Origin of the sequence: Rhizobium sp. FKL33 (assembly GCF_005222915.1) — a bacterium.
Classification (GTDB): domain Bacteria; phylum Pseudomonadota; class Alphaproteobacteria; order Rhizobiales; family Rhizobiaceae; genus Rhizobium_E.
In genome coordinates, this window is sequence record NZ_STFX01000040.1 from 1 (window position 1) to 57,671 (window position 57,671).

Consider the following 57,671-nt stretch of genomic DNA (forward strand, 5'->3'; position numbering starts at 1 on the left):
CATACCGTCAATAACAAAATTCCAGGCAATCAGAGAAAAATGATAAATACCTGAAACTATTATGATATTTTCATGACGGTTGAGTGATTGGCTTTCGGTGCGCGCAAAACAGGCGCCGGCTGACCTGTCTCCGTCAGTTCGGCGGGATGTTATGGCCTATCTTGAAAGTCCTAGCGTTCTGCCCGCGTCTGGATGCGCGCAAGCAGGCCATTCAGCCAGCCGGGCCGGTCCACGAAACTGGCCGCAGACGCCACGCCGGTGAGGAACCACATCAATCCGCCCGTCTTCACCGAATAGAACGAATTGGAGATGATCATGATGAGCAGCAGATAGATGATCATCATCCCCCGGAACGTCCATCCGCGCGCGTGATTGACCGGCAGGAGAACGAAGGTCGTCCAAAGGCCGATGAACCCGAACAGGCCGAATTTCGTCAGCGTATAGGCATAACCGGAATCTGCGGTGAAGACGTCCGTCGCTTCTGCGCCGAAAATGACCGAGGGCGGTAGATTGGTGAGGATGATGGCCGTGACGGTGAAGCGACCGGCAATCCCGTTGTCGGTATCATCATAGCCCACGACCAGTCCATAAAGCGCAAAGATCGACAGAAACAGGAAGGGCGCAATGATCCAGATCTGTTTCGGCGTCAGGCTGAAGATGGGCCGCATGATGGTGACGACGATACAGGTGTAAAGACCGAACCGCGCATCCGCCATCGCGACCAGCGAAAGGGCGACGATCATCATCAGCCAGCGATATCGGCATTCCCAGCGGAACAGACCCCAAGAATAGAGGATAACCCCGAAGTTGCCCATGGACACCGGCTCCAGGAAAACCGATGAAACGCGATGCTGTCCGAGAAACGGAAGGATGGTGCGCGGCTCCGGCCGGGTGCCGGAAATGAACAGGCCCTTTGTCGCGCCGAAACTGTCCTGTAGCGTCACCGCGCCGCGCGAAATGTAGTAGCCCAGCACGTTGAACCAGTCGAGATAAGTCTCGAGCATGAAATACTCGAACAATGCGAAGGCGAGCGTCACGATACCCGCAGTGAGCGCCAGACGATCCGCCAGCCTGAGATCACGCAGCTTGTATCCAAGCGCGAAGAAGATCGCAGGGCTCGCGGCATCGCGTATCGCTTTCAGATCCGTCTGATGGCGGAGCGCAAACAGCAGCAGCATGTAGCTGACGAACATCGCCATGAAGAGCGGCAGGCCCGAACGACGATCCAGGGCTGCGAGAAACGCGCTGCCGGTAAGCGCCATTTCCATCAACATCACATGGCTGTCGGACATCGCCATGACGCGGGTGTTGACGAAGCAGAGGAACAGATTGAAAGTCAACGTGCCCAGGACAGTGGCGATGGCGACGAACCGCACGAGTTGGGTTGGCGGCGAAAGCGCCGTCTCGTCCATCGCGATCTGGACTGTCTGAGCCGCCGGCATGCCGTCAAGCCGCCCGATCGATCATAACCGCGCCGATCAGCCTGCTGTCACCGTCCGGCAGGTCGTCTATGAAACGCCTCAGACTGATTTCATCGAGCCCCTGCTCCGCCAGCACCAGAATGCCGTCGGCCTGGTTGATCAACGCCGCCTCATGGCGACGCGCCACTGCGCCGCGTCCATCGACCAGGGTGACATGCGGTCGGCGCAGTCGATTGACGAAGTTTCGGAATGTCGGGGCTTGGCCGGCGAGAGACGGCGTCCGAGACAGACGTTCGTAGTGCAGGATATGCGACAGCGGCGCGTCTTCCTGATCGGCCTCATCGGCAAGATCGTCACCATCGGCATAGAGAATGTCGAGCCCCTCCGCATGCAAGCCTTCGGCAAGCTGGCGCACGAGACCGGCGGCGGGACGATCGCGCCCGGGCGATAGAAGGATCACCACATCGGTGACGCCGGCTGAAACTCGCTCGGCGATCTGGGCGACGATCAGCGTCACTCCCCGCCCCCCGACATCGGCGACGTCGGCGCGGGAGCGGAAGGATGCATTGGCCAAACGACCAAGCACAGGCGACCGCTCCACGAGATGAGCAATGATGGGGAGGCCTGGGCGTGTCTCCTCTGCTGCTTCTGCAGACACGCTGATTGACGCGGATCGTTTCCTCTGTACGGACGGCGATAAAGCTTGTGCGTTCCGATCGGGGGCGACACGCGCCGGTTCGTTTTTTGCGCGCGGCAGGAAAGCGCCACCCAATTCCCGCAATACAGCCAGACCGCAGCCGGCAATCAGGCCGAACAGGCCTCCGGCAACCACGATCATGATCTTGGCAAGGCTCGAAGAGGACGACGCGCCGACCGCTTTCGAAATGATGCGGGAATTGTTGGTGTCGGCAAGATCACGCTGGCCGAGTTCTTGCGAGCGCGCAAGGAATGTCTTGTAAAGCGTGCGCAGGGTATCCACCTGGCTCTGGAGCTCGCGCGCCTGGATGGCGGCGGCGCCGGCGTCGAAGCTTGCGCCAGTCAGATCGTTGAGGCGGCGTTCCAGGGCCGCGACATTGGCTTCGCCGCGCTCAACCGCACTCTTCAACGAAACGCGGATGCGCTCCAACTCCTGCTCGATCGACTGGCGCATGCCCGCCACCTGGCTCTGAATGGCCCGCATCTGCGGATGATTGGCGCCGAGAGAAGACGAGCGCTCGTTCATCTGCGCCACGAGATCGGCGTAACGGGCGCGCATGGTTCCGAGCGGCACCGAGGCGATGGCTTCCGGAATGGCGCCGTCCTGGACCGAGCCGATCGTCAGCGACTTGGCTTGCTCATAGCTTGCCCGCTTAGCGCCAAGATCGGCGCGTGCGGCGAGAAGCTGTTTGTTGACGCCCTCGACCTGCTGGTCGATCACAAGGCCCTGCTGGCCGGTCGAGACGATCCTGTTGGCCGCCTTGAAGGCTTCGAGCTCGTTTTCGGCCTTGCGCATTCGTTGTGCAAGCGCCTGAGCCTGCATCTGGAATGCGTCGGAAGCCCGTTCGGAAGCGTCGGTTTTCGCCTCGTGAATCTTCTTCAGGTAAACGGTTGCGATCGCATTTGCGATTTCCGCCGCCCGCGCGGCGTCGGGATGTTTGAAGGCGACCGCAACGACGAAGGACTGGCCCTGCTGTGTGACGAACAGGTTCTTCTGCATTGCGGCAATTGCCGCAGATCGGGCCATGTCCTTGTCGGCGGGTGTTTTCTTGACCAGGAACGCATCGGTGGTGAGATCGAGTTTGTCCACCACTTCGCCGAGGATTTCGGCCGACTGGATAAGGTAGATCTGACTCTCCAGCATTGCTGCGTCCTGGGCGGGACCCGCCACCTGCGGCGACAGCTCTGTCTGGACAGCGGAAAGACCCTGGGGATCGATGAGGATCTGCGCGATCGCCTGGATCGGCGTCTTCACCACCATGGCATAGGCCGCAGCAAGGACAAGACAAACCGCCGCCGTGGCGACCACATACAGCCACCGCCGCAACAGAATGCCCGGAAGTTCGAAAATGTCCATGCTCACGCCTTGGTTCTGAAGCGGCTTTCGAATGGCTGAGTAGCGCCGTCCATATGTCCGCGAGTATCGCGACTTATGGTTAACAGAAGATAAATTTGAATGCGGTTTTGATGCCGCAACCCGGAGCGACACAGACCGGTATGCAGCTTTCTTCAGAGCTGAGCATCGATGAAAACACAAAAGCCCGCCGCGGGAGGAGGAGCGGCGGGCTTTCGATAAACTCGATGACGACTTGGGAGGAGGAGCGTCGTCATCCTGTGATGCACGGCCCTTGGGAGGAGGAGTGGACCGTACAATCCACAAGGCTTTGCGGGAGGAGGATGCATTGCCTTGTTGGAAGTAGGTATAGCCGCATTCGCGAAATCCCGCCAGACGAATTGCTGCAGTGCAGCTATGCGGAATTCGCAAGCCACGAACGAGAAACCCCGCCGAAGCATTGCTTTCGACGGGGTTCAGCGGGGATAGAGATGGCAAGGCTCAGGCAGCCGCCAGTTCTTTCTTCACCATGGCGCGGAGCGCGACGAGGTCCTTCGCAAAGGCGCGGATGCCTTCAGCCACCTTCTCGGTGGCCATAGCGTCCTCGTTCATCATCCAGCGGAAGGTCTTTTCGTCGACAGCGATCTTGTCAACCGGCTTGGACTGCTCCGGCGACAGCTTCTTTTCAAGCACGCCCTGATCAGCGTCGAGCTGTTCGAGCAGAGCAGGGCTGATCGTCAGCCGATCGCAGCCAGCCAGCGCTTCGATTTCGCCGGTGTTGCGGAAGGATGCGCCCATGACGACCGTGTCGATGCCATGAACCTTGTAGTAATTGTAGATCTCGCGCACCGACACGACGCCCGGATCGTTTTCCGACGTGTAGGTCTGTCCGGTGGATTTGACGTACCAGTCGAGAATGCGACCGACGAAGGGGGAGATCAGGAAGACCTTGGCGTCGGCGCAGGCGACCGCTTGCGCCATGCTGAACAGCAGGGTCAGATTGCAGTCGATGCCTTCCCTCTGCAGGATCTCGGCGGCGCGGATGCCTTCCCAGGTGGAGGCGAGCTTGACCAGGATGCGGTCGCGCTCGATGCCGCGCTCCTTGTAGGCGGCGATGACGCCGCGCGCCTTTTCGACCGAGCCTTCGATATCGAAGGACAAGTCCGCGTCGACTTCGGTCGACACGCGGCCCGGCACGAGCTTGGAGAGTTCGACGCCGACGGAAATGGCCAGACGATCAGCCACGGAGGCGATGACCGCCTCTTCCGAGCCGCTCTGCTTCTTGCCCCAAGCCACAGCTTCGGCGACCTGATCCTTGAACATCGGCGTACCCAATGCCTTGAGCACGATTGTTGGGTTGGTGGTGCAATCGATCGGCTTTAGCTTTGCCACGGCTTCGATGTCGCCGGTATCAGCCACGACGGTGGTCATGGCGCGAAGTTGTTCCAGTTTGGATGTCACATTGTCCTCCGTTCGAGCTACTCGGACCCGGCGCGCCGGAGAATCCGCGAGAGAAATATCTGACTTGTCTATTGCCGGATAATGCGACTTATGTCAAACAAAGAGCGCAAATGTTTCAGAAAAAATGCGCCTCGGTTTTTAAGCGCGACGACCTTGTCATCGGGTTCAACGTCGCGCGGCGTGCAAGGTTGCAGGGACTGGCGGCTGCGGACGCCGACGAGAGAATGGGAGACACACACGGTTGGCGAAACTCGAGCGACACAGTCACACGCATCTGATGGATTCGCGCGCGCTGCGGCTCAGAGCGGCCTGGCTCTATTACAACAGGGGCCTCACCCAGAAGGATATCGCCGAACATCTCGGCGTCAGCCGCTCCACAGTCATTCGCATGCTCGACGAAGCGCTGAAACGCGCAGAGGTGCAGATCTGGATCAACGAACAGCCCGGCGATTGCACGGCGCTCGCGCTGCGCCTTGAGGAGACGCTCGGACTGGATGAAGCGATCGTCGTGCCAGGCGAAGGCAATACCGACGAGACCGCGCGTGACGTCGGGGCGGCGCTTGGCCGTTTCCTCTCGGAGGTTATCGCCGACGATCATGCAGTCGGCGTCGGCTGGGGGCGCACATTGAATGCGTCGCTGCAATCGTTTCGCCCTCCCCGGCGCGAGAATGTGCAGATCGTTTCGCTGCTCGGCGGCATTCTGGAGACCAATGCGGTCATCAACCCGATCGATTATTCCTGGCGGCTCGCCAGCCAACTCGACGCCGACTGTCTCCTGCTGCTCGCGCCACTCATCGTCGACTCTGCCGAAACCAAAAAGAGCCTGATCGAACGCTGCGGCCTCGGCAAGCTTTTCGAGCGGGCGAAAAGCCTGGATATCGCCGTTATCAGTTGCGGTGATTTCAGCCCGACCGGCACGTCGATGTCACATAACTTCATTTCGGCGGAAGATCATGCTTCGCTGCTGAAGACAGGCGCAGTCTGCGACACGCTCTGTCACTTCCTAGATGCGGAGGGGCGTGATGTCAGTCACCCAATCCAGGATCGCGTCATGACCGTAGGTCTCGATGCCATCTCGCAGGCGAAGCACATCGTGTTGGCCTCAGGCGGCAAACGGCGCGTGCCTGCGATCCGGGCCACCATCAGGCGCACGGGCTGCCATACGCTGGTGACGGACGAAGCTGCGGCGCGAGGGCTTCTCGGCCTGGATTGAGATCAGGATAGCGTATTCACGCTACCGCTTCACCTGAAGCCAGCCCGTCTCGGACGATCAGAACTCCACCTTTTCCAAGGGCCGGCGACCAGCCTCGAACTCGCGCAGTTTCGCCTCTCTTTGCCCGATGTAATTCCGGCTAAAAGGCACGACATCCTGATGCTTTGCGAGTTGCAACTGCATGATGAAGAGTCGGTCATGTCTGAACGCCGTCTCGGACACCGCCAGATAAAACTCCCACATCCGGAAGAACCGTTCATCATAGAGAGCCACGGCCTCCGCCTTACGCGCCACGAAACGTTCACGCCACGCTCTCAGCGTATGGGCGTAATGCATTGGTAGAATTTCGATATCCTTGATCAACAGGCCAGCCGCCTCGACGGCCGGAAGCACCTCGGCGACCGAAGGCATGTAACCACCCGGGAAGATGTACTTTTCAATAAATGGATTGGTGGCGTAGTTCGGTTTGGTCCGGCAGATGGAATGCAGGACCATGACGCCCTTCTTGTCCAGGCAGCTCGACACCTTTTTGAAGAAGCGCCGGTAGTTGCCGACACCCACATGTTCGAACATGCCGACCGACACGATCCGATCGAACTTGTCCTCCACATCCTGATAGTCGGTGAGCTCGAAGCGAACGCGATTGGACAGCCCCCGGCGCGCGGCGCGATCGCGGGAGACCTTCAATTGCTCTTCGCTGAGCGTGACGCCGGTGACGTCGACCTCCTCCGCCTCCGCCAGATACATGGCCATCCCGCCCCAGCCCGAACCGATCTCGAGCACGCGATTACCCTTCTCGAGGAGAAGCTTGGCGGCGATATGTCGTTTCTTCGCCAATTGCGCCTCGTCCAGCGAAATGCCGGGCGGCTCGAAATAGGCGCAGGAATATTGCCAATCTTCATCCAGGAAGAGATCGAACAGCTTGGCGCTGAGATCGTAATGATGGGAAACATTCTGCAGGTTTCGGTTGATCGGAAAGCGGCTCCACAACTGTGTTGCAATCGCCCGGGCGAGCGTCTTGGCCGCAAGCTTCATATTGCCCGCCTTCCGGACGCCATTCCGCCGCAGCAGGGAAAGCAGATCGAAAATGTCGCCAGCCTCGATCAAGAGCCGACCATCCATATACATTTCGGCGAGCTTGAGCGCGGGATCGGCAACGATGGCGCGCTCCGCTTCCGCATCGGCAATGCGGACAACGATGGTTTCCTCCGATCCATCGCCGAAGAGGCGCTCTTCTCCAGACGCCAAGATGAGTTTGAGCGATCCGGTCTGAACGATCTTGCCGATCATCTGCGCAACGTCCGGCATTCAGTCCTCCATGCCCAGGGCATTCCTTACCAAAATCTAAATGAAAGAATGCGTTATGGCGCCGGGGACCGCAAGTCGAAATCGAACAGCGCGACAGCCGAATCCAGATCGGAATGACGTGAGATTGCGGGAAAAACCAGGAATCGAAAAGGCCTGCCGTGGGAGGAGGATACGGCAGGCCTTCGAATGTTGGCTTGGCAACGGGAGGAGGTGTCGCCAATCCTGCGAAACAGCCTGGGAGGAGGAGTGGCTGTTTCAACGAAGAGCGGCGCTGGGAGGAGGATGCGCTGCTCTTGTGAAGAGATAGATAGCCCAGATGACGGGCGTCAGAAAGTCAGAATTTCGCAGCACAGCCATGCATTTTTGAGTTAGGTTGAGAGCGCAGACTCATATGTCATTGACATATTTATATTTTCTATCTTGATGCATCAGTTCTGCGCGAAAATTCATGTTCAAATATGACAGGAACGTGGCAAAGCAAAACGGAAAAGCGCCCGCCTTCAGCGAGAAGGCAGGCGCATCTTGATTTTAAACTGAGATCGGCAGCGCGATTATGCGGCGATCGAGGCGCGGGCGATGCGGCGGATGTCTTCGCGGGCAATGCCCAGATCGTTGAGTTCGCGATTGGTCATACGGCCGAGTTCGTTGACGGTCTGACGATACTTGCGCCAAGCGTTGATGCTGCGTGCGACGTTCATGATGATCCCTTTCCTGGGTCTTTGTGACGTCAGCTGCCCGGCTTTTTCTTGCTCGGCCCCGGCGTCGTTTCGATGATTGGAATATAGGCGCGGAACGAGTTTTGTAACAGCGCAAAGCTCTCAACTCACCCATGCATCAACTGCATATCGACGACAGATGCTGCTGTTTCTGCCTCACCCGGACGCATCGAGACCACGAAAAGACGTCTCAAATTTGGAGCCTTGCAAAGCGGCGACATGACGGCTAATCCCGGATGATACCGTTAACAGGAGCCTCATACGGGATGAGCGACAACCGCAAGCCGCCGACCATGGCCGACATAGCGCGTCTTGCGGGCGTGTCGCTGATGACGGTGTCCCGCGCCTTCAAACCCGACAGCCTGATCAGCCGCGAGACGCGCGAAACGATCCTCAAGACAGCAGAAGATATCGGCTATGTCTTCGATTCAACCGCGTCCAATTTCCGCTCGCAGAAGTCCGATTTCGTCGCCGTCACCATTCCCGCCATCAGCAATCCCAACTTCGCCGATACGGTCGGCGGCCTGGCCGACGTCCTGGCCGCGCGCGGCCTGCAGATTCTTCTGGGCTACACCAACTATCATATGCAGAACGAAGAACGGCTGATCGAGCAGTTTCTCCGGCGCAAGCCGCAAGCGATCGTGGTCACCGGCGGCAAGCACACCGATCGGGCCCGGAAGCTGCTGAAGAACGCGCATATGCCTGTGATCGAGACATGGGACGCACCCAGCGAACCGATCGGCAACTATGTCGGCTTCTCCAATGCCGGAGCCGTCCGGCAGATGGTCGATCATTTCGTGATGGCGGGCTATCGCCGCATCGCCTTCATCGGCGGCGATGTCGGACGCGACACGCGCGGCAGCGATCGGCGGATGGGCTTTGTCGCCTCCATGCTCGCGCATGGACTGGATGCGACGCGGCTGATCGCAGCTGGGCCGCCGCCGATTTCCGCACTAGAGGGCGCCGCGGCGATGGCGCGGTTGTTGGAGGCCTATCCGGACACCGAGGCGGTGATCTGCGTGTCCGACCAGTCCGCTTTCGGCGCATTGACCGAATGCCAGCGGCGCGGACTGACGCCCCCTGCCGACATCGCCGTCGGCGGTTTCGGCAATTTCGAAATCGGCGCGGTGTCCAACCCGCGTCTGACCACGATCGATCCTTCGTCACGGATGATCGGCGAGAAAACCGCCGCCCTCATCCTCGATATTCTCGACGGCGGGCCGGGAGCCAATGTCGAGATCACGCCGGCGCTCATCGTTCGCGAGAGCAGCCGCTAAGGCTTCGGTTGGGCTGTCTTGGGCAGCCGATAGGCGATCACATAATCGCCGGGCGTCGTTTCGAGCGCGGCGTGACCGCCGGCGACGATCACCACCACCTGATCGCCATGCGCGTCGAGATAGGTCATCGGCGTCGCCTGCCCACCCGCCGGCAACCGCGCGCGCCACAATTCCTCGCCGCTGTCCACATCGTAGCCGCGAATATAGTCGTCGAGCGTCGCCGCCAGAAAGGCGACGCCGCCGCGGGTGACGATCGGGCCGCCGATGCCCGGAACCCCCATCTCGAAGGGCAAAGGGGCCGGCGCCAGGTCGCGCACCGTGCCGTTGACGCGCCTGTAGCGCAGCGCCCCTGTTTCGAGATCGGCGCTGGCGACATAGCCCCAGGGCGGAGCCTGGCAGGGCAGACCGAGCGGCCCTACAAAAGGCCCGAGGCGAACGCTGTAGCGGAGCCCGGCATTGTCGATCAACACGCTTTTCATGCGTTTGGGCGGGGTTTCCTTCGGCTTTTCATGCGGCACGAGCCGCGCCACATAAGCGAGATAGGTCGGCATGCCGAACAGGATGCGCCGCTCGGGATCCACCGCGATCCCGCCCCAGTTGAACACGCCGAAATTGCCGGGATAGACGATCGTGCCCTGCTGCGAGGGCGGCGTGTAACGTCCCATATAGCGACGTGAATGAAACCGGATTCGGCAGGAGAGCTGATCGAAGAGCGTGACACCCCACATATCCGTCTCCGTCAATGGCGGCGGCGCAAACGATAGCGACGACAAAGGCTGACTTGGGGCCGTCTTCTCACCCGGTATGAGGCTGGAGGGCGCCTCAGCCTCGCCAATCGGTAGCAGGGGCCCGCCGGTCCGCCGGTCCAGCACATAAATGTCGCCCTGTTTGGTGGGCGCGGCCAGCGCCGGAACGGACGCGCCCGACGCCATGTGGAAGGAAAAGAGGGAGGGTTGGGCTGGCACATCCATGTCCCAGAGATCATGCCGGACCGTCTGAAAAGACCATCTGACCTTCCCGGTTTCGATCTCCAGCGCCACGATGGCCGATGAGAATTTCTCCATCGCCGCGCTGCGCCCCTGCCCCAAATGATCGGGCGGGCGATTGCCCATCGGCGCATAGATCAGCCCGAGCTCCTCGTCGGCTGACGAAATCGACCAGCTGTTGGGAGATCCGGCTGTATAGAATTGGTCGTCGCCGATCGGCTGGGTCGCCTCGGGATTGCCGGAATCCCAGTTCCACAGAAGCCGGCCGGTGACGGCGTTATAGGCGCGGATCACACCGGAAGGGGCATTCAGGCCGGCGCTGTCGCTCACCGCGCCGCCAACGATGACCTTTCCCCGGGCGATGACCGGCGGTGACGTATTGTAGAAGAAGCCGGTTTCCGCATGCGGCAGACCGCGGAGAAGATCGACGACGCCGTTGGTCCCGAAGCCCCGGCATAGGGCGCCGGTGTTGGCATCGACAGCCGTCAGGCGGCCGCCGGCCGCCGGAAGGAAGATCCGTTGACTGCATGGCGCGCCGGAGGCTGCCTTATCCCGAAAATAAGACACGCCGCGGCAGGTCTGACTGCGCGACGCTGCGCCCGCCTGTTTTACAGCATCGAAACGCCAGATCTCTCCGCCGGTCGTGGCGTCGAGCGCGATCACCTGGCTATGCGGCGTGCAGAGATAGAGACGATCGCCGACCTTGAGCGGCGTCGCCTGGTAGCTTGCTTCCACCACCTCCTTGCCGCGCTTCTTGTCGCCGGTCTGGTAGCGCCATGCTTCTTCGAGCGACCCGATATTGTCGGGGGTGATCTGCTCGAGCGTCGAGAAACGCTGTCCTGACAGAGCGCCGCCGTAATGCGGCCAGTCGGCGCCGGGCGCATCTCTTCCCGCCATGGCGGGGGCTTTTTCCTTCGGTCCAACGTCCGGGGCGAGATCGGGATCGGAAAATCCTCCGACGTTCACGGCCAGAGCAACCAAAGCCACGGGAAGACCGACGTAACCAAGGCGAGGCATTTTGAATGACGGCCGGTCGAGCCGTTTGCGGAGCCAGGGGGTTGCGAGCCACAGACCGGTCAGGACGACGAGGCCGATGCGCGGCAACAGCCCCCACCAATCGAACCCCGCCTCGGCGACAGCCCATCCGAGACTGGCCAGGATCCCCGCTCCGAAGACGGGCAAAACGACGGCGGCGCGCCGCCAAAGGAGAATCGCGGTCGCAAGATAAAGCGCCCCGATGGCCAGATAGGCGACGCTGCCGCCTAGCCAGGCAAGGGTCCATCCCTCGCGCGCCAGCACGATCCCGATCGCCGCGCAGGCAATGGCTGTCAGTTTTTCAATCAACACGGCCCCTCCTCCGCGGGCCGCGACTTTTAGCAGAAGAGCCCGCTGACAGAAAGGCGTTCGCACACCTCATCCCCTTGAGACGACAAGAAAATCCCAGACATAGATCACCTGAATTTCCTTGAAATTCAAAATCAACCTACAGAATTGACTTCATTTTACATTTTCTATTATATTGAATGGACGTTCAGCAAATACGGAGCAGGTCGATGACGATACAGACCCCGATTGCCGCGCCACCCCAGGGCTGGGATCGACGCGGACTGCCCGGCTGGACCTATCACAGCCCCGCTTTGCTGGAGCTCGAAAAGGAGCATGTTTTCCGACGCAGCTGGCAGCTCGCCTGCCATGTCTCCGACCTGCCCACGCCCGGCAACTACATCACGCTCGACATTGTCGGCGAACGCGCGCTGGTGCTGCGCGGGCAGGATGGCGTGATCAGGGCGTTCCACAATATCTGCAAGCATCGCGGCTCCAGGCTGGTCGCCGATGAAAAAGGCGCCTGCCGCAATGCGCTGGTCTGTCCGTTCCATGGCTGGGTGTACAATTTGGATGGCGCCCTGCGCGGTCCGGCGCGACCGGATACGTTCCCGCCGCTCGACAAGCGCGAATTCGGTCTCAGCGAAATCGATTGCGAAGTCTGGCTCGGCTTCGTCTTCATCCGCTTCGCCGCCGGCGATCAACCCGCCGTCGAGGCGCTCATGGCGCCCTATCACGAGCAGCTCTCGCATTACCGGATGGATACGGCCGTCCCGGTCGGGAAAATCTGGACGCAGACCTCGCCGGTCAACTGGAAATCGGTCCGCGACGTCGACAATGAGGGCTATCACGTCGCCATGGCGCATCCGGCGCTGCAGGATCTCTACGGCTCGACCTATTATGACGAACCGTTCGTAGACGGCGTCTGCCGGTCCTTCGCGACCTACAATCCGCATGCCGGGCGGCGCTGGAGCGTGCGCAACTATGTGAAACTGTCGAAGAATTCGATAGGCCTGCCGGAGCCGCTGGAAAAGGCCTGGATTTACTACGGCCTGTTTCCCAACAACGTCATCGCCGTCACTCCTGAGGCCATTCAGTTCTATCAGGAATTCCCGCTTTCGACCGGAGAGACGTTGCTGCGCGGCGCGGTCTATCGCTATCCCGAGGAAGACCGTCGCCAGCGGCTCGCCCGCTATCTCGCCGCCCGCATCGACCGCGACACGATGGCGGAGGATGTGCAACTGACCGTCTGGTCGAACGAGGCGATGGCGTCGAAGAATTTTTCGAGCTTCTTTCTCTCCGATCTCGAATATGGCGTGCGCACCCATCACGACCATCTCCGCCGGACGCTGCCGGTGATGACGCTCGACGCCGCCCCGGCCGAGAGCGAGATGGAGGCCGTCAACGCCGCGCTTCGCCAAACTCCGCCCGCGCCCCTGCCGTGACGGCGCGTCCGCCGACCCCTTCAGCAAAATCACGCCCCCTCTCATCATCCGCGCCGATCGATGCTAGGAGGGGGGCGATCATCAAGCTGGAGATTCTTCCGTGAGCCCAACCTGGACCAAACCCGTGACCCTGGCGCTCGAAGGCCCCGGCAAATTCACCACCATCCGCACGCTGCAGGAAGCCACCTGGGCGCTGATCGAAGACTGGCCGGTTGAGGACGGCCCTGCGCTGGACCGGGCGCTCACCGTGATCGAGGCCGCGCTCAAGGGCAAGAAAAAACCCGAAGACGCCCGCATGGCCTTCATCGCCGCCGCGCGCGAAGCGCAGATCGAAATGCGGGAGTGACGAGGCTCTCCACTGCGTCAACATGGCGGATGTCGCAAGACCCCGTTTGGGCGTAGGGCTCCCTTACTGAACAAGGGTCAAAATCATATGCAGTCGTCCGACATCTGGGATTGGTTCCCGATCGTGTTTTTCCCGCTCAAGATCGCCGTGCTGGGGGTTGGCATGTTCTATGCGATTAAATGGCATCGCGATCAGGATAAGAAGGGGTAGAAGGGGAAAGGGAGTAGCTGTCTTGTCCGCTTTGCGCCAATAGCGGTCATATCACGAAGCGTTCGCGAAGGTCCGCTACCGACCTCATTGTGGTCGTTCAAACCTAACCGTCAATTCCCCAAAAACCATCGCTCTTGGAGCGTCAAGCTGCCTCCATCATCCGCGCCCCCCGGCTCGAGCGCGCGGCCTGACTATCCTGAGCAAACGTCGCCGACGGCGATGGCGAGATGTTCAGCGAACGCGTTCTTCATGCAGCCCGTTCCGAAATCGCTGTGCCCGCCGCCCAGCCGGACGACCACGCCCACTGGAAATTGTAGCCGCCGAGCCAGCCGGTGACATCGGCCACCTCGCCGATGAAATAGAGCCCGTCGACGGTTTTGGCCTCCATCGTCCGCGAGTTCAGACCGTCCGTGTCGACTCCGCCAAGCGTCACCTCGGCTGTACGGTAGCCTTCCGAGCCGATCGGAAAAACCTCCCAGTTCTGAAGAGTCGCGGCGATGGCGGTGAGCTTTCTGTCGCTCGCCTCGCCGATCGGTCCGGTCCAGCCATGGATCTCGGCGAGATAGGCGGCCAAGCGTTTGGGCAGGATGTCGCTGAGCACGGTCGAGATCGCACGGCGTCCGTTTTCTCGCTTGGCCGAGGCAAGCGAGGCAATGACGTTGTCGCCGGGCAAAAAAGCGATGCGGATCGGCTGCCTTTCGCGCCAGTAGGACGAGATTTGCAGGACCGCCGGCCCGGAAAGGCCTCGATGCGTGAAGAGCAATGCTTCCTCGAAGGCCGTTTTACCGCAGGACACGCGCGCGTTGACCGCTACGCCCGCCATCTCTCTAAATCCGGCGAGGACGTCCTCGCCGAAGGTGAGCGGAACGAGCGCAGGGCGCGTTTCGGTGACGGCGAGTGCGAATTTTTCCGCGATCTGGTAGCCAAGACCGGTCGCGCCCATTTTTGGAATAGACTTGCCGCCGCAGGCGACGACGAAATGCCTGCTGCGGATTATCGCTGCCCGATCGCCGCCGAGCGTGACGGTAAAGCCGCTAACGTCGCGCTCGATTGATTCGAGTATGGCGCCCAAGCGCAATTCGCAACCGACCTGGTTCATCTCGTCTAGAAGCATCGAAATAATCTGTGTCGCCGAAGTGTCGCAGAAGAGCTGGCCGAGCGTCTTCTCGTGCCAGGCGATGCCGTGTTTTTCGACGAGCGCGATGAAATCGTGCTGCGTGTAGCGACCCAGGGCCGACTTGGCGAAATGCGGGTTATTAGAGATGAAATTCTTCGCGCTCGCGCCGATATTGGTGAAATTGCAACGACCGCCGCCGGAGATGCGAATCTTTTCGCCCGGCGCCTTCGCATGATCCACGACCAGCACGCGGCCGCCGCGGGCAGCGGCATAGATCGCGCACATCATGCCTGCCGCGCCCGCGCCGAGGATAACGGTGTCGAAGGTTTCACACCGCATGGGATGCAGCTCTTGCACGTGCAGGGCAGCTTACCAATAAGGCAAGCCTCGTAGTTACTTGGAACATCGCAGTTTAGTCTCGCTGGCGCTCGGATCGAAGAGAAACATGAACAGAAGACGGTTATGGCACGCAGTAGCCAGCGATAACAATCCTAACCGGATCATGGCAAATCCAATCATTTTGCGCATAGGGGCGAAAGCGGTCTCCAAGGCGCCGCCGCTGGGCGCGCCTTGCTGACTCGTCCCATTCGCCTGCTGAAGGCTGCTCTCGCAGTTGAGCCGCCCGAAACCTCCCTGTCCGCTACCGGCCCCAATTCATCCATAGGTCGATCTGATCTCATATGTCCGCAATGGGCCAAAACCCTCCCCTCACCCCCGCCAAAGCCCTTCCCTGACCAACTCATCCTGCGTCAACCTGATCGCCTTGTCCAAAATCTCCCGCATCCGGTCGATCTCGCCGCGCTCGATCACCAGCGGCGGGCTCATCACGCACATATGGATCAGCGGCCGCACGAGCAGGCCGAGGTCCTGGCAGTGGCGGTCAATGCGTTTGCCGACTTCGAGATCGAGCGCCAGCGGGTTGTTGCTGACGTGATCGGCCACGCATTCGACGCAGGCCATCAGGCCAAGCCCGCGCACTTCGCCGACCAGCGGCAGCGCTTCCAGCGTCTTCAGGCTTTGCTGGAAATAGGACGCCACTGCGCGGGCATGGTCGAGAATGCCGCCTTCGAGCAGGTCGAGATTGGTGTTGGCGACGGCGCAACCGATCGGGTGGCTGGAATAGGTCAGGCCATGGGCGAACATGGCGTCCGAATGGTTGGAGCGGCGCAGTTCTTCGAACAGGCGCTCGGCGATCATCACCCCGCCGAGCGGGAAATAGCCTGAGGTCACGCCCTTGGCGAAGGTGATCATGTCGGGGGTTATGCCAAACACCTGTTCGGAAGCGAAGACATGGCCGAGCCGGCCGAAGGCGGTGACCACCTCGTCGGCGATGAACAGGATGTCATGCTCCGCGCAAATGGCGCGCATGCCGGTGAGATAGCCGTCCGGCGGCACGATCACCCCGCCCGAGGCCATGATCGGCTCGGCGATGAAGGCGCCGATCGTGTCTGAGTCTTCCCGGGCGATGAGATCGCGGAATTCCTGCAGCAGATGCGCGCAGAACGCCTCGACCGTCATGTCGGCGGGACGGCGGAAGGGATTGGGGCACGAGAGTTTCAACACCTGCTCGCTGGCGCTATCCATCCAGTCATGGTCGCGCGGACGGCCATTGAGCGAGGCCGAGAGATAGGTCGAGCCGTGATAGGCGCCCTCTCTGGAGACGATCCGCTTTTTGCCCGGCCGACCCAAAACATTGTTGCGGAACTGCATGAAGCGCAGCGCCGTCTCGACGGCTGAGGAGCCGCCGGTGGTGTAGAACACGTGCCGCAGGCCCTCCGGCGCATGACCCGCCAATCGCGCGGCGAGCTCCGCCGAGGGATCATTGGTGGTGTACCAGGGCGAATTGTAGGACAGCGCAATGGCCTGCTCGGCCATGGCGTCGACGATCTCGCGCCGGCGATGGCCGACATTGACGCACCACATGCCGGCGGGGCCATCAATCAGGCGGCGGCCGGCGTGATCCGTCACATAGATGCCGTCGCCTTCGAGAATGCGCCCGCGCGCCTCGGCGCCAATCGAGCCAGACACCGGCCAGGGCTGCACGAGATGATCCCGGGCCAGGCGATCGGCCGGATCTTCCGCCGCATACGCATCTTTCACGACCGCCGCCATATCAGCACCTCCCAGGTTAAGCCTCTCTGAGCACGGCGCAATTCCGATTATTTTGAATGTCCGTTCAATCAATATTTCAGATTTTCCGCTTGATTTCAATCCTGATTCCGGCATTGTTGACGACAACATGCCACGAGACACAAAAGGCATAGGGGAACTGTGAATGGGAATGACACATCTCCGCCGCGGGAGCGCGGACGATGCCGGCTGAACCGCGCGCGCACTCCGCAAAGGGCGGAGACTGGCAATTGTCGAGCCGCGCGGCCGGCCTTCTGCTGATCTCGCCGACCGTTCTCTACGCGCTGGCGCTTCTGGCGCTGCCGATCCTTATCGTCCTGCTCTACAGCGCCTGGAGCCAGGATTACCTGACCATCGACAAGACTTTCACGCTCGCCAATTACACGACGGCGCTGACCGATCCGATCTATCGCGATCTGCTTTCCCGCTCGCTGGTCATCTCGCTCGCCACCAGCGCGATCACCGTGGCGATGTCCTATCCGATCGCCTGGTACATTTCCTTCCATGGCGGCTATCGCAAGAACCTGCTGCTGTTTCTCGTCACCATCCCCTGCTGGACCAGCTACCTGCTGCGCGTCATGGCCTGGAAGGTGATCCTCGGCTATAAGGGCGTGCTGAATGGCGGGCTGCTCAGCCTCGGCCTGATCGACCAGCCGCTGACCTCGCTGCTCTACAACGCCAATTCGGTGCTGATCGCGCTCGTTCATTCCTGGGCCGCTTTCGCCATCATCCCGATCTTCGTGTCGCTGGAAAAGATCGATCGTTCCTTGCTCGAAGCCTCGCGCGATCTCGGCGACAGCCGCTTCAGGAGCTTCCTGCGCGTTGCGCTGCCGCTCTCCATGCCCGGCGTGATCTCAGCCTTCCTGATCGTGATGATCCCGACAGTGGGCGATTACGTGACGCCAAAACTGGTGGGTGGCAAGGAAGGCGTGATGATCGCCGCCGCGATCGAGGCGCAATTCGGCAAGGGCAACAACTGGCCGCTTGGCGCGGCGCTGTCGGTCACCACCATGATCACCGTGTCGCTGAGCGCCGCAGTCGTCGTTCTCTTGCTGAAATTGCTGGCGCGGAGGATCCGATGAAGAGCGTCAGGCTGCCTTTCCTGTCGATCTATCTGGTCGTCTATCTCGTCTTTCTCTATGCGCCGATCCTGGTCATCCCGGTGTTTTCCTTCAACGCCGCCGCCGCCCCCACCCTGCCGCTCAGCGGTTTCACGCTGAAATGGCACGAAATGGTCTGGGGGAACGCGCAGATGTTGCGCGCCGCCCTCAACAGCCTGATCGTCGGCCTGTCGGTGTCGCTTCTCACCACCACGCTCGGCGTTCTCGCCGCCCGGGCTCTCTCCCGCCATCGCTTTCCGGGCCAGAAGGCGGCGAGCGGGCTGATCATGGCGCCGCTGTTTCTGCCTGAAATCATCGTCGCCGTATCGCTGCTGACGATCATCCTGTCGCTCGGCTTTTCCGCCTCGCTGATTGCGGTGATCCTCGGCCACACCGTCTTCTGTCTGCCCTACGCCATGTCCGTGCTGACCGCCGGCTTCCAAAATCTCGATCCGTCGCTCGAGGAGGCGTCGCGCGATCTCGGCGAAACGGCGTTCGGCACATTCCGGCGGGTGATCCTGCCGGTGGTGTCGCCGGCGATCGTCTCCAGCCTGCTGGTGTCCTTCACCATTTCCTTCGACGAGTTCATCCTGGCCTTCTTCCTGTCCGGCTCCGAGCCGACCTTGCCCGTCTATATCTGGGGCCAGCTTCGTTTCGCCGCGCGCCTGCCGGCCGTGCTGGCGCTGGGCTCCATCATCCTCGTCCTGTCGATCGCGCTGCTCGCGATCGCCGAAATCCTGCGCAAGCGAGCCGAAGACCGACTGACCGCCATGGGAGCGCCCTGATGCAGACTGACATGATCGAGATCCGGCAGGTCAACAAAAGCTACGGCATATACAAGGCGTTGACCGACATCGATCTCACCATCGCCAGCGGCGAATTCTTCTCGCTGCTCGGCCCGTCCGGCTGCGGCAAGACCACGCTTCTGCGCTCCATCGCCGGTTTCGAGCATCCCTCATCCGGCGAGATCCGCATCGACGGCGAGGAGGTGAGCGCGCGACCGCCCAATCACCGCCCGGTTAATATGGTGTTCCAGAATTACGCCATCTTTCCGCATCTCGATGTCGCCGACAATGTCGCCTATGGCCTCAAGCGCCTGCGGCTCGATCCCCAGGAGGAAAAGCGGCGGATCGGCGAGGCGCTGGAACAGGTCCGGCTCGGCCCGCTCGGCAAGCGAAAATCGCATGAACTCTCCGGCGGCCAGCGCCAGCGCGTGGCGCTCGCCCGGGCGCTGGCGCTTCGCCCCAAGGTGCTGCTGCTCGACGAGCCGCTGTCGGCGCTCGACAAGAAGCTGCGCGAGGAAATGCAGTTCGAACTCCGGCAATTGCAGAAAACCGTCGGCATCACCTTCGTGCTGGTCACCCATGACCAATATGAGGCTTTGGCGATGTCGGACCGCATCGCGGTGATGTTCGATGGCCGCATCGCCCAGGTCGCCACGCCCAAGGAAATCTATCAGCGCCCCCTTACCCGCCGCATCGCCGCCTTTCTCGGCGGCATGAATTTTCTCGCCGCCGACATCATCGCCGATCATGGCGCGGAGCTCGTGGTGCGCACAGGCAAGTTCGGCGAGACAAAGTTGGAAAAGCCCCGCGGCTTCCAGGCTGACGGCGGTCAGGCCACGATCGGCATTCGTCCGGAACGGCTGCGCATCCTGTGGGAGAGCGACACAGACGCCCATAGCCTTTCGGCGCGGGTGATCAATCGCGCCTATTTCGGCGAAGTCACCCATCTCGACGTCGCCATCGAGGGCTTGGAGCAACCTGTCACGCTGATCGAGACCAATGCGTTCGGCGCCGACGATCTGCCAGTCGGCGCAGAGGTGCGGGTCGCTTACGACCCCGAGGGCTTTGTGCTGTTGGGCGATGAGGCGGCGCAGCCACGCTGAGAAGATCTTGAAAGATCAGCGGTGAAAACGCTTTCGCATCGCTTCTGCGGTTGCGATCCAGTCCGCGCCCATGTGATAGGCCCGGAGAGCGTCGAGCGGATCTTCATTATCGAGCCGGGAACAGATCCTGTAGATCTCCAGCACCTCGTCCGGCATCTCGCCTTGAAGATGAAATTGCATCGCCGCCGCATAACGCGCCCGCCCCGACCATTCCACGCCGGTCGGGGTCAGGATCTGACGCCAGAAGTCGAGATCATCCTCCGCCATCGCCGATCCTAGGTCAGCAAGGGCGGGGTGGCGGAGCGGCGGGGCAGCTTGATGAAGGGACGCGGCGCGATCTTCACGCGCTTCATCATCTTGGTGTAGCCGAGCTCATTCAGCGCATAGATTTCCGCCCAGAGATCGCCGGTGATTTCGGTTCCGAAGGGGCGGCGCAGACTGGCGATCGCGATGGTCTTCTTGAGAAGCGGCGACCAGACCGAGGCGGTGATCAGGCCCGCCTCCTTCTTCTTGCGGTGATAGATGAGCGCGAGCGGCGCCGGCGTATTGCCGTCGATTTCCAGTCCCACCAGCACATGCTTGAGCGTTCTATCACGGCGCGCGGCGAGAATAGCGCGGCGGCCGTTGAAATTGGGCTTGTCCAGATCGACCATCCAGTCCAGGCCGATCTCGTCGGGCAGGCGCAGCCGGTCTTCGCGCAACGCCGTCTCCGCCGTCACGAAATCGGCATTGGCGACGATGAAGCCCGCCTCGATGCGGGTGCGGTTGAGCGCGTGATAGCCGATGGCGCGCAGCCGATGGCGATCCGCCTGTTCCCAGAGCCGGTCCCAGAGCGACAGAGCAAGATCTGAAGGACAAAACAGCTCATAGCCGAGATCGCCAGTGAAGCCCGTGCGGGATATCAGCACATCGCGGCCAGCATGGGGAAAACTGCCGATTTCGAAGGGCTTCAACCGCTCGACGCCTGAAAAACCGGCGTCGGACAGCAGTGCGAACGACGTCGGACCCTGCAGCGCGAGGCCCGCCATAGCAGTGGTTTCATCCTCGATCACGACATCGAAGCCGACAGCGCTGTCGAGCAGCCAGGGAAGATGCCGTTCCTGCGAACACAGGCGGAAATCCTGGTCTCCCAGCCGAAACAGCGTGCCGTCATCCAGCACATGGCCAAAATCATCGCACCAGGCGGTGTAGTGAACCCGCCCCGGCTTGAGCTTGCGCACGTCGCGCAGGGTCAGACGGTTGAGAAAAGCCTCGGCCTCGCGCCCGCGAATGCGGTATTTGGTCATCGGCGAGATGTCGAACAGCGCGACCGTCGACCGGATTGCGAAATATTCCAGTTCTTCGTCGTCGATCGACCCGGGCGCCTTGAAGCCGGACCATGAATACCAGTCATTCTCCATCGACAGGGCTTCAAGCCTGGGCAGGAAAGGCGTCGGCTCCAGATTGACGAGCGCATGGCCACGGCTGCGCGCCAAAGCGTTCTGCGAAAGCGCCTGTGTCATCGTCCGCCTCCTCTGGATAGAATATGCCGGGCAGCATTATAGCCGGGAAGACCGGAAATCCCGCCGCCGGGATGCGATCCCGCGCTGGCCAGGAACAGACCCGAGACCGGCGTGTCGTAACCGGAAGCGCCGTAAGCCGGTCGGTTGAACAGCATCTGATCCACCTGCAATTCCCCATGATGCCAATGCCCGCCGGGCATGGCATAGATCTGTTCGATATCGGGCGGAACGAGAAGCTCCGCAGCGAGTACGGAGGATTTGAGCCCGGGCGCATAAGCCTCCAGCCGATCGAGGACACAGTCGAGAAACGCCGCGCGCCCGGTTTCCCAACCCTGCTTGAGCGCATAGGGCGCGAACTGGATGACAGCCGATAAACTGGCCTTGCCCTCCGGCGCCATGGAGGGATCGCTGACGCTGGGCAGCACGATTTCCATGACAGGTTCGGGGGAGAACTCGCCATATTTGGCCGGATTGAACGCCCGTTCCACCTGATTGATCGATGGCGCGATCACCAGCCGCCCCGACAGATCCTGTCGCGCCACGCCGTGGAAATCCGGACTACGATCGAGCGCGAGATTCAATTTGGCGGCATCGCCTTTGCTGCGGATCTTGCGGATCGCGGTGGACAGGCCCGTGTCGACCTCTCCGGGCGGCAGCAGGCAGCCGAACGTCACGCCGGGATGAATGGCCGAGACGACAACAGGCGCGACAAGCCTTGCGCCGTCGGCAAGTTCGACGCCGGTCACGCCGTCCGAACTGGTCAGAATGCGGCTGACCCGCGCCCCGCTTCGCAGATCTGCTCCATGTGACTTCGCCGCCGCGATGAGCAGATCCGTCACCGCGCCCATCCCGCCCTTCGGCACGATCTGGCCGCCGGCCGCGCCCAGGCTTTCGCCGGCCAGCCGGTAATAGAGCCCCATCAGCGAGGTCGGTGATCTCGGACCGAGATGAACGCCGAGCGTGGCGTCGAAGGCGAGCAGACCTTTCAGCCGGTCGTCTGTCAGATGCTCGTCGAGGACATCGGCGACATTCATCAGAAGCATCCGCGCGAAGTCGCGCCCGAAATCGCGGCCATGCCGGATGAGCGACAATCCCGCCAATCCGAAATCAACGAGATCGCCGACCGCGAACTTGCCCGGCATCGGCGGCCGGCGCGCCTGAAAGCGCTTGAGAATTCCCGACTGCGACAGCAACAGCGCCCGCAATTCTGCGAATTTTCCTGCCTCTGCGTCGCTCACGCCTCGCAACCGTTCGCCATAGGCGCCGTCGAGCATGACAGCCTCGCCATCGGCGCCCAAGGCGACCGTCGACGCCAGCCGATTTCCTAGCCGCGAGAGATCGAGACCCAGCGCCCGCTCGACTTCGGGCGCAAGCCGGTTGAGAAGATGCGCGAGGCCGCTGACCCGAAAGCCTGGATGGAACTCGCGGGTGACGGCCCCGCCGCCGAACCGGTCGGAGGCCTCAATGCAGACGGTGCTGCGTCCTGATTTCGCCAGCATGGCCGCAGCGACCAGGCCGTTATGGCCGCCGCCGATGATGATTGCGTCATAGGATGTCATGGGCCGGGCTCATATGGGTGCGGGGCAGTTTGAGATCGCGCAGCACTTCGGCCGCGGCATTGTAGCCGGGCGCGCCCATCACGCCGCCGCCGGGATGGGTGGAGGAGCCGCAGAGATAGAGCCCTTTCACCGGACTGCGATACTGCGCGTATCCGGGCACCGGGCGGTTGAACAACAACTGGTCGAAGGTCAGTTCGCCCTGAAAGATATTGCCTTCCGTCAGGCCGACTTCGGCTTCGAGTTCCCGAGGCGTGCGCACCTCCATATGCAGGATACGGTCGCGGAATCCCGGCGAATAGTCGGCGATCTGAGAGATCACGGTTTCGGCGAAAGCGTCGCGGTCGGCGTCGGTCCAGTCGCGCCCTTCCACCTTGGGTGGGCAATATTGCACGAAACAGCTCATGAAATGCTTGCCGGGCGGCGCCATGGTCGGATCGAGCGTCGTCGGGATCATCGCGTCGAGGAAGGGATCAGCCGACCAGCGCCCGTCTTTCCAGTCGTCATAGGCGCGCTCGATGCGCTCGACCGTATCGGTGAAATGCAGATCGCCCTTGATGGCATGGCAGCCAGGAGGCAGCGCGGGAAAGTCCGGCAGGCCGTCGAGCGCGATATTCACCTTGCCAGAGGAACCGCGCATCTTGAAATGCTTGACGCGATGGACAAAGCGCTCCGGAAGCTCCTTCTCGTCCACGAGCTTCAGGAATGTCCGCTTGACGTCGGCGTTGGAGAGAACCAGCCGGCCCCTCACCTCGTCGCCATTGGCGAGCGCCACGCCTTCCGCTTCGCCATTGCGGATGATGACCTTGTCGACTTCCGCGCCGGTGCGGATATCGCCGCCGGCAGCCTGGAAGGAGGCCGAAAGCGCCTGGGTGATCGCGCCCATGCCGCCGCGCGCATAACCCCAGGCGCCGACGGAGCCGTCGACTTCGCCCATATAGTGGTGCAGCAGCACATAGGCCGTGCCCGGCGACATCGGCCCGAGGGCCGTGCCGATGATGCCGGAGATCGCCAGATAGGCTTTGACGACCTCGGTCTCAAAATATTCGTCGAGAAAATCGGAGATCGACATGGTCCAGAAACGCGTCGTCCGAGCAAATTCCGCGGCGCTCATATCGCCTACCTTGCGGGCGAGAAACAGCAATTCGCCAATATCGCGTGGCCGGAACGAGAAGGGATCGGGCGCCGTCCGCATCAACAACGGCTGGATGAAACGGCACTGCCGGGTCACATCACGGGCGTAGCGGTCATAGGCTTCCGCGTCGCGGGCGGAATAGCGGGCGAATTCCCGCCGATGGCGGTGATGATCGCGATAGGAGGAGAGATAGCCGCCGTCCCGCGTCAGCACAGCGCCGCCTTCATAGGCGACGATCTGCAGGCCGAAGCGCGGCAGTTCGAGATCGCGCATGATCTCGGGCCTGAACAGCGAGCAGACATAGGAACAATTCGAGTAGAACACCTCGTCGGCGAGCTTGCGCGACGTGGCCGCGCCGCCCACCCAGTCATTCTTCTCGACAACCGCGACCTGAAGCCCCGCCCGCTGCAGATAGCAGGCTGCGACAAGGCCGTTATGGCCGCCGCCGATCACCACGACATCATATTTCTTCATCAGCATCCCCACCGAAGTGATCAAAAAGATGCATGAACGCCATAGGCTTGTCCATGTATTTTGAATGATCATTCAGCAAGCATCTTGCAAAGCCATGAAATCGCGCTAAGATTTTTGACAGAAGACAGAACGGCGATGGGACCTGGAATGAGCCGCTCGGCGCATGCGCAACATCCAAGCTTCGGCGGAGCGCCCACACTGCGGCGCGCGGCGATCCGCGCCGCCTTCGCACATCAGCTTGACAGGAGCCCCGCTTTTGCGCCTCAGATGGAGGGATACGAAAGAGCGGGGCGCGCCATGCGCTCGGCGGGCGCAACGCGGGCGAAGAGAATGGATACTGCCGAGCCGATGGCGGGCGAAAAGAAGAGCCGCAAGGCTTCCAAGGAAATACGCAAGCAGCAGTTGATCGAGGCGACGATCGATTCGCTCGCCAAGCGCGGCTATGCAGAGACGACGCTCGCCAATGTCGCAGACGGCGCGAAACTGTCGCGCGGCATCGTCAACTTCCATTTTGAGAGTAAGGAAAACCTGCTGATCGCCACGCTGCAATTCATGGCGGACGAATATGCCCAGCATTGGTCGACAGCTTTGGAGAAGGCCGGACCCAGCGCCGCCGAGCGGATGTGGGCGCTGGTGGCGGCGGATTTCGACCGGCGGATGACCACCAAGCGCAAACTCGCCGCCTGGTGCGCTTTCTGGGGCGAGGCAAAGTCGCGGCCGACCTATCAGGCGCTCTGCGGCGCCCGCGATCTTAATTATCAACGCACCTTCGAAGATCTGTGCGCCGAAATGAGGATCGAAGGCGGCTACGCCTATGACGCGGAATCCGCGGCGCTCGCCATCTGCTCGTCGATGGAAGGCCTGTGGCTGCGCCTGATGATGAGCGACGGCCTCACCCGCGAGGCGGCGCACAAGGCGGCGATCGAATGCATTATCGGCTTCTTCCCCAAGCATATCGGCAGGGAAGGCCCCATCAAGACATAGACGTCAAACCAAAGAGGAAAGGCGGAAGAGCATGCTGACTTCACTTCGCAGATACGGGCTCATCGCCCTCGCATCATCCGCCGCCCTCCTGTTCGCCCTGCCGGCGTCCGCAGCCAATCTCACCGTGTTCGACTGGTCGGGTTACGAGGATCCTGCCTTCCATCCTGCCTATACCGCCAAGCATGGCGACGAACCTGATTTCACCTATTTCGGAGACGAGGAGGAAGCCTTCCAGAAGCTTCGTTCCGGCTTCAAGGCCGATCTCGCCCATCCCTGTTCGCAAAGCGTGGCGAAATGGCGCGACGCCGGTCTTTTGGAACCCTTGGACACCTCCAAGCTTGCCAACTGGAACGATGTCCTGCCCGGAATCGCGGCCATGAAGGATCTGATGACATCGTCAGACGGCAAGGCATGGTTCCTGCCCTTCGAATGGGGCAATTCGCTGATGATCTACCGCACCGACACAGTGAAACCGGAAGAGGTGACCACGCTCAAGGCCTTCGCCGATCCCAAGTTCAAGGATCGGATCTCGATCGGCGACAATGTCGACGACGCCTATGCACTCGCCAGCCTCGCCATCGGCCTCAAGGACTGGTCCAAGATGACCGACGCGCAGTTCACGCAGGCGTCCGCCTTCCTGCGCGAGGTGCATAAAAACGTGCGTCTTTACTGGACGGAGAATACCGATCTGAGCCAGGCCATGGCGAGCGGCGAAGTCGATCTCGCCTGGGGCTGGAACGAGACCGCCACGACGCTGGAGAAAGACGGCCAGCCGGTGGCGACCAACGCCAACCCTGCCGAGGGCCACTCCACCTGGGTCTGCGGTTATGTAAAGCTGAAGGGCAGCGAGGCTCCCGCGGAAAACGCCTATGATTTCCTCAACGCCGTCAGCAATCCTGACATCGCCGCCTATCTGGTCGATTCCTGGGGCTATGGTCACGCCAACGCCAAGGGCATGGCGGCGGTCGATCCGGCCATTCTCAAGGCGAAGGGCTATGCCGACGTCGGCAATTTCGTCGCCAACACGCTGTTTCAGTCGCCCTTGCCGATCGCGTTGCGCGAGAAGATGATCGCCGAATTCGAGAAGATCAAGGCAGGGTACTGAACGGCGACGCCCTGAGGTGCCAACTCCTATCTTGGTTGGTCTGAGCCCGTCGTCATGTCGCCGGAGTGGAATCTCCGCCTGTAGTCCGCGGGCGTCAGCCCGACGATCCGCAGAAAGATCTTGCGGAACGACGCCGGGTCGCGATAGCCGCATTCCCAGCCGATCTGGTCGATGCTGGCGGCGCTGGTCTCCAGCCGTCGCCGCGCCTCGGCGACACGCATCTGTTGACAATATTCGATCGGCTTCAGGCCCAGCGCTTTCTGAAAGCGCCGGAGGAAAGTCCTCTGCTCAAGCCCGGCGACGCCAGCCATTTCCTCTACGGAAACCTCGCGTGAAAGCCTGCTCTCAAACCATTGCTGCGCCTTCAGAATATTCGGGTCGCCATGATCCCGGCTCGGCCTGAAATCGCTGTAATAGCGCTGCTCCCGACCCGGCGGGTCGATGAGCAGGAAGCGCGCTGTCTCGATCATCGCTTCGGCGCCGAACAGCCGCTCGACGATGAGCAGACCGAGATCCGTCCACGCCATCAGGCCGCCTGCCGTGATGATGTCGCCTGCCGTCACCAGCAGCCGGTCCGGCTGGAGCGCGATATCGGGAAACATGGCGCGGAAGTCGTCGACCAGCGCCCAATGCGTGGTTGCCGGCTTGCCCTCAAGCAGGCCTGCGCGCGCCAGAAGGAATGCGCCGGCACAGACCGACGCCAGGATCGCCCCCTCCTCGCGTTGAGCCCGAAGCCATGGCAACAGTGGCGCGAATTCGTCGCCGACCGGCGGCTCTCCCCGGCTGGGCGGCAAGAGGATCGCCGTCAGCGGCGCTTTTGCGAACGTCTCCTCCGCTCCTTCCGTCAGCATAACGCCGGTCGCGACATCGAAGAGGAGACGGCTGACCACCAGCTGCGGCGACGCTTCCGGGCGACGCGCGGCCAACAACTCCTCAGCCACGTCGAAAAGATCGGCAAGCCCAAGGGCTGCCGACAACTGCGCCCCTCTATAGGTGACGATGCCGATATGCGCCGCGCCATGCCGTCTCATCTGTCCGAATTGCCCCTTGGATTGTCAGTTCCGCCAATGGCAATCTGCTCCGTCGCAGCTACATTCGCAAGCGGAACAGCATAAGGAGACTTCCATGAGCAAGACCGCGCTGATCGTGATCGATCTTCAGAACGACTATTTCGAAGGCGGAAAATTCCCGCTCCACCAGACGGACGCCGCCGCCGCCAATGCGGCGCGCCTGCTCGACGCAGCGCGGCGAAAAGGCGATCTCGTGGTGCACGTCCAGCATGTTTCCGGAGAAGCCGACGCGCCTTTCTTCGCTCCCGGCACGGTGGGCGCCGAGATCCATGCAACCGTCGCGCCGAAAGAAGGTGAGCTCAAGATCATCAAGCAGCAGATCAACGCATTTCTTGGCACCGATCTCAAGGCCAAGCTCGATGAAGCGAGCGTGGACGCGGTCACGATCGCCGGCGCCATGAGCCATATGTGCGTCGACGCCGCCACCCGCGCCGCTTCCGACTACGGCTATTCGGTCACCGTGATCCATGACGCGACAGCCACCCTCGATCTCGAATTCAACGGCGAGATCACGCCGGCCGAAAAGGTGCAGACGGCGATGATGTCGGCGCTCGCCTTCGGCTATGCTCAGGTGGTGTCGACCGACGCCTATCTCGCCGCCTGACGCCAAAGCGCGGGACCCAAGTTTCCTCGGGCCCGCGCATCTTTCAGAAGCCCTCGAGAACGATCTTGCCCTTGGAACGACCGCTTTCGATGCGCGCATGCGCAGTCTTGAGATTGGCGGCGTTGATGGGCGACAAGACCTCGGTGACCGTGGTGCGGATGCGCCCCTCATCGACGAGGCGGGCGACCTCGGTCAACAATTCCCCCTGCCGCGCCATATCAGGCGTCTGAAACAGCGAACGGGTGAACATCAGTTCCCAGTGAACCGATACGGACTTCCGCTTGAAGCCCATGATGTCGAGCGCTTCGGGATCGTCGATCAGGCCGAACCGCCCCTGAGGCGCAATCAGCTCCACCACATCCTTGACATGCCGATGCGTCTCCGTGGTCGAGAACACGTAAGACGGCGCGCCAAGTCCCAATGCCGCGAGTTGCGGCGCAAGAGGCCGGCTGTGATCTACGACGTGATGGGCGCCGAGTTCCTCTGTCCAGGCGCGGGTCTCCGGCCGGGAGGCCGTCGCAATCACGGTGAGATCGGTCAAGGCGCGAACCAGCTGGATTGCGATCGACCCCACGCCGCCGGCGCCGCCGATGATCAGGATCGCGGGCGCGCCGCCCGGGACGCGCTTGCGGATGTCGAGACGGTCGAACAGCATTTCCCAGGCGGTAATCGCCGTCAGCGGCAGTGCGGCGGCCTCGGCGTTGCTGAGCGTTGCAGGCTTGCGGCCGACGATGCGTTCGTCGACGAGATGAAATTCGCTGTTGGCGCCCGCTCGGGCGATCGAACCGGCATAGTAGACGGTGTCGCCGATCTCGAAATTCGTCACGTCGTCGCCCTTTGCTGCGACGCGACCCACGGCGTCCCAGCCCAGCACTTTCCACTGACCTGTTTCCGGCGTCGCCGAACGCCGCACCTTGGCGTCGACGGGATTGATGGAAACCGCCGCGACTTCGACCAGCAGATCCCGCCCCTTGGGGACAGGATTGGGGAGTTCGATATCGACCAGAGCATCCTCCCGATCGATGGGGCCGGCCTGCTGATATCCGATGGCTTTCATGTTCTTCTCCTGAACCTTGGTTGAATGATCTCGTATATGCGGCTAACCTCTTAGAAGGAGAATACATACAAAATTCGCCTATAGTGTCGAAAAGGATACCGTCATGGCCAAGGCTCGCCATTCGCGCTTCGACTGCAGTCCCGGATGTTCCGTAGAGGCGGCGATCGCCTTGATAGACGGCAAGTGGAAATCGGTGATCCTGTTTCACCTGATGAACGGGACCCTGCGCTTCAATGCGCTGAAACGGCATATTCCCGATGTCACGCAGAGAATGCTGACCAACCAGCTGCGTGAACTCGAAGAGGACGGTCTGATCATCCGCACCGTCTATGCCGTTGTGCCGCCCAAGGTGGAATATTCGCTGTCGCCGCTCGGCGAGAGCATGATCCCCATTCTCCTGGCGCTGAAGGCCTGGGGCGACGCCAATATCGGCCGCTTCGGCAAACCGAAGCCTGCCGAGATTACTCAAGAGCAGGCAGCATGACGGACAGGGTCTGCTTGACCATCAGAAGGAGCGGCCCTAGATCCGAAGCATGAAGATCGCCTTCTATGCGCCGCTGAAGCCCGTCGATCATCCTGTGCCCTCCGGCGACAGGCTGATGGCGCGGCTATTGCTGGCGGCGCTGGCGGCTCTCGGCCATGACGTCTTCGTCGCCTCTTCTCTTCGCGCCTACCTCAAGGAGCCGGATGCGGCAGCCTATGCGGAACTGCTTCGACAGGCGTCGGCGGAGCGTGCGCGTCTTGCGGACATATGGCGCCAGGAGGGGACGCCCGATCTCATTTTCTGCTATCACCCCTATTACAAATCGCCTGACCTCCTCGGCCCGGAACTCTGCCGCGCATTCGACATCCCGTACATGACGGCGGAATGCTCCTATTCGGCGCGGCGCAATATCGGTGTTTGGGCCGACAGCCAGGCGCGAGTGAAGGAAGGCATCGATCTCGCCGCCGTCAATATCTGCTTCACCGACCGGGACCGGCAGGGTTTGAAAGAAACGTCTCCCGTATCCGTCACGGCGATGTTGCCCCCCTTTCTCGACCCGCGCCCGCCAATCGAGACGCAACCGACGCCGGAGCGCGGGCGGCTCATCACCGCGGCAATGATGCGCGACGGCAACAAGCTCGATAGCTATCTGATGCTGGCCAAGGCGCTCGACCAACTCGGCGATCTCAATTGGCGGCTCGACATTGTCGGCGACGGCCCGATGCGTTCAGTCGTCGAGGCGGCATTCGCGCATTTCTCCCCGAAGCGAGTCGCTTTTCATGGGTTGAAGAGCCGGGAAGAGCTGACAACGATGATGCTGCGCGCATCCGTCTTCCTCTGGCCGGGTTGCCGCGAGGCCTATGGGCTGACCTATCTCGAAGCCCAGGCGGCTGGTCTGCCGGTCGTCGCCCAGAGGGACGGCGGCGTGCCGGAAGTGGTGATCGCAGACCGGACAGGAATTCTGACCGATGCAGGCGATCTTGGCGCCTATGCTCAGGCTATCCGCTCCCTCCTGACCGATGAGCGACGCCGCGCAACGCTTGCCGAGGAGGCCGCCCGGTTCGCGCGCGAAGAACGCTCCTTCGACGCGTCGACGACGCGCCTCGGCAAAATTCTCGAAACCCATATCCGCAAGGCTTGATCGATGAGCACCTGGACCGCGCTGAACGATGAACTTTCCGTCTGGGCCGATGCGGGTCGCGTTGCGCCTTTCTGGCTGCGGGACGACGACGCGGTCGAGCCCACGCCGGCACTGGAGCAATTGATCGCGCTCACAGCCGATCGCGGCGTCCCGGCCACGCTGGCGGTTATTCCTGAACATACGGGCGAGGCCCTCGCTGAGTCGCTTTCTGGAGCTCCCGTCCTTTCGGTCGCGGTCCATGGCTGGTCACACCGCAGCTACGCACTTTCGGGCGAAAAGAACCAGGAATTGGGTTCGCACCGACCGCTCAGCAATGTGCTCGGCGAACTTTCCGCAGGGCTCGACAAACTTCGGATCCTCTATCCCGAACGCAACGTGTCGATGCTCGTGCCGCCCTGGAACCGCATCTCGCCAGAGATTGTCACCGAACTGGGCCGTCTGGGTTTTGAATCCCTCAGCGTCTTCGGTCCCGAGAAAAGCGCCGCCGTCAGGCTGATCAACACCCATGTCGATCTCATGGATTGGCATGGAACGCGGGGCGGCCGCGAGGATGCGCCGCTGCTTGCGGAGATCATTGCCCGGCTGAAAACGATCCGAGACGGTGATGGTGTGATGGGCTTCCTGAGCCATCACCTCGTGCATGACGAAAAGGCGTGGTCTTTTCTCGCTCGGCTCATCGAAACCGTCGACCGGCATGCCGGAGCAGCCTGGATCGATCCCGCAACGCGCTAAGCGGCAGACGCCTCAGACGTCGATGACCTGACCTTCCCAGACCGAGAAGGCTCCTGGGAAATTCTCCGACGCCATGTGATCGATGGCCCTCAGAGCCTTATCCGTGCGCAGGGGAGAGTGATGAATGAAGCCGACCCTCTGCGCGCCCGCGGCGCGGGCGAGGCGAATGCCGTGTTGCCAGGACGAATGGCCGTAACCGACATAGGTCGGCATTTCCTCGTCGGTATAGCTGGTGTCGTAGAGGAAGAGATCCGCGCCTTCGATCAGCGCCAGCACTTCCGGATCGAGCACACCTGGCACATGCTCCGTATCGGTGATGATCGCCACCACGCGCCCCTGCCATTCCACACGATAGCCGATCGAACCGCCGGGATGATTGAGCATGCCGGTTCGGATCGTCACGCCCGGATAGGGCTGCAGAACGTCATGCGGCATGAAATCACGACAGTTCAGATTGGCGCGGCACGCCTTCACTTCGATAGGAAACCACGGCGGCCGAATGAATTCGGTGATAATCTCACGGGTGGTCATTTTCCCGCTGGTGTGGCCCGACCACACCGTCACCGAGGACCGAGGATCGTAGATCGGCGAGAAATAGGGTAGCCCGATGATGTGATCGTAATGGCAGTGGCTGAAAAAAAGTTGGCATTCGGACGCGCCTTCCGCCAGGAGCGCTTTTCCCGCCGGCAGGATGCCGGAACCGGCGTCGAACATCAGCCTGTGATCGCCGCACTGCAATTCGATACAGATCGTGTTGCCGCCGTAATGCTGGAATTCCGGGCCAGACACAGGCAAACTGCCCCGAACGCCCCAAGCGCGCAGTCTAAACTTTGTGTCCGCAGCTCCGCGTCGAACGTCGTCAAGGCTGCCGCCCGGCCGACAATCCAGTTTTCTGCCAACGAAATTCGCTACTGCCATTCGCAAGCATTCCTTTTTCCCGATTTTTGGGAGGCTAGCGCATTAAAAAGGCGAATGCGAGCAAAGTTCATCTTGTTCCGCCCGCCTTACGATAAATTCATGCGGTTAATGAACGCTTTTAATCTGGCTACGAGCTTCGGTCAGTTCGGTGGTGGTCCGGTTCAAACGATCCGCAAGCACGCGCATGATCTCGATCGCCATATCCGGATAATCCGCGATCAGCTTGAGGAACACATCCTTACGGATCCGCAGCGCCTCCAGCGGCGCAGATGCGCGCACGGTCGCCGTTCGGGTGATATCGCAGAGAATGGCGATTTCGCCGACGATCGTATTGTAAGGGAGCTCCGCGACCTTGATTTCTCCATTCGGAGAATCGGTCAGAATATCGGCCCGCCCAGACAGGATGACATAGGCGGCGTCGCCCGCGTCTCCCTGGTGAAAGACTTCCTCGCCCGCGCGGTACGTCACACGATCGGATGCAAACGCCAACAGTTTCAGCTTCGAAGGAGCAACCCTCGAAAACAGTGGAACTTGCCTCAAACTCTGTACTTCGTCCTGTAACATCATGGCTCCCTTCGCGGACGCGCGGTTAGCATCAGAGCATGAACAGTTTTATGACACAAGCTCCTTGAAAACGCCGTTGCTCCGCATAAGCGCGTCATGGGTCCCCTCCTCCACAAGCTTACCCCTGTCAAACACCAGAATCCGATCGAAGAACGTCGCCATCGACGTGTCGGACAGCACCCAGATCACCGTCGGCTTGTCGCCCCGCTCATCGAACAACTTGAGCACATTGCGCAGAATCTGGTTTTTTAGCCGCGCGTCGAGGCTGGCGAGCGGCGCGTTCAGCACATAGCAGCTCGACCGGCGGATCACGGCGCGGGCAAGATTGAGCTTCTGGCGCTGCACCATGGTCAACCTGCGTCCCCCTGCGCCGACATTGTAGTCGAGCCCGATCGACAGGACCTGCTCGTAGAGACCCAGCGAATGCAGGAGTTCCGCGAGGATCTTGCGGATGCGTTCGGCTCCGTCGGGATGCTGATGGCTGATGCGGCCGACCAGCACATTGTCCATTAGATTGGCGGCGAGCATGAACTTATGCGGGTCGTAACGCTCGAGCGCGCCCGTCAGTTCGGGGGGAAGACCAGCGTAGAATTCGTGACGCGCCTCCACGATCCGCGTCATCAGATCACGGGTCAGGAGGCCGAAACGATGCCGCGGCTCGATGTAGAAGAAGCTCAACCTGATGATCTGGACGCGGTCGTCATCGGCGATATCTTCAAAACGCTTACCCCGAAGTCGCTGCAGAAGCTGTTGATATTCCGGGACCTCGTCGGCGGTCATGAAGGTCAATTGCTGGAAGAAGGGGTGGTCCGGCGGCAGATCGCCGAACAGATCCACGGCGTTCTCCGCGATCGCAAAGCCCATCTTGTAGAAGGTCAGATCGAGGCCGGTGCTGCGCATGAAAGACAGGAAGTACTTGTTCTTTCTGAGCGCCGGCCCGGTCATCTCCGGTCCGACGGCGGTCCCGAACAGCAGATTTTCACCCACCGTCGCCTCTGTGTTGTAGCTGTCAGGCTCGAAATAGACGACCAGATCCTTGAGCCCGTTGTGTTCGAGTTCCTGTCGCAAGGCGCGGCGGATATCGACGATGCGTTCGGCGACGTCAGGATATCGCGCCGGATCCACCGTCGTGCGTATGGCGAGATCGAGAATGTCCCGCGATAGCTGCACAGCGTCGAGGATCTCCGAGATCTGCCGGGAGAGATCCTCGGGCCCGCTCGCGCCGGCGGCGCGATAATCGACCCAGTCGCTATTGATGTCGTAAAGCGGGTTCCCCGCCTGCTTGGCCTCGGCCAGCGCCCATTTGCGATACTTCGTCGCCTCTTCGTCATAGACGGCTTCGGCAAGTGGCGCATGCTTCAATCCGTAAAGCAGGTTGTCGCGCAGCGTGCCCTGGAACATATAGGCGTCCGACGCCGCATAGGTGATGTGGCGGCCCGTCACCGATTCGGGCAGAATCCGAATATCCTCGCCGCCGAACAGGATGCGACCGGAGGTCGGCCAGAGGATGCGGCCGAGCGCTTCGGCGAGAGCTTCGCCGCCCGCCGCGGCAGAACCGACCAAGGCTACGGTTTCGCCGGCATGAATGGTTGCCGAAACGCCTGTCAGCAATTGCGCGCCGCTGTCGTCGGCGAGCGACAGATTGGCCGCCGCGATCGAAGCGTCGGCGACCGGTTCCGTGGTGAGAGCGAGCTTCTGAATGTCGGGCTCGAGCATGTCCTCAACGGAAAACTGCTCGACCACCTGCACATATTTCACCTGCACGTCCTGCCGCGTCTGGTCCCAGTCGATCAGATCCTTGAGCGGGCCGGGAAGGTCCTTGTAGGCGCTGATGACGGCGACCAACTGACCGACGTCGAGTTGGCCTTTCAGCGCCAGATATCCGCCGATCGAGTAGAACAGGAACGGCGTGACCGAGGCGAGGAAATTGTTGATGAACTTGACCAGAAATTTCCACTGATAGAGGTCGTAGCGGATCTTGAAGATCTTGCCGAGCCGTTCGGCCACATCGGCGCGCTCATAATTCGACGTGTCATACGACCGGATCGTGTGAATGCCGTCGAAGATTTCGCTGACGCGACCCGACAATTCCCGGGCGGTCAATTGCCGCTCGCGGCCGAGAACCAGAAGCCTGCGGCGCATGCGCGGAATGATGAAGCCCTGAATGCCGACCATCAGCGCGGCGACGATGCCCAGCCAGAGATTCTGCACCAGGATGAAGACGAGGGCCGTCAGCGCCTGGCCGCCCAGCATGGCGGGCGACACGAAGGCGTCGCCGGTGAACCCGCCGAGGGGCTCCACCTCGTCCTTGATCATGCTGGCGACTTCCGCGCCCTTGACGCGCTTGAACTGCCCGGGCGGGAACCTCAGGACCTTGTCGACCAGATCGAAGCGGATGCGGCGCAGCAACCTTTCGCCGAGCCGGCCCTTATAGGTGTTTATATAGAGCTTGAAGAGGCCGTTGATCACCACGAGCAGCAGGAAGACGAGGCTGAGCGCGAACAGCATCGACATCCGGTCCAGCTCGACGCCCGGAAACAGCGTGACTTCGCCGATATAGGGCAGGTCGAAGGAAATGTGCATGAACAGTTGAGTGGCGCCGGCGCCCTCGAAACCGTCTCCCTGGATCGGCCCGTTTACGATCTGCTTCGGCAGATCGAAGGACAGGAAATAGGGCACCATCGACACCGCGACGACCAGCAGGATCCAGAGTTGCTGTTTGCGCGTATTGTTCCAGATGTAAGCGAGCAAGCCTTTTTCCATGGATGCTCCTTATCGCGCCAGGGACAATGATAGGTCTAGGAGACTGAAAAACAGCCGGTCCGATTTATGCGAGACGGTGTCGGCGAGGCCAAATCGCTGTCGTCGCGCTCGTCTGCCGCCGCAAAGGCCGAGTTCGATCGTGGATCCATCACGCGCCGGACCCGTGTCTCCGCCTGGTCTCAACGCCGCCCCTCCATAATATCCTGCCCGGCCACTAGCGAAGCGCATCCTGAAGCCTATCTATTCATAAGACGCAAAACAGCAACTTGCACCACGAAATTTTTTGAGCCCCATGACAAGTCAGCATTCCGACGCTTCGTTCTCCCGCGAAGCTGCATTCGATCTTTTGCGCGGCGTGAGCGCCTTTACGCATAGCCCCCTCATCAAAGGCCTCGCCGAAGTCGTCGCCCGCCATCCCGACGCCGAGATCGGCGTTGCGTTCAATCACAAACAGATAGCCTGCAAGATGTGGGCGCGAGACGCAGTCTATGAAACGATCGGCGGCGAAATCGGCACGATCCTCGTGCTCGGCGGCTGGTATGGCGTGCTGGCGGGCATCCTGTTCGACGATGCGCGCTTCACGATCGGCAAGATCGTCAGCGTCGACATCGACGAGACGGTGGCGTCAGTGGCTCGCACCCTCAACGGCGCATGGATCGACCGTTTCAACGCCCTTTCCGAAGACATGTACGCCCTGCCCTATCAGGATCATAAGGCCGATCTGGTCGTCAACACGAGTTGCGAGCACATCGCCGATCTCCGCGGTTGGCTCGACTTGCTGCCGAAGGGAACGCGCGTCGTTCTCCAGTCGAACGACTATTTCAGCGAACCGACGCATATCAATTGCGTGGCCTCTCTCGACGCGTTCAAGGAGCAGGCGAAGCTCTCCAGGCTCCTCTACGGCGGATCGCTGCCGCAGAAGAAATATACGCGCTTCATGCTGATCGGCGAGGTCTGAGGCCGCCCTCAGACCCGCCTCTGCAGGAGATCACGGATGATGGCGCCGGTCTTGTGCGCGCCGTCGAGATCGAGATCAGGCAAATCGCCCGCCGGCGCGGCGAGCGCCTTCTCGATCGACGCGCGCATCGTGTCCACGCCGAGCTCCGCTTCGGTCAGCATCAGTGCGCGACCGCGCTCCTGAAGGCGCATGGCGCGCGCGGTCTGCTCCGTCTCGCCGCCGGCGGTGAACGGAATGAGCAGCGAACGGACCCCGGCGCGCAGCACATCGCAGACCGTGTTGTAACCGGCTTGCGACACCGACAGTCTCGCTCCCGTCAGAAGGCTCGGGAAATCCTTGCGGAACCTGAAGACCTCGACATTCACGGAAGCGCGTCCGGACAACTCCCTGAAATCGGCATCGGGAAGATTGGGGCCGGCGATGATGCACCAGCGGAGATCCTTGGGCAGCAGGTCGCTCGCCCCGGCGGCCGCCCTGACGAGGTCCATTCCGACTGCGCCGCCGCCGGCGGAGACCACGATGTCGAAGATTTCCGAAGCGGGCGCCGGGGGTGGCGCGGCGACGAGGCCGGTATAAACGATCTTGTCGGCGATCTCGCCTTGCAGCGGAAAACTGTCTTCCAGCTTCGCGAAGCGCGCGTCGCCGTGAACGAGAACCGCATCGAAATAGGTTTCGACCAGCCCGACCGTTTCTTCATTGGCGCCCGGCTTGGACCGTTCCTGCAGGAGATCGCGGATCGAGGCGAGAACAAGCGGCCGTTTGACCGACGCGATTGCTTCCTTGAGCAGGGGCAGAAGCTCGAACCGAACCTGACGGCGTCCGAACGGGAATGCTTCGGTGATGAGCACATCCGGCGCGAAATCGCGGAAAGCGCTCAGCAAGAGATCGCGACGCCGAGTCTTGAAGTCGCCATCGACAGGGTGACCGTCGATGTCGACCAGCCCCGAGAAACCCTTGTCGCCCGTGGCGATCGCGGGCAGCGCGACGTGGCGTATCTCCGGGGGCGGGAAGCCGGGCACGGGCAAGCCGCCGGTGACGATGGCGACCTCGAATCCATCCGCAGCCAAGGCGCTGGCGATGCGGCTCGCGCGCGCCAGATGCCCGATTCCCAGGAGATGCTGCACATAAAACATCACCTTGAGGCGATCGGCGGGAGCTGGAGCCTGTGTCATGAGGAGGCCTTCCAAGCGCTCTCGAACAGCGCCGAGAGCTGGGTTATGCTGGTGTGAAAATCGAAGCGGCTGCGAACTTTATGCTCGGCTTCGGCGCCCAACCGATGCCGCAGGGCAGGATTTCGAATGGCCTGCTCCAGGGCCTTCGCGAGAGCGTCGGGATCTTCAGGCGGCGTCACGAAGCCGTTTTCGCCATCGGTCAACAATTCGGGCACGCCGGAAATCGCGGTCGACACGCATACCAGTCCCTGGCTCGAGGCCTCCACAAGCACATTGGGAAGACCATCGCGGTCGCCATCCTCGGTGATGCGGCAAGCGAGAGCGAAGATATCCGAGGTCCGGTAGGCGGAAAGCACGTCTTTCTGGTCGAGCGCGCCGCGCCAGTTCATGCGATCGGCAATCCCCGCCCGCGCCGCCTGCTCCTTGAGGCCGGGCAGTTTCTCGCCGTCGCCGATATGATCGAAGCGCCAATGCAGATCCTTCGGCAGGCGGCTCAGAGCCTCGATCAGAATGTCGAAGCCCTTCTTTCCCACGGCGCGGCCGACGCTCAGGATGCGAACCGGATCGGCCGGATCAGAACCGTCCCTCGCCGGCCTAGGCGTCTCGTTCGGCCCGAACCGGGCGAGATCCAGCCCGTGATAGCTCAGATGCACATCGCCCTGCGGGCCCGCGAGCCGGCTGAGATGGGTATGCCCGCTCTCGGTGCAGGTGACTGTCCAGCGGTTTGCGACCAGTTTTTCCTTGAGCTCCCAATCCGGAGAGGTCCAGATGTCCTTGGCATGCGCCGAACAGGTCCAGGGAATGCCGGTGATCAGGCTGGCGTAGTGGGCCACTGAAGCGGGCGTGTGGATGAAATGCGCATGCAGCCAGGAAAAACCCGTCGGCCATTCGGCGGCGAGAACCGCGGCTTGACCGAAGCGGCGAAAGCGGTTGCGGCTGATGTCGCGCGGCAGATCACGCAGGAATGCGCGCAACGCCTGGGAAAAGCCGGGTTTACGGAAGCTGGCGTACAGGCCCTTCAACACGCGGACCGGTTCTTCATGCAGATATTCCGGCAGATAGAAGACTGGCGCGCGGATTTCATCATGCACCGGATGGCGCTTCTTGTCGGTCGGACGGCGCATGGCTACGAGCGCCAGCTCAAATCCCGCCTGTTCGAGACCCAGGAGTTCCTGCGCGATGAATGTCTCCGAAAGACGCGGATAGCCTTTCAGGATAACGACGATTTTCCGACGGTCCATGACGCCTCGATGTTTTCGCAAGCCTTGCCGGAGCCCTTAAACCATCGCGGCGCCCACGTCACCCTTTCACCAGCATCAGCCGGTTTGGTTGGCGACGATCGTAGATCCTCCCGACGAGTTCGGATATGCGCGGCAGACCTTCGAGCCGGAGGCCCGCCTGGGCGCGTTTCGACGGCGCGGGTTGGGTCGGCAGCATCTTGAGCTTGGCGGCGAGCAGCAGCGGGTCTTCCGCCTGCTCCGGCAACAGCATGTCGACGAGACCGAGTTCGGTGGCCCGTTGAGCGCGGATCAACTGTTCCTCGCGCGGCTGCACGCGCGGCACGATCAGAGCCGGCTTGTCGAAGGACAGTATCTCGCAATAGGTGTTGTAGCCGCCCATCGCCACGACAGCCGTTGCGCCCGCCACGAGCTCTTCCATGCGATTGTCGAATTCGATGACCTCGAGATAGGGCACCGAGCGGCCCTTGCGGATCAGCTTCCGACGCTTCTTGGCCGGCATATAGGGGCCCAGCACCATCAGCGCGCGATGGGTCAGTTCCGGATCCTGCTGATAGGCGTGAATGACATTGTGAACGAGCTCGGCGCCGTCGCCGCCGCCGCCGGTGGTCACCAGAATATAGTCGCCTTCGGGCTTGTGGCCCGGAAGCTCTTCCCTAGGCACGTTGCGCTGCAGAAAACCGACGAAGTTCATCCGCTTGCGCACCGTCTCCGGCACATCGAGATCGACCAGCGGATCGTAGAAGTCCGGCGGCCCATAGACCCAGATCTCGTCGTAATATTTGGCGATCTTCGGCACCGCCTGCTTGCGCTCCCATTCGGCCTGCAACAGCCGGGGCGAGTCCATGACTTCGCGGAGACCGAGCACAAGGGTTGTTCCACGGGATTTCAGGAGCGCCAGCGTTTCCTCGACCTCGCCCTCGAGCCCCATCGGCTCCTTGTCGACGATGAAGATGTCTGGCTGGAAGGTCTCGGCCGTGTGGCGAATGATCGATTTGCGCATCTGCAGCGTGTCGTGCAGATCCATGTGCTGATCCATGGATTCGTACTGGCCATTGCGCAGCTTGATCACGCTGGGGATTTTCACGAAGTCGACGCGGGCGCGATAGTCGAAAGCGCCGGCGATGGTCGCGCCGGAGATGATCAGCACCTGCAGGCCGCGATAATCCTCGACCAGCGAATGAGCGATCGTCCGGCATCGCCTCAGGTGACCGAGACCGAACGTGTCATGGCTGTACATCAGGATGCGGGCGTCTTCGAGGCGGCGGGTCATGCTGCGGCGCCCAATCCGGCAAACACGACTATTCTGCGGGCGTCACTCTTCCACATGTCGAACTCACCTCATTTATAGGGATCAGCGGCGTCTCGCAGACCGTCGCCAAGGAAGTTGAACGCCAGTATCACCAGCATGACGGGGATAATAGGAAATAGCAGCCACGGATAAAAGGCTATGACGCTCACACTTTTCGCTTCTGTGAGCAGAATTCCCCAACTTGTGATCGGAGGACGCAGACCCAGACCCAGGAAACTCAGCGCCGTCTCCCCGAGAATCATGCCCGGCACCGACATCGTCGCGGTGGCGATCAGATGCGACATAAAGCCCGGCACCAGATGCCGCCCGATGATCCGGCTGCTTTTCGCGCCCATCAATTGGGCCGCGAGCACGTAATCCTCTTCGCGCAGCGACAGGAGTTTCGAACGGACGGCGCGGGCAAGCCCTGTCCAGTCGAGAAGGCCCAATATGGCCGTGATGCCGAGATAGATCAGCATGGGGCTCCAGGTCACCGGCATGATGGCCGCGAGCGCCATCCACAAGGGTATGCTAGGGATGGATTGCAACACTTCGATGATGCGCTGCACCACGAGATCGAAAATCCCGCCGAGATAGCCCGCCCAACCGCCGATGATCACGCCGAGGCTGAAGCTAATGGCGATGCCGATCAGGCCGATGGTCAACGAGATCCGCGCGCCGTAGATGATGCGCGACAGCACATCCCGGCCGAGGCGGTCCGTTCCCAACAGGAACATTTGCCCGCCTTCGGAAGGACAGACGAGATGCACATTGCTCTCGAACAGGCCCCAGAACCGGTAGGAATCGCTTCGGCAGAAGAAGCGCAGCGGCTGCACCTGGTCGGTCTGCTCGGTGTAGATACGCCTGAGCGTATCCATATCCAGCGTCATCTTCCGCCCATAGACGAAGGGCCCGACGAAAGAGCCTTCGTGGAACAGATGAATGGCCTGCGGCGGCGCGTGGATGAAATCAGGATGCCGGGAATGAAGATTATAGGGCGAAAGAAATTCCGCGATCATGATGATGAAATAGAGGATCATCAGGAACACGCCCGAAATCACCGCCAGCCGGTGACGGCGGAATTTCCACCACATCAGCTGCAGTTGCGAGGCCTTGTTGTAACGGCTCTGCTCGGCCGTGTCCTTTTCGATCGAATAGGGATCGAAGTGAGCGTCGGACACATAGTGGCGGAGCGGCGCGCCGGGTTCGGGTAGATAGGACGTCATTTGGTGCTCCCGCCCTGAAGACGAATGCGCGGGTCGAGGAAGGCGAGCGCGATGTCGGAGATAAGAACGCCGATCACCGTTAGAAAGGCGAGGAACATCAGGAAGGAGCCGGCGAGATACATGTCCTGGCTCTGCAGCGCCTTGATCAGCATCGGGCCGGTGGTTTCAAGCGACAGCACGATGGCCGTGATCTCTGCGCCGGAAATGATCGCCGGCAGGATCGAGCCGATGTCGGAAATGAAGAAATTCAGCGCCATGCGCAGCGGATATTTCACCAGCGCCTTGAACGGATGCATGCCCTTGGCGCGCGCCGTCACCACATATTGCTTCTGCAGCTCATCCAGCAGATTGGCGCGCAGTTTGCGGATCATGCTCGCCGTGCCAGCCGTGCCGATGATCAGCACGGGGATCCAGAGATGCTCCAGCACCGAGGTGAACTTCTCCCAACTCATCGGTTCGCCAAGATATTTCTGGTCCATCAGGTGGCCGACCGAAGTGCCGAACCAGATATTGGCGAAATACATCAGGATCAGCGCCAGCATGAAATTCGGGATCGCAAGCCCCAGAAGCCCGAGAAAGGTCAGACCATAGTCCGACCAGCTATACTGATGGGTCGCGGAATAGATGCCGATCGGAAAGGCGATCAGCCAGGTCAGGAGAATGGTGCAGAACGACACCAGCACGGTCAACCACAGACGGTCGCCTACAACGTCGGACACCGGCAGCTGATACTCGAAGGAATAGCCGAAATCGCCTTGCAGCATGCCGGCGACCCAGTGAAAATAGCGCAGCACCGGCGGCTGGTCGAAGCCGTATTCGTGGCGCAGTTCCTCGATCTCCTGCATGTCCACGGCTTCGCCCTGGGCCTGGATCTCTGCGACGTAGCTCTCGAAGTAATCGCCGGGCGGCAGTTCGATAATGGTGAAGATCAGCGCGGAAATGATCACCAGCGTCGGGATCATCACAAGGAAGCGCCAGGCGATGTAACGCAGCATGGTCAGGCTTCCTCCTGGTACCAGAACGTGTCCGGCATGTAGACGCCGAGATAGCAGGTCGGGTCAAACCCGAACAAACCCTTGTCCGGCATGTTCTGCAGCCGGGCGGCGCGCATCATCGGCTGCAGCGCCGAATTGACGATGCCGATGGAAAACACCTGATCGGAATAGATCGACAGCATCTCGTCCCAGATGCGCCGGCGCTCCTCAGTGGCGCTTGCATGCCGCCACTGGCCGAGGAGATCGACGAGCTTCTGCGGCTCGGGCATCTCAGGCGCTTTGCCCTCCATCCCGTTCGACAGGTAATAGCTGCCCCAGAGCGGCCATTGCAGCTGTTCGTCGGAGGTCGGAGCCAGCTGTCCTGGGTTCATGTCGGCCGTCGGCACGCCATTGTCGAGCCCGGTCCACATCGACATCATGATCGTGCCGCTGATGGCGCGGCTGCGAAACACGTCGCGCTGGGACGTCTTGATGAACAGCGACACGCCGATTTCGCGCCAGTGATCGGTGATCAGTTCGAGGAGATCGGTTTCCAGCGTGCTTTCGCCCGCGGTCTCCACGATGATCTGCAAGGAGCGACCATCGGGCAACAGGCGAAGGCCGTCATCGTCGCGCTCCGTCAAGCCGATCTCGTCGAGGAGCTTGTTGGCGGCTGCAGGATCGAACGTCGCCCAGGCCGTCTTGAGTTCGGGCTTGAACAAGGGGCTTTCCGGCAGCACCGTGTCGGCGCTTTCGGCGGCAAGCCCGTAGAACACCACTTTGTTGATCTCGCTGCGATCGATGGCCAGCGACAGCGCCCGCCGGAACCTGACATCGCGCATCAGCGTCTGCCAGACCGGATCGGCCGTGTTGAGATTGGGCAACAGCGCCGCCTGCGAGCCCGTTGTCCGCTTCCATAGCGACACTTTCACAGGATAGCGCTTCTCCGCGTCCTTCATGAAGGCGTAATCAGTGAAGTCGAGCCCGCGGAACTGCAGATCCGCCTCGCCGGCGCCGGTCTTGGCCGCGATGATGTCGTTGGCGCTGACGCTCAACAGGATCCGGTCGATATAGGGCAGCTGCAATCCGTTTTCGTCGACGCGATGGAAGAAAGGGTTGCGTTCGAAGACGAATTGTTCCGACGGCGGCGCGGTGGTGTTGCGCCACGGGTCGAGCGTCGGAAGATCAGGGTTCTCGGGTCGATAGCTGCGCGACATCTTGATGTGCAGATCGACCCACTTCTTGGCCTTGTATTCCTTCATCAGCGAACTCAGGCGAAACTCGTCCTGATAGCGCTTGTGGAACTGTTTCATATAGGCCGCCGGCATCACCATCACCAAGGGCTGCGGCGCGGCGATGCGTGGCAAGAAATCGGGATTGGGCGATTTCCACGTATAGCGGACGGTATAGGCGTCCAGCACTTCGAAACCTGGGCCCTCGCCATCGACAAGCAACTCGCGCGGCAGGCCGCCGCGCTTGAGATCCTTGTCCATATAGACGTCTTCCCAGGTATAGCGGAAATCCTCCGAGGTCAGCAGCGAACCATCCGACCAGCGATGCCCCTCGCGAATCTTGAAGGTGAAGACGCGATCTTCGATCGACTCGAAGCTCTCCAGGATATCGGGCTGCAGCGCCAGATTCTCGTCATAGCCGACCAGTCGGGCATAGCCGTTGATCGTCATCAGGCGGATGTCTTTCTGGCTGCCGATGATGCTGCGCACCGTGCCGCCATAGACGCCGGGCTTGCGGCCCATATCCCCGAGATTGACCACCCGGGGATGGCGGGGGAGCCGCATCTCGATCGGATCGAGCGAGCCGGCGAGAAGCCGCTCTTCAAAAAACTTGGGTTCGCGGCCAGCCGCGCGCACGCCAACCGGAAGAAGCGTCGCCGCCATCGCGCCGAGAAAGGTTCGCCTGTCCATCATGAGCGCAACTCCCGCGCATCTACGGTCTGTCTCGCCAGAACGAAATGCCCGTCGCCGAGATCCGCCGGCGCCAGCGCATATTCATCGACTTCCTCGCGGAATTGCGGGCTCCAGCTCTTCTGGTCGGAGGCCCCGTTGGCGAGCAGCGTGTTGAAATCCAGCGGGCGATCGAGATCGGGAAAGGGCACCGCGGCCAGAAGCGACTTGGTGTAGGGATGCACGGGCTCCCGCATAAGCTTGTGCCGCGGCGCGATCTCGACGAGACGCCCCCGGCACATCACCGCGATGCGATCCGCCATGTAATCGATCACCGCGAGATTATGCGAGATGAAGATGTAGGTGAGCGAAAGCTCCGACTGCAGATCCTTGAGAAGATTGAGGATCTGCGCCTGCACCGACACGTCGAGCGCCGACACCGGCTCGTCGCAGATCACCAGTTCGGGCCGAAGCGCGAGGGCGCGGGCGATGCCGACACGCTGTCGCTGGCCGCCGGACAGACCGTGCGGATAGCGGTTGAGGTGGCGCTTCTCCAGGCCCACGGCTTCGATCAGAGCCGCGACCTTTTCTGCCCGCTTGGCCGCGTCGCCACGACCGTGGATTTCCAGGGGCTCGGCGACCACATTCTGGATCGTCATGCGCGGCGACAGCGACGACACCGGGTCCTGAAACACCATCTGGATCTTGGTCCGCAGATCGCTGAGGCCCGCGCCCTCGGCGGTGAGAACGTCGATATCGCGGCCATCGGCGCCGTTGAAGGTCACGGCGCCCGCATCGGGCGTCACGGCGCGCATCAGGATCTTGCTGAGCGTGGTCTTGCCGCAACCGCTTTCGCCCACCAGACCGAGGCATTCGCCGCGCCGAACGTCGAAGCTCACATCGCGGACGGCGGGCGTCTTGTTCGTATCAGCCTTGCGGGACCAGATCGACTTGCCCTTGCTGAAAGTCTTGGAAATGTTGCGCACGCTCAGGATCACGTCGGACGCTTTGGCGGACACCGCTTCGCCCTGACCGACCAGCGAGTGGACATTGACCTTGGCCTCGCGCAGAGATTTCAGCCGCTCCCCCGGTCCCATATCGAAATGCGGCACAGCAGCCAGCAACGCCTTGAGATAAGGATGAGAGGGCGCGCGGAAGATCTCGTCGACCGGTCCTGCTTCCATGATCTCGCCGTGATAGATCACCACCACTTCATCGGCGACATTGGCGACGACGCCGAGATCGTGGGTGATCAGCAGAATCGCCATGCCGAGCTTGGCCTGCAAATCCTTGAGCAGTTTGAGGATCTGGGCCTGAATGGTGACGTCGAGCGCCGTGGTCGGCTCATCGGCGATCAAAAGCGAAGGACGGCAGATCAACGCCATGGCGATCATCGCGCGCTGGCGCATGCCGCCGGAGAGTTCGAACGGATACATGCCGAAAGCGCGCGCAGGATCGACAAAGCCGACCAGTCCAAGCATCTCCTCGGTGCGGCGGCGGCGCTCATCGGCAGAGATGTCCTCGTGTATAGCGAGAACCTCGGAAATCTGGTTGCCGATCGTGTGCAGCGGCGACAGCGAGGTCATCGGCTCCTGAAAGATCATCGCCATGCGATTGCCGCGCAGCGCGCGGATATCACGCCCGTCACGCTGCAGGCCGACAATGTCGATCGGTCCCTTCGAACAGAGATCGTCATTGAAAAGGATGCGGCCGGAGGCGCGGGCGATCGACGGAAGAATACCCATCACAGCTTGGCTGATGACCGACTTTCCGGATCCCGATTCGCCCACCAACGCGGTAATCTTGCCCGGAGACACACGTAACGACGCCTTTTTCACGACATCGATCTTCCCTCCCAGCAAAGAGAAGGAGATGCTCAGGTCTTCGATCCTGAGGAGATCCCGTCCAAGGCTCATTCCACTATTTCCCTATCGCGCCCAAGACGCTCCATTTTCTTTTTTCCGGGAGGCTAACGCATGACCGGGAATGCGTCTATGCGCCGTTCACAATATTTTTATGAACATTGTCCCATTCGTTACTTGATGGCCGCGCAGAGCGCTTCGTCGCGCAACACGTCGCGACAATCCGCCGATCGGCGGAAATCATCGTAGTAGAGCGACCACACGCCATCACGCGCGGCGCGATAGGGGCCGAACTTGAAATACTGATTGGGCCCGAGACCTTTTCCCTGATGCCCGATCCGTCCCTTGACCGTCGCCACCCAGCTCTTGTTGGCGAAAATCTCGATATGGCCGTCTCCATTTGGCCCCGGCTTGCTCAGGACCGCGAAGTCGATCCAGCCGGACGACGGCTTCGGCAATTCGCCGCGTTCAGTCACCTGAATGGCCGAGGTGCAGCTTGTAAATTCACCGCCGTCCTGAGGCGTCCACGATTTATCGCCGGCCACAAAGGCGCGCATCTGATTGACCTTCGGCCGCAACCAGACAGGCGTTCCGCCGGCTGCGCAGGCGTTCTGGACATTGTCCGCGCCGGTCGTCGCGCCCTCATCGAAGAGGTCGGTCTCAACGGTGATGAACAGTTTGCCGTTGCGCATCCGAAACGCCAGGAAAGGGCTGTAGTCACCCTCGGCATCCGCTTCGATCTCGCGCTTCCATTGGGCGATCAGATAGCGGTGATCGTCATCGGGAATGGGTTCTGCGAATTTGACCGCGAAACCGAACCAGACGGGGCTCTCATAGGGCACGCGAAGTTCGGGCTTCTCCCAGATCTCAGCGCGTTCGCTGCAGCCGTCCTCCTGCGCATTGCAGAGCGGACGCACCGAAAGCTTCAACGCGCCCTTGCCTTCGAAGACATCGGCGCCCTGAAACTCGACAGAACCGGCTCGCTGCTCGGCATTGTCCTTGTAATAGAGGCCGCCTTGCGGGGCAAAATCCTGTCCTTCGAAAAGATCCTCAAGATGCGTATTCAGGGGATCGGACAGCACAGGCGCAGCGGCCAGTAAGGACATCAACACCCCCGACATCAGGACACGGATCATTTCACAACTCTCACGCTAAAGTCTCGGCGCAACGGCCGCGCCACGGTTTTCGGCAGACACTATAATCGGAAACCGAAGCAGCGCCAGATCCACCGTCTCACTTCGCCGGCATACAAATGTGAGCGCCCGCGCAACGTTCCCTGTTCGAATCGACGGGGCATCGTGACGCGGCCTTCAGCGGCCGGCCGCTTCCTTGAGGATGGCGGCGAAGCGCGGCTCGAAAGCGCGGCCGATGGGTTCTGCGGCCGCGCCGAGCGCGACGGCCCAGGGATCGAACATTCCGGCTTTCAGGCGCGGCGCCGTCCGATCGCGGCGCTCGGCGTTTGACGGCAGCAGCGGCTCGATGGCGGCGATCAACCGGTTCGCGAGCGCTGGCGGCGCGCCGCCGGAGATGACGATCGACTGTGGGTCGAACACCGTCTCGATCAGATGCACTGCCCAGCGAAGGTCGCGCGCGGCGGCGTCGATCCAGGCCAGCAGGGCCGGGTCATCCACTTCGACCAATCGCGTGATGATGTCGTGTAAATCGCCGGCAGCGGGATCGAGGCCGAGGGCCTGATAGAGCGAGGCGAGCGACGCCTTGTGTTCGAGCGGCGTCAGGCGCCCTCCGTCCGAGAACAGCGCCATGCCGATTTCGCCGGCATTGCCATGGGCTCCACTGTAGAGTTCGCCGCCCAGAATGAGACCAGCGCCGATGCCGTAGCCGAGATAAAGACAGACGGCGTGATCGAGGCCATGGGCGGCTCCGACCATCCGTTCGGCGGTGGCGCAGGCCGCCGCGTCGTTCTGCAGCGCCACGTCGAGCCCGGTTCCGGCGGCGAGCGTCTCCAAGAGCGGAAAGGCCTGCCAGGCCCCCATCATCCAGGGATCGTCGGCGGCAGGCTCAAGTCCAAAAGGGCCTGGCATCGCCACGCCGAGACCCGCCAGCCGGCTTTCGGCCTCGGGTCGGAGCGCCTTGAGCTCGCGCCGCGTCTGCTCAATGAGGTCGAGGATGACGCGCACGCCGCGCGCCGGCCCGTCCGGCGGCAGCGCCGCCTCGGATCGCACCAAAACATTGCCGACGAGGTCAACGGCGATCGCCCGCGTCATATGCCGGTCGATTTGCAGGCCGATGGCGAAAGCGCCCTCCGGCACCAGGCGATAGGGCGTCGAAGGCTGGCCGCGCCCCTTGCGCACCACGTCCTCCGACATCACCAGGCCATCCAGTTCAAGCGCTTCGATCAGGTTGGAGATCGTCTGCTTGGTCAGCCGCGTCGCCCGGGCCAGATCGGCGCGCGACAATTGCCCGTTCAGCCGGAGCGCGTCGATGATGACGCGTTTGTTATGCGCGCCTGCGCCTTCCTGATTGGTGCCGCTCTTGGCGCGGATGGTTCTGACATCATGCATGCGAAATACCCTCTTGACACCAATAGAATATTCTACAAGGATTAAGTCAATATGTTTGACTTAATAAGGAACCGAAGAGTTCCGGGAAACGCGAAGGCGCAAGGCATGCGCTGCGACGCTCCACATCCGACGGGTTTTCGGACCCTTTCGAACACCGCTTCGACCTCCGGGCCGCGGCGGACATCAAGCGTAGCCACTCACTGGAGGCAGACATGTTGAAATCCCTGACAATGACCCTTATGGGCGCAGCCGCCATCGGCGCGGCCTTCGCCTCGCAGGCGTTCGCCGAAACCAAGATCAATGCGCTGTTCATGGCGCAGGCCGCCTATAGCGAAGCCGATGTGCGCGCGATGACCGAGGCCTTCACCAAGGCCAATCCCGACATTTCGGTCAATCTCGAATTCGTCCCCTATGAAGGCCTTCACGACAAGACCGTGCTCGCCCAGGGCTCGGGCGGCGGCTATGACGTCGTGCTGTTCGATGTGATCTGGCCGGCCGAATACGCGTCCAACACTGTGTTGGTCGACGTCTCCTCCCGCATTACCGACGACATGAAGAAGGGCGTGCTGCCGGGCGCCTGGACCACCGTGCAGTATGACGGCAAGTCCTACGGCATGCCCTGGATCCTCGACACCAAATATCTGTTCTACAACAAGGAAATCCTGGAAAAGGCTGGCATCAAGACCCCGCCGAAGACCTGGGACGAATTGAAGGAACAGGCCAAGATCATCCAGGACAAAGGTCTTTTGAAGACCCCGATCGCCTGGTCCTGGTCGCAGGCCGAAGCCGCGATCTGCGATTACACGACGCTGGTGAGCGCCTATAAGGGCGACTTCATCAAGGACGGCAAGCCGGTCTTCGATCAGGGCGGAGCTCTCGATGCGCTGAAATATATGGTCGACAGCTATACGTCTGGCCTCACCAATCCGAACTCCAAGGAATTCCTCGAAGAGGATGTCCGCAAGGTGTTCCAGAACGGCGACGCGGCCTTCGCGCTGAACTGGACCTATATGTACAACATGGCCAACGACCCCAAGGACAGCAAGGTCGCGGGCAAGGTCGGCGTCGTGCCGGCCCCAGGCGTTGCGGGCAAGAGCGACGTCTCCGCCGTCAACGGCTCGATGGGTCTCGGCGTCACCACCGCCAGCAAGCATCCGGACGAAGCCTGGAAATACATCGAGTTCATGACCTCGCAGCAGGTGCAGAACCAGTACGCCAAACTGAGCCTGCCGATCTGGGCTTCCTCATACGCAGATCCGGCCGTCACCAAGGGCCAGGAGGAGCTGATCGCGGCTGCGAAACTCGGTCTCGCCGCCATGTATCCGCGTCCGACCACGCCGAAATATCAGGAAATGTCGACCGCGCTGCAACAGGCGATCCAGGAAGCGCTGCTCGGTCAGTCTTCCCCCGAAGATGCGCTGAAGACTGCCGTCGAAAATTCCGGGCTCTGAGCCCCGCCGCGGGCGGCGATGCGCCGCCCGCCTTTTCGACCATCCCAATCCCAACAATTTGAAGAGGACGGTATGTCCAGCACCTGGCTCACGACCCGGGCGTGGCTTCTCATGCTCCCGCTGCTCGCGGTGATGATCGCCGTGATCGGCTGGCCGATGATCGATACGGTCAGGCTGTCCTTCACCGACGCCAAACTCGTGGGCACGCCGGGCCATTTCGTCGGCCTCGACAATTACGTGAAGATGCTCTCGGGCTCCAACTTCCGCCGGACGCTGATCACCACCACCTGGTTTGCGGTGATCTCGGTGACGGCGGAAATGGTGCTCGGCGTGCTCGCCGCTCTCCTTCTCAATCAGCAATTCTACGGCCGCACGCTGCTGCGCGCGCTGATGATCCTGCCCTGGGCGCTGCCGACCATCGTCAACGCCACGCTGTGGCGGTTGATCTACAATCCCGAATATGGCGCGCTCAACGCCGCCCTCACCCAGATCGGCCTGATCTCGGACTATCGCTCCTGGCTCGGCGAACCGGGCGCGGCCATGGCGGCGCTGATCGTCGCCGATTGCTGGAAGAATTTTCCGCTCGTCGCGCTCATCGCGCTGGCCGCACTCCAGGCCGTGCCGCGCGACATCGTCTCCGCCTCGCTGGTGGATGGCGCGAGCGCCTGGAAGCGCTTCCGCTTCGTGATCCTGCCCTATCTCGCCGGCCCCTTGATGGTGGCGCTGGTGCTGCGGACGATCGAGGCCTTCAAGGTGTTCGACATCATCTGGGTCATGACCCGCGGCGGTCCGGCCAACTCCACCCGCACGCTGTCGATCCTCGTCTATCAGGAAGCCTTCTCCTTCCAGCGCGCGGGATCCGGCGCCTCTCTCGCCCTCATCGTCACATTGATCGTCACCCTGCTTGCGCTCGCCTATGGCGCGCTGGTGCGTAAGACCGCCGGGAGCGCCGCGTGATGGAACGTCAAAGCCCCCTCTTCTCGATCTTCATCCACCTCGCCGCGCTGCTGCTCGCGCTGATCATCCTCGCGCCGCTCGTCTGGCTGTTCATCATGAGCATCGCGCCCGCCGCCGATCTCGCCGCCAAGCCTCTGAAATGGTGGCCGTCGGAGATGGATTTTTCGCGCTACGCCACCCTTCTGTCGACCATCGAGAACAGCGCCGGCGCGGCCTTCACCTCGTCGCTGCGCAACAGCCTGATGGTCTCAGGCATGGCGACGGTCGCCGCCATCCTGCTCGCCATTCCCGCCGGTTGGGCCGTGTCGCGCACGCCCTCGGTCGGCTGGTCGCTGACGCTGGTGATCGGCACCTACATGCTGCCGCCAGTGGCGCTCGCAGTGCCGCTCTATATGGCGCTCGCCCATTTCGGCATGCTCAACAATGTCTTCGGCCTGGCGCTGGTTTATCTGACCATCCTCGCGCCCTTCACCACCTGGCTGATGAAATCCGGCTTCGACGGCATTCCGCGCGAACTGGAATCGGCGGCGATGATCGATGGCGCGAGCCTGTTTCAGACCCTGCGCATCGTCACCCTCCCTCTAGCCTTGCCGGTGATGGCAACCTCGGCGCTGTTCGCCTTCCTGCTCGCCTGGGACGAATTCTTCTATGCGCTGCTGTTCACCTCCGACCAGCGCGCCAAGACGCTCACCGTGGCCATCGCCGATCTCGCCGGCGGCCGCGTCTCCGATTACGGGCTCATTGCCGCAGCCGGCGTGCTCGCCGCTTTGCCGCCGGTCGCCGTGGGTCTTCTGATGCAAAGGGCGCTGATATCAGGCCTCACCAATGGCGGCGTGAAGGGATGATCATGACCGAGAAAAATACGCGTCCGGACGGACTTTTGGCCATCGACCGCGAAATGGCCCGCCAGCATGCGGACGCCATCGCTTCCTACGAGGCCGCCCGTGACGGCGCGGTCGCAATTGCCGCTTCATTGAGAAAAACCGGCAAGCTTCTGCTGCTCGGCATGGGCGGCTCCCATGCCGTCAGCCGCGCGGTCGAGCCACTTTACCGCGCCCTCGGCATCGACGCCCTGGCCATTCCGCTGTCCGAGCAACTCGGCGCGCCGCTGTCGCTCAATGGCAAGACGGTCATCGTCACCTCGCAATCCGGCGAAAGCGCCGAAGTCGTCCGCTGGTTCAAGGAAACGGGCGCGACGGCCGAGACGTTCGGGCTGACGCTGGAGGCCGGCTCCTTCCTCGCCGACGCGGCGCCGAGCCTGATCGGCGCCGGCGGCACCGAGCGCGCCTTCGCCGCGACGCGGAGTCTGACCATCACTTTCGCCCTGCATCTTGCGGTGTTCGAGGCCTTGGGCGAAGATCCCTCCGCCGCACTCGTCGCGCTCAATGCGCCCGAAAATCCGGACATAACGCCTGCGCTCGCCGCTTTTTCGAACGTGAAGACCGTAGTGACCTCGGGTCGCAGGCTGCAGGGCGTCGCCGAGGCGTTGGCTCTCGGTCTCACCGAACTGTCGCGCCTGCCCTGTTTCTCGCTCGAAGGCGGTCAATTGCGCCACGGCCCGATGGAAATGCTGTCGCCCGATATCGGCGTCGCGCTGTTCCGTGGTCGGGACGCCACATCCGATCTGGTGACGGCGATGGCGACATCAGTGGTCGCCATCGGCGCGCCGCTGGTCATTTTCGACGCCTCGGGCGAAGCTCCGGTCGACGGCGCTGTCACCATTCCCTTCAAGCCGGCGAGCGGCATGGCCGCCATTTTTGCGATGCTGCCGACGGCGCAGCGCCTGATGGTCGCCTTTGCCGAGGCGCGCGTGCCCGACGCCGGCACGCCTGTCCGCTCGTCCAAGATCACGCGGAGCGAATGAATGAAGCCGCTTGCCGTCATCGGTAACGTCAATGTTGATCTGATCATGGGTCCCGCCGCGCCCTGGCCGCAGCCGGGAACCGAGATCATCGTCGACCACAACGAATTGCGCGTCGGCGGCGCCGCGGGCAACACCGCGCTCGCATGGATGGCTTTGGACACGCCGTTCACCATCGCCGCCAATATCGGCGACGACCAATTCGGCCGCTGGCTACAAGGCGAATTCGGCGCGCGCGGCGCCGCCTGGCCCGCCCGACCGGAGGGCACGACGATCTCGGTCGGCATCACCCATCCCGACGGCGAACGCACCTTCTTCACCACCAAGGGCCATCTCCCTCATTTCAACCTCGCCGATACACAGACGATGCTGGAGACTTCGACGCTCAACGGCGGCTATGCCCTGCTCTGCGGCTCCTTCCTCACCGATGCCTTGACCCGCGACTACGACGCGCTGTTCGACTGGCTGGACGCGCAAGGCGCATCGGCCGCGCTCGACACCGGCTGGCCGCTCGACGGCTGGACGGAGGCCAATTGCGCCGCGACGCGCGCCTGGCTTGGCCGCTGCCGTCTGGCGCTGATGAACGAGATCGAGACCACAACGCTGACGGGCGCCGCCGATCCGATTGAGGCGGCGCGCGCGCTGAAAGCGATCATGCCGGAGGGCGCGATCGTCGTAGTCAAGCGCGGCCCTGAAGGAGCGATCGCCATTGATGCGGATGGAGCGCTTCACATCGCATCCGCCCCGAAAGTCGAGGTCATCGACACGATCGGCGCCGGCGACGTCTTCAACGCCGGCTTCCTCGATGCGCTCGCCAGGGATAAATCGCTGACCGCCTGCCTCGAAGCCGGAGTCACCATTGCCTCGCGCGCGGTTTCGACGTTTCCGCGCCGCTACGACATTATCCAGCAAGGAGACGCCGCATGAGCGCGCTCACCATCGACAAGATCCGCAAGAATTATGGCGATGTCGAAACGCTGAAGGGCATCGACATCGCGCTGGAGAGCGGCGAGTTCCTCGTTCTCCTCGGCTCTTCCGGCTGCGGAAAATCGACGCTGCTGAACATCATCGCAGGCTTGGCTGAGCCGACCAGCGGCGATGTGCGTATTGGCGAGCGCTCGGTGGTCGGCGTGCATCCCAAGGATCGCGACATCGCCATGGTGTTCCAGTCCTATGCGCTCTATCCCAATCTGACCGTGGCGCGGAACATCGGCTTCGGGCTGGAAATGCGCAAGGTCCCTGCCGCTGAACGCGACAAGGCGGTGCGCGACGCCGCCCGTCTCCTCCAGATCGAAAACCTGCTCGACCGCAAGCCAAGCCAGTTGTCGGGCGGGCAACGCCAGCGCGTGGCCATCGGCCGCGCGCTGGTTCGCCACCCCAAGGTCTTCCTGTTCGACGAACCCCTATCCAATCTCGACGCCAAGCTGCGCATGGAGATGCGCACCGAGCTCAAGCGCCTGCACCAGATGATGAAGACCACCGTCGTCTATGTGACGCATGACCAGATCGAGGCGATGACGCTCGCCACCCGCATCGCGGTGATGCGCAACGGCCGGATCGAACAGCTCGACACGCCCGAAGCGATCTACAACCGCCCCGCCACGCTCTATGTCGCAACCTTCGTCGGCGCGCCGCCGATGAATTTGCTCAACGCAAAGCGTAGCGAAAGCGGCCTGATGATCGAAGGCTCGGATATCGAAATCCCGCTGTCCGAAGGCGCCGAAGCCCTCCCTCTCGGCAAATCGGTCATCGTCGGCGTCAGGCCGGAAGCGCTGAAGCCGGGCGGCGAAGGCGTCCGGCTTCCTGTAGAGGTGGAGGTGACGGAATTGACGGGGCCAGAGATCATTCTGACCGGGAAGGTCGGCTCACAACGCGTTCTCGCTTCCGCCCCGCCCTATAGCCGCGTCCAGCCTGGCGACGTGGTGGAACTCACGGCGCCGCTCGCCGCCTTGCATCTGTTTGATCCGAAAAAGGGGTTGCGGCTGAACTGATCGATTGGGCGGGACCCGCGTTCAATCAAGCATTGAGGGGGCTGGCTGCAGGACCGCCCCCTTTTCTTTGTCGGCAAAACTGTACCCGTCAGAGATCGAAATCGGACTTCACCAGTTTGGTCGTCGAGTGGATTTCGATGATGAAGTCGTCCTTGCCGTCGCCATTGATGTCGCCATGGAGATAGTAACCGGATTTGTCGCCGTCGACGCGCAACTCGCCGGCCGTCTTGGAATATTTGTCCGTGCCGATGAAGTCGAAATCCTGATTCCCGCTGCGCTTGGAGTTGGCGTCGAGGTCGGAGAGATCGATCACGTCCTTTTGGGAATGACGGAAGTCCATGATCTCGTCGGCCTTGGCCTTGGTCTTGTCTAGCTCCGACAGTTTCGAGAAGACGAAGACGTCGGCTCCGCCGCCGCCATAGAGATCGTCCGCGCCCGCGCCGCCGGTCAACCGGTCGCTGTCGTCCTCTCCCTTCAGCACATCATTGCCGGCGTCGCCGAAGAGGCGGTCTTTGCCGGCGCCCCCATAGATCTTGTCGGCCCCGCCGCCGCCGCGAAGGACATCGGCGCCGGCCAACCCCTTGATCACTTCGCTCAACGAGGCGCCGGTCAGCGTATCGGCCTTCGCTGAGCCGACCAGAGGTTCAGTCACCGCCGTGAAGGTCACCGTCAAGGTCGATTGCGCAGTTTCGACGCCGTCAGTCGCCGTATAGGTCACCGTCACCGTGGCTTTCTTGGAGCCATCGATGTCTGCTCCCGTATAGCTGACTGACAGGGAGTCGTCGTCGGTGATGGTCACGACCCCATCTCCCGATGTCACGGTCGCGCTGGTGATCAACAAGTCATAGTCGTCGAAGACCGCATCATTGGCGAGCACGGCGACCGTGGCCGTCTTGCTCTCCGCCACCGTGGCGACATCGGCTGCCAGTTGCGGAGCCGCATGTTCGCTGACTGCGTCATCGTTAGAAAAGGAGATACCTGCTGAAGAAAGAGCGTTGACCTGAGAGGCCGTCAACAAAACGGCGTCATCCGAGAGATCGATCACGCTGACGCCGCTGGCGGCCAGGGCGACGATCTGGTCCTCGGTCAGCGCCTTCGCCTCCGCCCCGGTCATCGCCGCTTCGATCGTATCGACACTGCCCTCAAGCAGAGCCGACCCTGCACTTGCGGTCAAAGAGATTGCCTCGTCGTAGCTGAGCGAAACCCTCACGGCATCCGCAGACGTCAAAGCAATATCGGCATTCACGAACGCCTGCGCCGTCGTCAGCGAAAGCGACAGGACATCATCCGATGCGTTGACCGAGGTCACGCCGAGATCGGCATAGGCCGTGATTTCAGAGGAGGTCAGCGCCGCGATGTTGGTGCCCGTATCCACCAACGTCAGGGCATCAGGAGAGACCAGAGAAACATCGCCATCAATCAGCGCCTCGATCTGCGCCGCCGTCAGCGAGGCGGCGTTGTCGGAGAGATCGATAACGTTGATCCCCTTGGCGGCCAGCGCTGCGATGGAGGTCGCAGAAAGAGCCTCAAGCTGAGCACCCGTCATCGTCGCCTTGAGCGTGTCGACATGAGCGGCGAGAAGGGCGGCGGCTTCGCTCGCCGTCAGCGCGGAAGCCTCGGCATGGCTGAGGCTCACGGTTATCGCATCCGCAGACGTCAGTGCGACGCCGGCGTTGACCAGCGCCTGCGCCGTTGTCAGCGAAAGCGACAGGACGTCATCCGATGCGTTGACCGAGGTCACGCCGAGATCGGCATAGGTCGTGATTTCAGAGGCGGTCAGCGCCGCGATGTTGGCGCCCGTATCCACCAGCGCCAGCGCGTCCGGCGACACCAGCGAGATGATGCCGTCCACAAGCGCCTCGATATGCGCCGCCGTCAACGAGGCGGTGTCGTCGGACAGGTCGAAGATGGTGATGCCCTTATTTGCGAGAGCGGTAATGGAGGTCGCAGAAAGAGCCGCAAGCTGGACGCCCGTCATCGTCGCTTCGAGCGAGTCGACATTGGCGGTGAGAAGCGCAGCGCCCACCGTGCTGGTCAACGCAATGGCCTGGGCATATGTCAGCGTCACCGTCACGTCGTCGGCTGATGTGAAGCCGATGCCGGCGTCGACATAGGTCTTCGCGGCGGCATAGCCGAACGAAATCACGTCGTCGGAAACGTCGATACGGTCGACATTGATGGCGGCCAGGCCGGACAGATCGAGCGTAT

47 protein-coding genes (1 of these 47 running past the window's edge) are annotated in these 57,671 nt (G+C 61.8%); 20 read left to right on the forward strand and 27 right to left on the reverse strand.

The window, feature by feature from the left end; translation table 11 throughout:
* Positions 1-170: 170 nt before the first annotated feature.
* From E8Q41_RS22250 to tal, 3 genes are all read right to left on the reverse strand, one after another.
* Positions 171-1,442 carry a UDP-phosphate alpha N-acetylglucosaminyltransferase gene (locus E8Q41_RS22250; RefSeq protein WP_137157770.1) on the reverse strand — a complete coding sequence of 424 codons (1,272 nt, stop codon included), beginning with the start codon at positions 1,440-1,442 and terminating at the stop codon, positions 171-173.
* A 4-nt stretch (positions 1,443-1,446) separates the two neighbouring features.
* On the reverse strand, positions 1,447-3,474 hold the full coding sequence (locus E8Q41_RS22255) for a Wzz/FepE/Etk N-terminal domain-containing protein (protein ID WP_137157771.1): 2,028 nt from the start codon (positions 3,472-3,474) through the stop codon (positions 1,447-1,449).
* A gap of 477 nt (positions 3,475-3,951) precedes the next feature.
* Complete coding sequence (tal, locus tag E8Q41_RS22260) at positions 3,952-4,911, reverse strand: transaldolase (protein WP_137157772.1); 960 nt, start codon at positions 4,909-4,911, stop codon at positions 3,952-3,954.
* A gap of 241 nt (positions 4,912-5,152) precedes the next feature.
* Between tal and E8Q41_RS22265 the strand changes: the two genes are divergently transcribed.
* Positions 5,153-6,124 carry a sugar-binding transcriptional regulator gene (locus E8Q41_RS22265; protein WP_137157773.1) on the forward strand — a complete coding sequence of 324 codons (972 nt, stop codon included), beginning with the start codon at positions 5,153-5,155 and terminating at the stop codon, positions 6,122-6,124.
* Between the two features lie 57 nt (positions 6,125-6,181).
* On the opposite strand, the gene E8Q41_RS22270 is transcribed toward E8Q41_RS22265, so the two are convergent.
* The gene (locus E8Q41_RS22270; protein ID WP_137157774.1) at positions 6,182-7,432 is read right to left on the reverse strand and encodes a cyclopropane-fatty-acyl-phospholipid synthase family protein; all 1,251 of its coding nucleotides are present in this window, start codon (positions 7,430-7,432) and stop codon (positions 6,182-6,184) included.
* A gap of 551 nt (positions 7,433-7,983) precedes the next feature.
* Positions 7,984-8,130, reverse strand: coding sequence for a DUF1127 domain-containing protein (locus E8Q41_RS22275; protein ID WP_137157775.1), 147 nt, complete (start codon positions 8,128-8,130; stop codon positions 7,984-7,986).
* A 284-nt stretch (positions 8,131-8,414) separates the two neighbouring features.
* Between E8Q41_RS22275 and E8Q41_RS22280 the strand changes: the two genes are divergently transcribed.
* Positions 8,415-9,425, forward strand: a complete 1,011-nt coding sequence (locus tag E8Q41_RS22280) for a LacI family DNA-binding transcriptional regulator (RefSeq protein WP_137157776.1) — start codon at positions 8,415-8,417, stop codon at positions 9,423-9,425.
* On the opposite strand, the gene E8Q41_RS22285 is transcribed toward E8Q41_RS22280, so the two are convergent.
* Complete coding sequence (locus E8Q41_RS22285; protein WP_246660293.1) at positions 9,422-11,758, reverse strand: membrane-bound PQQ-dependent dehydrogenase, glucose/quinate/shikimate family; 2,337 nt, start codon at positions 11,756-11,758, stop codon at positions 9,422-9,424. The genes E8Q41_RS22280 and E8Q41_RS22285 overlap by 4 nt on opposite strands.
* Positions 11,759-11,964: 206 nt before the next feature.
* Here E8Q41_RS22285 and E8Q41_RS22290 point away from each other — a divergent pair, with 206 nt between their 5' ends.
* Positions 11,965-13,179, forward strand: a complete 1,215-nt coding sequence (locus E8Q41_RS22290; protein WP_137157777.1) for an aromatic ring-hydroxylating dioxygenase subunit alpha — start codon at positions 11,965-11,967, stop codon at positions 13,177-13,179.
* A 100-nt stretch (positions 13,180-13,279) separates the two neighbouring features.
* The gene (locus E8Q41_RS22295; protein WP_137157778.1) at positions 13,280-13,525 is read left to right on the forward strand and encodes a DUF982 domain-containing protein; all 246 of its coding nucleotides are present in this window, start codon (positions 13,280-13,282) and stop codon (positions 13,523-13,525) included.
* A 457-nt stretch (positions 13,526-13,982) separates the two neighbouring features.
* On the opposite strand, the gene E8Q41_RS22300 is transcribed toward E8Q41_RS22295, so the two are convergent.
* The gene (locus E8Q41_RS22300; protein WP_137157779.1) at positions 13,983-15,191 is read right to left on the reverse strand and encodes an NAD(P)/FAD-dependent oxidoreductase; all 1,209 of its coding nucleotides are present in this window, start codon (positions 15,189-15,191) and stop codon (positions 13,983-13,985) included.
* A 369-nt stretch (positions 15,192-15,560) separates the two neighbouring features.
* The gene (locus E8Q41_RS22305) at positions 15,561-16,964 is read right to left on the reverse strand and encodes an aminotransferase (RefSeq protein WP_137157780.1); all 1,404 of its coding nucleotides are present in this window, start codon (positions 16,962-16,964) and stop codon (positions 15,561-15,563) included.
* A 200-nt stretch (positions 16,965-17,164) separates the two neighbouring features.
* On the opposite strand from E8Q41_RS22305, the gene E8Q41_RS22310 reads away from it, so the two are divergent.
* The 3 genes from E8Q41_RS22310 to E8Q41_RS22320 are packed head-to-tail and all read left to right on the forward strand — an operon-like array spanning position 17,165 to position 19,970.
* Positions 17,165-18,064: an ABC transporter permease gene (locus E8Q41_RS22310; RefSeq protein ID WP_137157781.1), complete on the forward strand. Its 900-nt coding sequence runs from the start codon at positions 17,165-17,167 to the stop codon at positions 18,062-18,064.
* Positions 18,061-18,867, forward strand: a complete 807-nt coding sequence (locus E8Q41_RS22315; protein WP_137157782.1) for an ABC transporter permease — start codon at positions 18,061-18,063, stop codon at positions 18,865-18,867. Before E8Q41_RS22310 ends, E8Q41_RS22315 begins: the two co-directional genes overlap by 4 nt.
* Positions 18,867-19,970: an ABC transporter ATP-binding protein gene (locus E8Q41_RS22320; RefSeq protein ID WP_348640033.1), complete on the forward strand. Its 1,104-nt coding sequence runs from the start codon at positions 18,867-18,869 to the stop codon at positions 19,968-19,970. Before E8Q41_RS22315 ends, E8Q41_RS22320 begins: the two co-directional genes overlap by 1 nt.
* A gap of 15 nt (positions 19,971-19,985) precedes the next feature.
* Here E8Q41_RS22320 and E8Q41_RS22325 read toward each other — a convergent pair whose 3' ends face one another.
* From E8Q41_RS22325 to E8Q41_RS22340, 4 genes are read right to left on the reverse strand one after another with little or no spacing between them, the layout of a single operon-like run.
* Positions 19,986-20,237, reverse strand: a complete 252-nt coding sequence (locus tag E8Q41_RS22325) for a hypothetical protein (RefSeq protein ID WP_137157783.1) — start codon at positions 20,235-20,237, stop codon at positions 19,986-19,988.
* Positions 20,238-20,245: 8 nt separating this feature from the next.
* On the reverse strand, positions 20,246-21,472 hold the full coding sequence (locus E8Q41_RS22330) for an aminomethyltransferase family protein (RefSeq protein ID WP_137157784.1): 1,227 nt from the start codon (positions 21,470-21,472) through the stop codon (positions 20,246-20,248).
* Positions 21,469-23,031 (reverse strand): NAD(P)/FAD-dependent oxidoreductase, encoded by a 1,563-nt coding sequence (locus E8Q41_RS22335; protein ID WP_137157785.1) that lies wholly within the window; start codon positions 23,029-23,031, stop codon positions 21,469-21,471. Before E8Q41_RS22335 ends, E8Q41_RS22330 begins: the two co-directional genes overlap by 4 nt.
* Entirely contained in the window at positions 23,018-24,637 is a 1,620-nt protein-coding gene (locus E8Q41_RS22340) for an NAD(P)/FAD-dependent oxidoreductase (RefSeq protein WP_137157786.1), read from the reverse strand. The genes E8Q41_RS22335 and E8Q41_RS22340 overlap by 14 nt, the downstream gene beginning before the upstream one ends.
* A gap of 330 nt (positions 24,638-24,967) precedes the next feature.
* Between E8Q41_RS22340 and E8Q41_RS22345 the strand changes: the two genes are divergently transcribed.
* Both E8Q41_RS22345 and E8Q41_RS22350 read left to right on the forward strand, forming a co-directional pair.
* Positions 24,968-25,621, forward strand: a complete 654-nt coding sequence (locus tag E8Q41_RS22345; RefSeq protein ID WP_246660294.1) for a TetR family transcriptional regulator C-terminal domain-containing protein — start codon at positions 24,968-24,970, stop codon at positions 25,619-25,621.
* A 31-nt stretch (positions 25,622-25,652) separates the two neighbouring features.
* The gene (locus E8Q41_RS22350; RefSeq protein ID WP_137157788.1) at positions 25,653-26,726 is read left to right on the forward strand and encodes an ABC transporter substrate-binding protein; all 1,074 of its coding nucleotides are present in this window, start codon (positions 25,653-25,655) and stop codon (positions 26,724-26,726) included.
* 26 nt (positions 26,727-26,752) lie between these two features.
* Here the strand turns inward: E8Q41_RS22350 and E8Q41_RS22355 are convergent, their stop codons facing one another.
* Positions 26,753-27,757: a GlxA family transcriptional regulator gene (locus E8Q41_RS22355; protein WP_137157789.1), complete on the reverse strand. Its 1,005-nt coding sequence runs from the start codon at positions 27,755-27,757 to the stop codon at positions 26,753-26,755.
* Between the two features lie 94 nt (positions 27,758-27,851).
* Between E8Q41_RS22355 and E8Q41_RS22360 the strand changes: the two genes are divergently transcribed.
* Positions 27,852-28,400, forward strand: coding sequence for a cysteine hydrolase family protein (locus E8Q41_RS22360; RefSeq protein ID WP_137157790.1), 549 nt, complete (start codon positions 27,852-27,854; stop codon positions 28,398-28,400).
* A 43-nt stretch (positions 28,401-28,443) separates the two neighbouring features.
* Here the strand turns inward: E8Q41_RS22360 and E8Q41_RS22365 are convergent, their stop codons facing one another.
* A complete protein-coding gene (locus E8Q41_RS22365) occupies positions 28,444-29,457 on the reverse strand; it encodes a zinc-binding alcohol dehydrogenase family protein (protein WP_137157791.1) in 1,014 nt (337 codons plus the stop codon).
* Positions 29,458-29,560: 103 nt separating this feature from the next.
* Here E8Q41_RS22365 and E8Q41_RS22370 point away from each other — a divergent pair, with 103 nt between their 5' ends.
* From E8Q41_RS22370 to E8Q41_RS22380, 3 genes are read left to right on the forward strand one after another with little or no spacing between them, the layout of a single operon-like run.
* The gene (locus E8Q41_RS22370) at positions 29,561-29,941 is read left to right on the forward strand and encodes a helix-turn-helix domain-containing protein (RefSeq protein ID WP_137157792.1); all 381 of its coding nucleotides are present in this window, start codon (positions 29,561-29,563) and stop codon (positions 29,939-29,941) included.
* Between the two features lie 49 nt (positions 29,942-29,990).
* Complete coding sequence (locus E8Q41_RS22375) at positions 29,991-31,082, forward strand: glycosyltransferase (protein ID WP_137157793.1); 1,092 nt, start codon at positions 29,991-29,993, stop codon at positions 31,080-31,082.
* A gap of 3 nt (positions 31,083-31,085) precedes the next feature.
* Complete coding sequence (locus tag E8Q41_RS22380; protein WP_137157794.1) at positions 31,086-31,814, forward strand: polysaccharide deacetylase family protein; 729 nt, start codon at positions 31,086-31,088, stop codon at positions 31,812-31,814.
* 12 nt (positions 31,815-31,826) lie between these two features.
* Here E8Q41_RS22380 and E8Q41_RS22385 read toward each other — a convergent pair whose 3' ends face one another.
* The 3 genes from E8Q41_RS22385 to E8Q41_RS22395 form a co-directional block, all read right to left on the reverse strand.
* Positions 31,827-32,603, reverse strand: coding sequence for an MBL fold metallo-hydrolase (locus E8Q41_RS22385; RefSeq protein ID WP_246660295.1), 777 nt, complete (start codon positions 32,601-32,603; stop codon positions 31,827-31,829).
* A 234-nt stretch (positions 32,604-32,837) separates the two neighbouring features.
* Complete coding sequence (locus E8Q41_RS22390) at positions 32,838-33,299, reverse strand: cyclic nucleotide-binding domain-containing protein (RefSeq protein ID WP_137157796.1); 462 nt, start codon at positions 33,297-33,299, stop codon at positions 32,838-32,840.
* 45 nt (positions 33,300-33,344) lie between these two features.
* Entirely contained in the window at positions 33,345-36,059 is a 2,715-nt protein-coding gene (locus tag E8Q41_RS22395) for an ABC transporter ATP-binding protein (RefSeq protein WP_137157797.1), read from the reverse strand.
* Between the two features lie 292 nt (positions 36,060-36,351).
* On the opposite strand from E8Q41_RS22395, the gene E8Q41_RS22400 reads away from it, so the two are divergent.
* Entirely contained in the window at positions 36,352-37,017 is a 666-nt protein-coding gene (locus tag E8Q41_RS22400; protein ID WP_137157798.1) for a class I SAM-dependent methyltransferase, read from the forward strand.
* Positions 37,018-37,025: 8 nt separating this feature from the next.
* Here the strand turns inward: E8Q41_RS22400 and E8Q41_RS22405 are convergent, their stop codons facing one another.
* The 9 genes from E8Q41_RS22405 to E8Q41_RS22445 all read right to left on the reverse strand — a co-directional run bounded on the left by E8Q41_RS22405 (position 37,026) and on the right by E8Q41_RS22445 (position 49,203).
* A complete protein-coding gene (locus E8Q41_RS22405; RefSeq protein WP_137157799.1) occupies positions 37,026-38,189 on the reverse strand; it encodes a glycosyltransferase in 1,164 nt (387 codons plus the stop codon).
* Positions 38,186-39,430: a glycosyltransferase gene (locus tag E8Q41_RS22410; RefSeq protein WP_137157800.1), complete on the reverse strand. Its 1,245-nt coding sequence runs from the start codon at positions 39,428-39,430 to the stop codon at positions 38,186-38,188. The genes E8Q41_RS22405 and E8Q41_RS22410 overlap by 4 nt, the downstream gene beginning before the upstream one ends.
* Positions 39,431-39,488: 58 nt before the next feature.
* Entirely contained in the window at positions 39,489-40,700 is a 1,212-nt protein-coding gene (locus E8Q41_RS22415) for a glycosyltransferase family protein (protein ID WP_137157801.1), read from the reverse strand.
* 68 nt (positions 40,701-40,768) lie between these two features.
* Positions 40,769-41,944, reverse strand: a complete 1,176-nt coding sequence (locus E8Q41_RS22420) for an ABC transporter permease (RefSeq protein WP_137157802.1) — start codon at positions 41,942-41,944, stop codon at positions 40,769-40,771.
* Positions 41,941-42,939 carry an ABC transporter permease gene (locus tag E8Q41_RS22425; protein WP_137157803.1) on the reverse strand — a complete coding sequence of 333 codons (999 nt, stop codon included), beginning with the start codon at positions 42,937-42,939 and terminating at the stop codon, positions 41,941-41,943. The genes E8Q41_RS22420 and E8Q41_RS22425 overlap by 4 nt, the downstream gene beginning before the upstream one ends.
* A 2-nt stretch (positions 42,940-42,941) precedes the next feature.
* Positions 42,942-44,843: an ABC transporter substrate-binding protein gene (locus E8Q41_RS22430; protein ID WP_137157804.1), complete on the reverse strand. Its 1,902-nt coding sequence runs from the start codon at positions 44,841-44,843 to the stop codon at positions 42,942-42,944.
* Positions 44,840-46,735: an ABC transporter ATP-binding protein gene (locus tag E8Q41_RS22435; RefSeq protein ID WP_137157805.1), complete on the reverse strand. Its 1,896-nt coding sequence runs from the start codon at positions 46,733-46,735 to the stop codon at positions 44,840-44,842. Before E8Q41_RS22435 ends, E8Q41_RS22430 begins: the two co-directional genes overlap by 4 nt.
* Positions 46,736-46,854: 119 nt before the next feature.
* Positions 46,855-47,787: a polysaccharide lyase gene (locus E8Q41_RS22440; protein WP_246660296.1), complete on the reverse strand. Its 933-nt coding sequence runs from the start codon at positions 47,785-47,787 to the stop codon at positions 46,855-46,857.
* Between the two features lie 204 nt (positions 47,788-47,991).
* Positions 47,992-49,203, reverse strand: a complete 1,212-nt coding sequence (locus E8Q41_RS22445; protein WP_137157807.1) for an ROK family transcriptional regulator — start codon at positions 49,201-49,203, stop codon at positions 47,992-47,994.
* 212 nt (positions 49,204-49,415) lie between these two features.
* Here E8Q41_RS22445 and E8Q41_RS22450 point away from each other — a divergent pair, with 212 nt between their 5' ends.
* The 6 genes from E8Q41_RS22450 (at position 49,416) to ugpC (ending at position 55,463) form a co-directional block, all read left to right on the forward strand.
* A complete protein-coding gene (locus E8Q41_RS22450) occupies positions 49,416-50,654 on the forward strand; it encodes an extracellular solute-binding protein (protein WP_137157808.1) in 1,239 nt (412 codons plus the stop codon).
* Between the two features lie 72 nt (positions 50,655-50,726).
* Positions 50,727-51,611, forward strand: a complete 885-nt coding sequence (locus E8Q41_RS22455; RefSeq protein ID WP_137157809.1) for a sugar ABC transporter permease — start codon at positions 50,727-50,729, stop codon at positions 51,609-51,611.
* A complete protein-coding gene (locus E8Q41_RS22460; RefSeq protein WP_137157823.1) occupies positions 51,611-52,456 on the forward strand; it encodes a carbohydrate ABC transporter permease in 846 nt (281 codons plus the stop codon). Before E8Q41_RS22455 ends, E8Q41_RS22460 begins: the two co-directional genes overlap by 1 nt.
* Positions 52,453-53,475 (forward strand): SIS domain-containing protein, encoded by a 1,023-nt coding sequence (locus E8Q41_RS22465; RefSeq protein ID WP_137157810.1) that lies wholly within the window; start codon positions 52,453-52,455, stop codon positions 53,473-53,475. Before E8Q41_RS22460 ends, E8Q41_RS22465 begins: the two co-directional genes overlap by 4 nt.
* Complete coding sequence (locus E8Q41_RS22470) at positions 53,476-54,399, forward strand: PfkB family carbohydrate kinase (protein WP_137157811.1); 924 nt, start codon at positions 53,476-53,478, stop codon at positions 54,397-54,399.
* A complete protein-coding gene (ugpC, locus tag E8Q41_RS22475; protein ID WP_137157812.1) occupies positions 54,396-55,463 on the forward strand; it encodes a sn-glycerol-3-phosphate ABC transporter ATP-binding protein UgpC in 1,068 nt (355 codons plus the stop codon). The genes E8Q41_RS22470 and ugpC overlap by 4 nt, the downstream gene beginning before the upstream one ends.
* Before the next feature lie 88 nt (positions 55,464-55,551).
* Here ugpC and E8Q41_RS22480 read toward each other — a convergent pair whose 3' ends face one another.
* On the reverse strand, positions 55,552-57,671 hold the end of the coding sequence (locus E8Q41_RS22480; protein WP_137157813.1) for a ubiquitin-like domain-containing protein. It continues 3,886 nt past the right edge of the window; 2,120 of the gene's 6,006 nt are visible here — the last part of the coding sequence; its start codon lies beyond the right edge, outside the window — the gene reads right to left on this strand; its stop codon occupies positions 55,552-55,554.

What these genes read in the sequence shown, in the direction of transcription:
- E8Q41_RS22445 (WP_137157807.1), bottom strand. Translation starts at nt 49,203, where the DNA reads ATGCATGATGTCAGAACCATCCGCGCCAAGAGCGGCACCAATCAGGAA.
- E8Q41_RS22320 (WP_348640033.1), top strand. Translation starts at nt 18,867, where the DNA reads ATGCAGACTGACATGATCGAGATCCGGCAGGTCAACAAAAGCTACGGC.
- E8Q41_RS22460 (WP_137157823.1), top strand. Translation starts at nt 51,611, where the DNA reads ATGGAACGTCAAAGCCCCCTCTTCTCGATCTTCATCCACCTCGCCGCG.
- E8Q41_RS22355 (WP_137157789.1), bottom strand. Translation starts at nt 27,757, where the DNA reads ATGAGACGGCATGGCGCGGCGCATATCGGCATCGTCACCTATAGAGGG.
- E8Q41_RS22420 (WP_137157802.1), bottom strand. Translation starts at nt 41,944, where the DNA reads ATGACGTCCTATCTACCCGAACCCGGCGCGCCGCTCCGCCACTATGTG.
- E8Q41_RS22345 (WP_246660294.1), top strand. Translation starts at nt 24,968, where the DNA reads ATGGATACTGCCGAGCCGATGGCGGGCGAAAAGAAGAGCCGCAAGGCT.
- E8Q41_RS22400 (WP_137157798.1), top strand. Translation starts at nt 36,352, where the DNA reads ATGACAAGTCAGCATTCCGACGCTTCGTTCTCCCGCGAAGCTGCATTC.
- E8Q41_RS22335 (WP_137157785.1), bottom strand. Translation starts at nt 23,031, where the DNA reads ATGACATCCTATGACGCAATCATCATCGGCGGCGGCCATAACGGCCTG.
- E8Q41_RS22250 (WP_137157770.1), bottom strand. Translation starts at nt 1,442, where the DNA reads ATGCCGGCGGCTCAGACAGTCCAGATCGCGATGGACGAGACGGCGCTT.
- E8Q41_RS22305 (WP_137157780.1), bottom strand. Translation starts at nt 16,964, where the DNA reads ATGGCGGCGGTCGTGAAAGATGCGTATGCGGCGGAAGATCCGGCCGAT.
- E8Q41_RS22375 (WP_137157793.1), top strand. Translation starts at nt 29,991, where the DNA reads ATGAAGATCGCCTTCTATGCGCCGCTGAAGCCCGTCGATCATCCTGTG.
- ugpC (WP_137157812.1), top strand. Translation starts at nt 54,396, where the DNA reads ATGAGCGCGCTCACCATCGACAAGATCCGCAAGAATTATGGCGATGTC.
- E8Q41_RS22470 (WP_137157811.1), top strand. Translation starts at nt 53,476, where the DNA reads ATGAAGCCGCTTGCCGTCATCGGTAACGTCAATGTTGATCTGATCATG.
- E8Q41_RS22425 (WP_137157803.1), bottom strand. Translation starts at nt 42,939, where the DNA reads ATGCTGCGTTACATCGCCTGGCGCTTCCTTGTGATGATCCCGACGCTG.
- E8Q41_RS22340 (WP_137157786.1), bottom strand. Translation starts at nt 24,637, where the DNA reads ATGAAGAAATATGATGTCGTGGTGATCGGCGGCGGCCATAACGGCCTT.
- E8Q41_RS22455 (WP_137157809.1), top strand. Translation starts at nt 50,727, where the DNA reads ATGTCCAGCACCTGGCTCACGACCCGGGCGTGGCTTCTCATGCTCCCG.
- E8Q41_RS22415 (WP_137157801.1), bottom strand. Translation starts at nt 40,700, where the DNA reads ATGACCCGCCGCCTCGAAGACGCCCGCATCCTGATGTACAGCCATGAC.
- E8Q41_RS22330 (WP_137157784.1), bottom strand. Translation starts at nt 21,472, where the DNA reads ATGACACAGGCGCTTTCGCAGAACGCTTTGGCGCGCAGCCGTGGCCAT.
- E8Q41_RS22405 (WP_137157799.1), bottom strand. Translation starts at nt 38,189, where the DNA reads ATGACACAGGCTCCAGCTCCCGCCGATCGCCTCAAGGTGATGTTTTAT.
- E8Q41_RS22280 (WP_137157776.1), top strand. Translation starts at nt 8,415, where the DNA reads ATGAGCGACAACCGCAAGCCGCCGACCATGGCCGACATAGCGCGTCTT.
- E8Q41_RS22370 (WP_137157792.1), top strand. Translation starts at nt 29,561, where the DNA reads ATGGCCAAGGCTCGCCATTCGCGCTTCGACTGCAGTCCCGGATGTTCC.
- E8Q41_RS22360 (WP_137157790.1), top strand. Translation starts at nt 27,852, where the DNA reads ATGAGCAAGACCGCGCTGATCGTGATCGATCTTCAGAACGACTATTTC.
- E8Q41_RS22465 (WP_137157810.1), top strand. Translation starts at nt 52,453, where the DNA reads ATGATCATGACCGAGAAAAATACGCGTCCGGACGGACTTTTGGCCATC.
- E8Q41_RS22450 (WP_137157808.1), top strand. Translation starts at nt 49,416, where the DNA reads ATGTTGAAATCCCTGACAATGACCCTTATGGGCGCAGCCGCCATCGGC.
- E8Q41_RS22270 (WP_137157774.1), bottom strand. Translation starts at nt 7,432, where the DNA reads ATGCCGGACGTTGCGCAGATGATCGGCAAGATCGTTCAGACCGGATCG.
- E8Q41_RS22275 (WP_137157775.1), bottom strand. Translation starts at nt 8,130, where the DNA reads ATGAACGTCGCACGCAGCATCAACGCTTGGCGCAAGTATCGTCAGACC.
- E8Q41_RS22255 (WP_137157771.1), bottom strand. Translation starts at nt 3,474, where the DNA reads ATGGACATTTTCGAACTTCCGGGCATTCTGTTGCGGCGGTGGCTGTAT.
- E8Q41_RS22300 (WP_137157779.1), bottom strand. Translation starts at nt 15,191, where the DNA reads ATGCGGTGTGAAACCTTCGACACCGTTATCCTCGGCGCGGGCGCGGCA.
- E8Q41_RS22430 (WP_137157804.1), bottom strand. Translation starts at nt 44,843, where the DNA reads ATGATGGACAGGCGAACCTTTCTCGGCGCGATGGCGGCGACGCTTCTT.
- E8Q41_RS22440 (WP_246660296.1), bottom strand. Translation starts at nt 47,787, where the DNA reads ATGTCCTTACTGGCCGCTGCGCCTGTGCTGTCCGATCCCCTGAATACG.
- E8Q41_RS22365 (WP_137157791.1), bottom strand. Translation starts at nt 29,457, where the DNA reads ATGAAAGCCATCGGATATCAGCAGGCCGGCCCCATCGATCGGGAGGAT.
- E8Q41_RS22290 (WP_137157777.1), top strand. Translation starts at nt 11,965, where the DNA reads ATGACGATACAGACCCCGATTGCCGCGCCACCCCAGGGCTGGGATCGA.
- E8Q41_RS22315 (WP_137157782.1), top strand. Translation starts at nt 18,061, where the DNA reads ATGAAGAGCGTCAGGCTGCCTTTCCTGTCGATCTATCTGGTCGTCTAT.
- E8Q41_RS22350 (WP_137157788.1), top strand. Translation starts at nt 25,653, where the DNA reads ATGCTGACTTCACTTCGCAGATACGGGCTCATCGCCCTCGCATCATCC.
- E8Q41_RS22380 (WP_137157794.1), top strand. Translation starts at nt 31,086, where the DNA reads ATGAGCACCTGGACCGCGCTGAACGATGAACTTTCCGTCTGGGCCGAT.
- E8Q41_RS22390 (WP_137157796.1), bottom strand. Translation starts at nt 33,299, where the DNA reads ATGATGTTACAGGACGAAGTACAGAGTTTGAGGCAAGTTCCACTGTTT.
- E8Q41_RS22395 (WP_137157797.1), bottom strand. Translation starts at nt 36,059, where the DNA reads ATGGAAAAAGGCTTGCTCGCTTACATCTGGAACAATACGCGCAAACAG.
- E8Q41_RS22325 (WP_137157783.1), bottom strand. Translation starts at nt 20,237, where the DNA reads ATGGCGGAGGATGATCTCGACTTCTGGCGTCAGATCCTGACCCCGACC.
- E8Q41_RS22310 (WP_137157781.1), top strand. Translation starts at nt 17,165, where the DNA reads ATGCCGGCTGAACCGCGCGCGCACTCCGCAAAGGGCGGAGACTGGCAA.
- E8Q41_RS22435 (WP_137157805.1), bottom strand. Translation starts at nt 46,735, where the DNA reads ATGAGCCTTGGACGGGATCTCCTCAGGATCGAAGACCTGAGCATCTCC.
- E8Q41_RS22410 (WP_137157800.1), bottom strand. Translation starts at nt 39,430, where the DNA reads ATGGACCGTCGGAAAATCGTCGTTATCCTGAAAGGCTATCCGCGTCTT.